The organism is Oceanobacillus neutriphilus (assembly GCF_014645515.1).
Taxonomy (GTDB): domain Bacteria; phylum Bacillota; class Bacilli; order Bacillales; family Amphibacillaceae; genus Oceanobacillus; species Oceanobacillus neutriphilus.
The window spans coordinates 230,687-288,357 of the sequence record NZ_BMLW01000004.1 but is presented as its reverse complement, the minus strand read 5'-3'; the positions used below and the strand labels follow the sequence as shown (position 1 = coordinate 288,357).

Annotated in this window: 55 protein-coding genes (1 of these 55 cut by a window edge); 32 read left to right on the top strand and 23 right to left on the bottom strand. The window is 38.0% G+C overall.

The window, feature by feature from the left end; all coding sequences use genetic code 11:
- Nucleotides 1-46: 46 nt before the first annotated feature.
- The 4 genes from IEX29_RS08640 to IEX29_RS08625 all read right to left on the bottom strand — a co-directional run bounded on the left by IEX29_RS08640 (nucleotide 47) and on the right by IEX29_RS08625 (nucleotide 5,855).
- Nucleotides 47-1,030, bottom strand: coding sequence for a Gfo/Idh/MocA family protein (locus tag IEX29_RS08640; RefSeq protein ID WP_188734060.1), 984 nt, complete (start codon nucleotides 1,028-1,030; stop codon nucleotides 47-49).
- A 21-nt stretch (nucleotides 1,031-1,051) separates the two neighbouring features.
- Complete coding sequence (locus IEX29_RS08635) at nucleotides 1,052-2,068, bottom strand: Gfo/Idh/MocA family oxidoreductase (RefSeq protein WP_188734059.1); 1,017 nt, start codon at nucleotides 2,066-2,068, stop codon at nucleotides 1,052-1,054.
- A gap of 127 nt (nucleotides 2,069-2,195) precedes the next feature.
- Nucleotides 2,196-3,020 carry a MurR/RpiR family transcriptional regulator gene (locus IEX29_RS08630; RefSeq protein WP_188734058.1) on the bottom strand — a complete coding sequence of 275 codons (825 nt, stop codon included), beginning with the start codon at nucleotides 3,018-3,020 and terminating at the stop codon, nucleotides 2,196-2,198.
- A gap of 936 nt (nucleotides 3,021-3,956) precedes the next feature.
- Nucleotides 3,957-5,855, bottom strand: a complete 1,899-nt coding sequence (locus tag IEX29_RS08625) for a BglG family transcription antiterminator (RefSeq protein ID WP_188734057.1) — start codon at nucleotides 5,853-5,855, stop codon at nucleotides 3,957-3,959.
- A 470-nt stretch (nucleotides 5,856-6,325) separates the two neighbouring features.
- On the opposite strand from IEX29_RS08625, the gene IEX29_RS08620 reads away from it, so the two are divergent.
- The 8 genes from IEX29_RS08620 to IEX29_RS08585 all read left to right on the top strand — a co-directional run bounded on the left by IEX29_RS08620 (nucleotide 6,326) and on the right by IEX29_RS08585 (nucleotide 13,528).
- The gene (locus IEX29_RS08620; RefSeq protein WP_188734056.1) at nucleotides 6,326-6,658 is read left to right on the top strand and encodes a PTS sugar transporter subunit IIA; all 333 of its coding nucleotides are present in this window, start codon (nucleotides 6,326-6,328) and stop codon (nucleotides 6,656-6,658) included.
- Nucleotides 6,658-8,055: a glycoside hydrolase family 1 protein gene (locus IEX29_RS08615; protein ID WP_188734137.1), complete on the top strand. Its 1,398-nt coding sequence runs from the start codon at nucleotides 6,658-6,660 to the stop codon at nucleotides 8,053-8,055. Before IEX29_RS08620 ends, IEX29_RS08615 begins: the two co-directional genes overlap by 1 nt.
- A gap of 4 nt (nucleotides 8,056-8,059) precedes the next feature.
- Entirely contained in the window at nucleotides 8,060-8,356 is a 297-nt protein-coding gene (locus tag IEX29_RS08610; RefSeq protein ID WP_188734055.1) for a PTS sugar transporter subunit IIB, read from the top strand.
- Nucleotides 8,357-8,358: 2 nt separating this feature from the next.
- Nucleotides 8,359-9,678 carry a PTS sugar transporter subunit IIC gene (locus tag IEX29_RS08605; protein ID WP_188734054.1) on the top strand — a complete coding sequence of 440 codons (1,320 nt, stop codon included), beginning with the start codon at nucleotides 8,359-8,361 and terminating at the stop codon, nucleotides 9,676-9,678.
- 150 nt (nucleotides 9,679-9,828) lie between these two features.
- Entirely contained in the window at nucleotides 9,829-11,088 is a 1,260-nt protein-coding gene (locus IEX29_RS08600) for an NCS2 family permease (RefSeq protein ID WP_188734053.1), read from the top strand.
- Nucleotides 11,089-11,317: 229 nt separating this feature from the next.
- Nucleotides 11,318-11,641: a PadR family transcriptional regulator gene (locus IEX29_RS08595; protein WP_188734052.1), complete on the top strand. Its 324-nt coding sequence runs from the start codon at nucleotides 11,318-11,320 to the stop codon at nucleotides 11,639-11,641.
- Entirely contained in the window at nucleotides 11,638-12,510 is an 873-nt protein-coding gene (locus IEX29_RS08590; RefSeq protein WP_188734051.1) for a permease prefix domain 1-containing protein, read from the top strand. Before IEX29_RS08595 ends, IEX29_RS08590 begins: the two co-directional genes overlap by 4 nt.
- Nucleotides 12,511-12,514: 4 nt before the next feature.
- Nucleotides 12,515-13,528, top strand: coding sequence for a TolB family protein (locus IEX29_RS08585; RefSeq protein WP_188734050.1), 1,014 nt, complete (start codon nucleotides 12,515-12,517; stop codon nucleotides 13,526-13,528).
- 215 nt (nucleotides 13,529-13,743) lie between these two features.
- Here the strand turns inward: IEX29_RS08585 and IEX29_RS08580 are convergent, their stop codons facing one another.
- The 6 genes from IEX29_RS08580 to IEX29_RS08555 form a co-directional block, all read right to left on the bottom strand.
- Nucleotides 13,744-14,949 (bottom strand): amidohydrolase, encoded by a 1,206-nt coding sequence (locus IEX29_RS08580; RefSeq protein ID WP_204799058.1) that lies wholly within the window; start codon nucleotides 14,947-14,949, stop codon nucleotides 13,744-13,746.
- A gap of 28 nt (nucleotides 14,950-14,977) precedes the next feature.
- On the bottom strand, nucleotides 14,978-15,847 hold the full coding sequence (locus IEX29_RS08575) for a PTS system mannose/fructose/sorbose family transporter subunit IID (RefSeq protein WP_188734049.1): 870 nt from the start codon (nucleotides 15,845-15,847) through the stop codon (nucleotides 14,978-14,980).
- 1 nt (nucleotide 15,848) lies between these two features.
- Nucleotides 15,849-16,601 carry a PTS mannose/fructose/sorbose/N-acetylgalactosamine transporter subunit IIC gene (locus tag IEX29_RS08570; protein WP_188734048.1) on the bottom strand — a complete coding sequence of 251 codons (753 nt, stop codon included), beginning with the start codon at nucleotides 16,599-16,601 and terminating at the stop codon, nucleotides 15,849-15,851.
- Between the two features lie 15 nt (nucleotides 16,602-16,616).
- Complete coding sequence (locus IEX29_RS08565; RefSeq protein WP_188734047.1) at nucleotides 16,617-17,126, bottom strand: PTS sugar transporter subunit IIB; 510 nt, start codon at nucleotides 17,124-17,126, stop codon at nucleotides 16,617-16,619.
- A gap of 108 nt (nucleotides 17,127-17,234) precedes the next feature.
- A complete protein-coding gene (locus tag IEX29_RS08560; RefSeq protein WP_188734046.1) occupies nucleotides 17,235-17,648 on the bottom strand; it encodes a PTS sugar transporter subunit IIA in 414 nt (137 codons plus the stop codon).
- A 114-nt stretch (nucleotides 17,649-17,762) separates the two neighbouring features.
- Entirely contained in the window at nucleotides 17,763-20,588 is a 2,826-nt protein-coding gene (locus IEX29_RS08555; protein ID WP_188734045.1) for a sigma 54-interacting transcriptional regulator, read from the bottom strand.
- A 748-nt stretch (nucleotides 20,589-21,336) separates the two neighbouring features.
- Here IEX29_RS08555 and IEX29_RS08550 point away from each other — a divergent pair.
- Both IEX29_RS08550 and IEX29_RS08545 read left to right on the top strand, forming a co-directional pair.
- Nucleotides 21,337-22,179: an aldo/keto reductase gene (locus tag IEX29_RS08550; RefSeq protein ID WP_188734044.1), complete on the top strand. Its 843-nt coding sequence runs from the start codon at nucleotides 21,337-21,339 to the stop codon at nucleotides 22,177-22,179.
- Nucleotides 22,180-22,266: 87 nt separating this feature from the next.
- Nucleotides 22,267-22,596, top strand: a complete 330-nt coding sequence (locus tag IEX29_RS08545) for a YflT domain-containing protein (protein ID WP_188734043.1) — start codon at nucleotides 22,267-22,269, stop codon at nucleotides 22,594-22,596.
- A gap of 80 nt (nucleotides 22,597-22,676) precedes the next feature.
- Here IEX29_RS08545 and IEX29_RS08540 read toward each other — a convergent pair whose 3' ends face one another.
- The gene (locus tag IEX29_RS08540) at nucleotides 22,677-23,114 is read right to left on the bottom strand and encodes a pyridoxamine 5'-phosphate oxidase family protein (protein ID WP_188734042.1); all 438 of its coding nucleotides are present in this window, start codon (nucleotides 23,112-23,114) and stop codon (nucleotides 22,677-22,679) included.
- Nucleotides 23,115-23,289: 175 nt separating this feature from the next.
- Here IEX29_RS08540 and IEX29_RS08535 point away from each other — a divergent pair, with 175 nt between their 5' ends.
- The 5 genes from IEX29_RS08535 to IEX29_RS08515 all read left to right on the top strand — a co-directional run bounded on the left by IEX29_RS08535 (nucleotide 23,290) and on the right by IEX29_RS08515 (nucleotide 29,735).
- Nucleotides 23,290-23,556, top strand: a complete 267-nt coding sequence (locus IEX29_RS08535) for a hypothetical protein (protein WP_188734041.1) — start codon at nucleotides 23,290-23,292, stop codon at nucleotides 23,554-23,556.
- 482 nt (nucleotides 23,557-24,038) lie between these two features.
- Entirely contained in the window at nucleotides 24,039-25,364 is a 1,326-nt protein-coding gene (locus IEX29_RS08530) for a hypothetical protein (RefSeq protein ID WP_188734040.1), read from the top strand.
- A 24-nt stretch (nucleotides 25,365-25,388) separates the two neighbouring features.
- Nucleotides 25,389-26,816, top strand: coding sequence for a M20 family metallopeptidase (locus IEX29_RS08525; protein ID WP_188734039.1), 1,428 nt, complete (start codon nucleotides 25,389-25,391; stop codon nucleotides 26,814-26,816).
- A gap of 24 nt (nucleotides 26,817-26,840) precedes the next feature.
- The gene (locus IEX29_RS08520) at nucleotides 26,841-28,355 is read left to right on the top strand and encodes an AbgT family transporter (protein WP_188734038.1); all 1,515 of its coding nucleotides are present in this window, start codon (nucleotides 26,841-26,843) and stop codon (nucleotides 28,353-28,355) included.
- Between the two features lie 87 nt (nucleotides 28,356-28,442).
- Complete coding sequence (locus IEX29_RS08515) at nucleotides 28,443-29,735, top strand: amidohydrolase (RefSeq protein ID WP_188734037.1); 1,293 nt, start codon at nucleotides 28,443-28,445, stop codon at nucleotides 29,733-29,735.
- Between the two features lie 54 nt (nucleotides 29,736-29,789).
- On the opposite strand, the gene IEX29_RS08510 is transcribed toward IEX29_RS08515, so the two are convergent.
- Together IEX29_RS08510 and IEX29_RS08505 are read right to left on the bottom strand one after the other, a co-directional pair.
- Nucleotides 29,790-30,986 (bottom strand): spr1629 family repressor/antitoxin, encoded by a 1,197-nt coding sequence (locus IEX29_RS08510; protein WP_188734036.1) that lies wholly within the window; start codon nucleotides 30,984-30,986, stop codon nucleotides 29,790-29,792.
- A gap of 24 nt (nucleotides 30,987-31,010) precedes the next feature.
- Entirely contained in the window at nucleotides 31,011-31,754 is a 744-nt protein-coding gene (locus IEX29_RS08505) for a spr1630 family ClpXP-sensitive toxin (RefSeq protein WP_188734035.1), read from the bottom strand.
- Between the two features lie 323 nt (nucleotides 31,755-32,077).
- Here IEX29_RS08505 and IEX29_RS08500 point away from each other — a divergent pair, with 323 nt between their 5' ends.
- From IEX29_RS08500 to IEX29_RS08485, 4 genes are all read left to right on the top strand, one after another.
- On the top strand, nucleotides 32,078-32,845 hold the full coding sequence (locus tag IEX29_RS08500) for a 2OG-Fe dioxygenase family protein (protein WP_188734034.1): 768 nt from the start codon (nucleotides 32,078-32,080) through the stop codon (nucleotides 32,843-32,845).
- A gap of 204 nt (nucleotides 32,846-33,049) precedes the next feature.
- Nucleotides 33,050-33,895, top strand: a complete 846-nt coding sequence (locus IEX29_RS08495; RefSeq protein WP_188734033.1) for a MurR/RpiR family transcriptional regulator — start codon at nucleotides 33,050-33,052, stop codon at nucleotides 33,893-33,895.
- 71 nt (nucleotides 33,896-33,966) lie between these two features.
- Nucleotides 33,967-34,869 (top strand): 2-hydroxy-3-oxopropionate reductase, encoded by a 903-nt coding sequence (gene garR / locus IEX29_RS08490; protein ID WP_188734032.1) that lies wholly within the window; start codon nucleotides 33,967-33,969, stop codon nucleotides 34,867-34,869.
- A 1-nt stretch (nucleotide 34,870) separates the two neighbouring features.
- The gene (locus tag IEX29_RS08485) at nucleotides 34,871-36,310 is read left to right on the top strand and encodes a four-carbon acid sugar kinase family protein (RefSeq protein WP_188734031.1); all 1,440 of its coding nucleotides are present in this window, start codon (nucleotides 34,871-34,873) and stop codon (nucleotides 36,308-36,310) included.
- Between the two features lie 70 nt (nucleotides 36,311-36,380).
- On the opposite strand, the gene IEX29_RS08480 is transcribed toward IEX29_RS08485, so the two are convergent.
- Nucleotides 36,381-37,343: an L-lactate dehydrogenase gene (locus IEX29_RS08480; protein WP_188734030.1), complete on the bottom strand. Its 963-nt coding sequence runs from the start codon at nucleotides 37,341-37,343 to the stop codon at nucleotides 36,381-36,383.
- Between the two features lie 211 nt (nucleotides 37,344-37,554).
- Complete coding sequence (allD, locus tag IEX29_RS08475) at nucleotides 37,555-38,565, bottom strand: ureidoglycolate dehydrogenase (RefSeq protein ID WP_188734029.1); 1,011 nt, start codon at nucleotides 38,563-38,565, stop codon at nucleotides 37,555-37,557.
- 94 nt (nucleotides 38,566-38,659) lie between these two features.
- Between allD and IEX29_RS08470 the strand changes: the two genes are divergently transcribed.
- The 8 genes from IEX29_RS08470 to IEX29_RS08435 all read left to right on the top strand — a co-directional run bounded on the left by IEX29_RS08470 (nucleotide 38,660) and on the right by IEX29_RS08435 (nucleotide 46,210).
- Nucleotides 38,660-39,334, top strand: coding sequence for a GntR family transcriptional regulator (locus IEX29_RS08470; protein ID WP_188734028.1), 675 nt, complete (start codon nucleotides 38,660-38,662; stop codon nucleotides 39,332-39,334).
- A 29-nt stretch (nucleotides 39,335-39,363) separates the two neighbouring features.
- Entirely contained in the window at nucleotides 39,364-40,383 is a 1,020-nt protein-coding gene (locus tag IEX29_RS08465) for a TRAP transporter substrate-binding protein (RefSeq protein ID WP_188734027.1), read from the top strand.
- Between the two features lie 2 nt (nucleotides 40,384-40,385).
- Complete coding sequence (locus tag IEX29_RS08460) at nucleotides 40,386-40,865, top strand: TRAP transporter small permease (protein WP_229720142.1); 480 nt, start codon at nucleotides 40,386-40,388, stop codon at nucleotides 40,863-40,865.
- A complete protein-coding gene (locus IEX29_RS08455; RefSeq protein WP_188734025.1) occupies nucleotides 40,862-42,136 on the top strand; it encodes a TRAP transporter large permease in 1,275 nt (424 codons plus the stop codon). Before IEX29_RS08460 ends, IEX29_RS08455 begins: the two co-directional genes overlap by 4 nt.
- Before the next feature lie 16 nt (nucleotides 42,137-42,152).
- Complete coding sequence (locus IEX29_RS08450; protein WP_188734024.1) at nucleotides 42,153-43,169, top strand: zinc-binding alcohol dehydrogenase family protein; 1,017 nt, start codon at nucleotides 42,153-42,155, stop codon at nucleotides 43,167-43,169.
- Nucleotides 43,170-43,188: 19 nt separating this feature from the next.
- Nucleotides 43,189-44,262, top strand: coding sequence for a mannonate dehydratase (uxuA, locus tag IEX29_RS08445; protein ID WP_188734023.1), 1,074 nt, complete (start codon nucleotides 43,189-43,191; stop codon nucleotides 44,260-44,262).
- Between the two features lie 3 nt (nucleotides 44,263-44,265).
- Nucleotides 44,266-45,111: an SDR family oxidoreductase gene (locus IEX29_RS08440; protein WP_188734135.1), complete on the top strand. Its 846-nt coding sequence runs from the start codon at nucleotides 44,266-44,268 to the stop codon at nucleotides 45,109-45,111.
- A 220-nt stretch (nucleotides 45,112-45,331) separates the two neighbouring features.
- Complete coding sequence (locus tag IEX29_RS08435) at nucleotides 45,332-46,210, top strand: GNAT family N-acetyltransferase (protein WP_188734022.1); 879 nt, start codon at nucleotides 45,332-45,334, stop codon at nucleotides 46,208-46,210.
- Nucleotides 46,211-46,339: 129 nt separating this feature from the next.
- On the opposite strand, the gene IEX29_RS08430 is transcribed toward IEX29_RS08435, so the two are convergent.
- From IEX29_RS08430 to pfkB, 5 genes are all read right to left on the bottom strand, one after another.
- Nucleotides 46,340-46,741, bottom strand: a complete 402-nt coding sequence (locus IEX29_RS08430; RefSeq protein ID WP_188734021.1) for a (deoxy)nucleoside triphosphate pyrophosphohydrolase — start codon at nucleotides 46,739-46,741, stop codon at nucleotides 46,340-46,342.
- Between the two features lie 90 nt (nucleotides 46,742-46,831).
- Nucleotides 46,832-47,329: a hypothetical protein gene (locus IEX29_RS08425; RefSeq protein WP_188734020.1), complete on the bottom strand. Its 498-nt coding sequence runs from the start codon at nucleotides 47,327-47,329 to the stop codon at nucleotides 46,832-46,834.
- A gap of 131 nt (nucleotides 47,330-47,460) precedes the next feature.
- A complete protein-coding gene (lacD, locus tag IEX29_RS08420; protein WP_188734019.1) occupies nucleotides 47,461-48,399 on the bottom strand; it encodes a tagatose-bisphosphate aldolase in 939 nt (312 codons plus the stop codon).
- Nucleotides 48,396-50,294, bottom strand: a complete 1,899-nt coding sequence (locus IEX29_RS08415) for a fructose-specific PTS transporter subunit EIIC (RefSeq protein ID WP_188734018.1) — start codon at nucleotides 50,292-50,294, stop codon at nucleotides 48,396-48,398. The genes lacD and IEX29_RS08415 overlap by 4 nt, the downstream gene beginning before the upstream one ends.
- Nucleotides 50,295-50,311: 17 nt before the next feature.
- A complete protein-coding gene (gene pfkB / locus IEX29_RS08410; RefSeq protein WP_229720141.1) occupies nucleotides 50,312-51,241 on the bottom strand; it encodes a 1-phosphofructokinase in 930 nt (309 codons plus the stop codon).
- Nucleotides 51,242-51,360: 119 nt separating this feature from the next.
- On the opposite strand from pfkB, the gene IEX29_RS08405 reads away from it, so the two are divergent.
- A complete protein-coding gene (locus IEX29_RS08405; protein WP_188734017.1) occupies nucleotides 51,361-52,137 on the top strand; it encodes a MurR/RpiR family transcriptional regulator in 777 nt (258 codons plus the stop codon).
- 256 nt (nucleotides 52,138-52,393) lie between these two features.
- Here IEX29_RS08405 and IEX29_RS08400 read toward each other — a convergent pair whose 3' ends face one another.
- Nucleotides 52,394-52,684: a hypothetical protein gene (locus IEX29_RS08400; protein ID WP_188734016.1), complete on the bottom strand. Its 291-nt coding sequence runs from the start codon at nucleotides 52,682-52,684 to the stop codon at nucleotides 52,394-52,396.
- Between the two features lie 308 nt (nucleotides 52,685-52,992).
- On the opposite strand from IEX29_RS08400, the gene IEX29_RS08395 reads away from it, so the two are divergent.
- A complete protein-coding gene (locus IEX29_RS08395; protein ID WP_188734015.1) occupies nucleotides 52,993-53,301 on the top strand; it encodes a hypothetical protein in 309 nt (102 codons plus the stop codon).
- A 145-nt stretch (nucleotides 53,302-53,446) separates the two neighbouring features.
- Nucleotides 53,447-54,202, top strand: a complete 756-nt coding sequence (locus tag IEX29_RS08390) for a hypothetical protein (protein WP_188734014.1) — start codon at nucleotides 53,447-53,449, stop codon at nucleotides 54,200-54,202.
- 79 nt (nucleotides 54,203-54,281) lie between these two features.
- Here IEX29_RS08390 and IEX29_RS08385 read toward each other — a convergent pair whose 3' ends face one another.
- A complete protein-coding gene (locus tag IEX29_RS08385; RefSeq protein WP_188734013.1) occupies nucleotides 54,282-54,734 on the bottom strand; it encodes a DUF2269 family protein in 453 nt (150 codons plus the stop codon).
- Between the two features lie 62 nt (nucleotides 54,735-54,796).
- Entirely contained in the window at nucleotides 54,797-55,171 is a 375-nt protein-coding gene (locus IEX29_RS08380) for a YbaN family protein (protein ID WP_188734012.1), read from the bottom strand.
- 264 nt (nucleotides 55,172-55,435) lie between these two features.
- On the opposite strand from IEX29_RS08380, the gene IEX29_RS08375 reads away from it, so the two are divergent.
- On the top strand, nucleotides 55,436-57,340 hold the full coding sequence (locus IEX29_RS08375; RefSeq protein WP_188734011.1) for a BglG family transcription antiterminator: 1,905 nt from the start codon (nucleotides 55,436-55,438) through the stop codon (nucleotides 57,338-57,340).
- Nucleotides 57,341-57,628: 288 nt separating this feature from the next.
- A protein-coding gene (locus IEX29_RS08370; RefSeq protein WP_188734010.1) for a glycoside hydrolase family 1 protein crosses the window boundary here: on the top strand, nucleotides 57,629-57,671 show its beginning. 1,373 nt of this gene lie beyond the right edge of the window; the window shows 43 of its 1,416 coding nt (coding positions 1-43); it begins with the start codon at nucleotides 57,629-57,631; its stop codon lies off the right edge, out of view.

Sequence of the window (57,671 nt, the reverse complement as noted above, 5' to 3'; positions counted from 1 at the left end):
TCCTCTATGAGAGAGGAGCCAAGGAGAATAGAATTATATAAATTAACTATTTCTGATCGGCGGGATAATAAATTCCGCCGTTTTTTCTTGCTTGTTCGAAAACTTTCATCACCTCATAAGAGTAATCTAGTAATTCATAGCAGCGGGTAAAATTGCTGCTGTTAAATATATCGTTAAAGACTGCTAATTCGTATATTAACCAGTTACTTTTTGTCTGGCTGTTTATTTCGGTTACTTCATCACCTATATGGGTTATCACTTGTTTACATACATTCGCTCCATCCTTAACATGAATGTATCCCTTTTCTCCTTGAATTAACCCGAAGTTCATACTGTTTGAATCCTTTGCACCGACACACTCTGCTATGAAATCAGGGTATTTCATCACTAATACACCTGATGTGTCGATGCCGTTTTCATGTATATTTGCTGTGTAGCTTACAGAATCCGGGATACCAAATAGATTCATAACAAAATGTAAATTATAAATATTAATATCAGCCAGCGCTCCACCGGAAAAAGCAGGATTAAAGACGTTTGGATTTTCACCATCTAACAGCTTATTATAACGGCTTGAATATTGACTGTAGTTACATTGCACGAAATTTAGTTTCCCCAGCTTTTTAACTTCTTCTTTGATTGCTTGATAATTAGGTAAATGAATGTTTGAAATAGCTTCAAAGAGCATTAATTTGTTTTGTTTAGCTAATTCTATTAATGCTTTTGCTTCTTTTGCAGTTGAGGTGAAAGGTTTTTCGCAAATGACATGCTTCCCATGCTTTAACGCCTGAAAAGCATGTTCAAAATGCAGACTATTTGGTGAGGCAATATATATAAATTCAATGTTTGGGTCGGTGAACATTTGATTTAAATCTGTATAAATTTTTCCTGCTTGATATTTATCAGCTAAAGGTTTCGCCGTCTCCTCTTTTCGGGAATAAACTGCCTCACAGCTTGCTCCTTCTACATCATGTAATGCTGTTAAAAACCAGTCTACAATGAAACCTGAACCAATTGTTCCTATCTTCATTTTGTAACCCTCCTCGTTAAATTAGTGATTCTTGGAAGCTTCTTTTATACCATTACTCAAAATCCCCATCACTGTTAACACTTCGTCATCTTTAACAGGTTTTTCAACACCGTTCCGGATACTTTCGTACAGCTTCTCATACAAAATTCCATAATCGGTTACTTCTGAAGGGATTTTCTTATTTATTTCTTCTCCATTCTCATCAATATAGGAAATCTCTCCCCAGTTATCTTCAGGCTCTTGTATAAAGGATACTTTCGTTGCTCCATCAGGATTTTTCTTCTGATGACCGCTGCTATACTTTATAAAACTTCCTCTATCACCATGAACTGTAAATTTTGGATGCTCTATTTTCACACTGCTGCTGCACTTCACTGTTGCTTTCATTTGTTTCCCATAATAAAAATCAATATCTGTAAAATCATCGCTTTCCCCGGGATAATAAATACTTCTTACATCATAGCAGACTTTATCAGGGTTTCCATATAATGATATAATCTGGTCAATGGTATGAACAGCCAGAAGGTGAAGTGTTTTGAAACCTTTTTCAATTTTTTCCGGCCGGAAATAATCATAATGTGATTGGATTTCAACAATATTCCCGAGTGCGCCGCTGGCAAGCACTTTTTTTAATGTTAAGAAGTCTCCATCAAACCGTCTATTTTGGTTTGCCATTGCAATAAGCCCTTTGGATTTAGCAAGCTCAAAAATCTCCTTTGCCTCGTCCAGAGTGGAAGCAAAGGGCTTTTCTACTAATACGTTTTTGTTATTTTGCAGAGCAATCCTTGCGTATTCTGCATGGCTGTCTGCATGTGTGCATACCACGATTAATTCAATCTCTTTATCATTCAGAATCTCGTTTAGGTCACTCGTAAAATTGATATCGGGATACCAATTCTCGTGTTCTGTGCCTTCATGTACACGATCTTCAGCTCTTCTGTATATATACTTCACATTTATATTTTCTCTTTTTTCTAAATAAGGTAAATGATAATTAGTTACTGAATTACCATAACCAATAAAAGCAATGGATAACATATTCATCTCTCCTATTCTCCAGTAATTTAGCTTTATCTTAGCACAGCATTTTTCAATGGAGAACAGGTTTTTAAGTTTTTGGTAATCGTTTTCGTTGTTTCTTATAAAAAGAAGCTGATTAATGAATTTAAATTTCATCCATCAGCTTCTTTTTACTGTCTGCATTAATATTATCCAGTAAATGAAGATACAGAACATCAAAAATATATTGTGTCGATGTATTGTTGAAAATTTTAGATAAAGTAAATTGTTCTGTTGAAGTATAGCTTTTAATATAATCATCTGCCATTGAGATAAGTTCACTTTTCTCGTTTCCGGTAACGGCAATGACTTTTTGATTGTATAATTTTATCGTTTTAGCAATATCAATAATTGCTTTGTTATTGCCGCTATGTGAAATAACAAAAGAAATATGTTTTTCTTTTTGTTTGATGTTAACCAGATAATGTTTATTTATGCTATTAAATGCTAAAGCATTGATTCCAAATTCATTCCACCTTGCGCAAATCTGCTGAGCAATATAATAATTTGCATCTACCCCATAGATATTTACCCGGTCAGCATACTTAATCCAGTTTACTATTTTTTTGATCTGATTGTAATCAAGCGTCTTCTGTGTTTCATATATGGCTTCTTCATAAATAAAAGGCAATGAGTGTATGCTTTTATGAATCTTGTTATCTTCAGTTAGGGAATCATTGCTGTTCATTTGGTATTTCTCTATTTTCAGGTCTTTATATTCCAACGCAAATTTTATTTGAAAGTCTGGAAACCCTTTTGTCCCAAGCTTCTTACAAAGTCTAATTATCGTGGAAGGACTGGTAAAAGTGACTTTTGCTAATTCATTTGCAGTTAAATCAAATAGCTGGTCCGGATGCTCCAGAATATAATCTATAATATGCTGTTCCTGAACGGTTAAATTATTCATATATTTCATTTTATGAACCAGCAATGAGATACCTCCTTATATTACAGATTAGAAATTAATTAGAATAATAGAGACAGCTTGTTCAGTATGGAAATTTATAATAAAAAAGGGGCTAGTTCATGTCCTAGCTCCTTTCCGATTAGCAACAGCTGTTTCTTATTTATAAGCAGCTCAACTTTTGCACCTAAAAAAATAACTCTCTTATCATAGAGACAGGCGTTGATTGTTCCTTCCACCAATCTCTTGACAAAGCATAAACTCTATCCAGAAAGAAGGTAACGTGTAAGGCACCGCTGCGGCGGACCGTTTTGCTTTCCTAGGGGCACGCTCTTCAGCTAACTTTTGCCAAGAAGATCACTTGGCAAAAGTGGATCTTCAGATGGTGCTAATCCCTCAGGAGTCAAAACGGTCCGCCTCCGCTAGCAGGATATTCTATACAGATTGAAACAGCTGACTAAATAGAAGTTAGATCAGATAAAACGTTTTTTCTAGTTTATGGTAAAATATTCTGTCAAGATGTCTTTCTGTCCATAAAAGTTATTCCTGATATTTACTATCCATGCTGTGTCATCATTTTAATTGCCAAATCAACCATTTGAAACATTAAAATGATCTATTCATCAAGCAAAAAGCGATTATTTCATCCAACCTCATAAGGATATGATTTCTTTCATTCGCTGTAGAAGCCTAACTGAGCGCAGACCAACCACGGAGACTCCTATGGGAACAGGGCGAGCTGAAGATCCACTTGAAAAGCGGTTTTCTTTTCAAGTTAGCTGAAGCCGTCCCCATGGAAAGCGTAGTGGTTGGTCGGAGCGGTGCTATACACAATCTTCATTTCCATAGAAGGATGATTTAACAATATGCAAGCAGGATAATGAAGAATATGTTCATCTTGGTGGAATAGTAAGGTATAGATGTTTATTCTTAGGTGCGAAAGTTGAGTGAGCAGCGATTATATTACCTGATTAGCTCAGCAAAGGATCCAAAGTCCTTCGCTTGTAATATTTTTTTCACCTTTTTAGGATTATCCAGCATATCAATAATCTCTCTAAACAAACTGTCCATCAGTTCTCTTTTATCATTTGCGAGGGCAAATAATAAAACCAGCTGTACTTTTTGATTACCCCACTGAACCGGCTGACTTAGTGTGCAAACAGCAATAATTGTTTTACTGGCTACTTTTTCAATCGGATGGGGCAAAGCAATTAAATTTCCATAAGCGGTGGATGAGATTGCTTCCCGTGCTAAAATTAGCTCGTTATATTTTGGAGGGACGATTCCTTGCCTCTCTAATTCAGAGGAGAGAAATGCAATCACTTCATCCGGCGTTTGTTTTGTTATGTCTGGAAAGAATAAATCTTCACTAAAGTATGAAACAACATTCTGGTTATTGAATTTCTTTTCTTTTGGCTGAAGATAAGCATCTATTTTCTCTATTTCTTTTTCTGACAGAAATGGTGTCACTTCCAAAGTAGGAAAAGGAAAGCCTTCCGGAACCCGTGCTGTTGTAAGAACAAGGTCAGGATTGAATTGGGCTATCGCATCCCAGCTGTCGGAAAGAGAGAATAGCTGCAATTGACCGATCTTATCTCCATAAATATTTTCTAACTTTGCCTTCAATAATCGGCTGGTTGTAAAGCCTGTTGGACAAAGAATGGCGATCCTGTTATTCGTTTGTCTTTCTTTCGCCAGCCGTTCAAAGGCGATGCACAGGTGCAATGTCAACAGACCAATTTCATCTTCATTTAATTTTTGGTTTGTTTTTAATTCATACTCCAAACCCATAAAAATGCCCATATCATAAATTAACGGAAATTTTCTTTGCGTTTCCATTAAAACGGGATTATGAATTTCAACCCCGCGTTGATTACGGTTGTAAAGTGATTTCAAATGCATGGAAAGATCAATGTGTAATTTTTCGTCCTCACTTAAATCGATTAAAAATTTATTACTGATGGATTGAATCAATTCTTTTGCCAGTTCTGAAAAGCGGCTGTCTATTTTTCTTTTATGCTCTTTTAACGTATCGTTATAATAGCTTTTCTTTCCGCCGATTAAGATGGCAATATATTTAATTTCCGGCAGGGGAATGGTTATGCCGTATAAATCTCCGAGTTTTTCACAAATTTTTTCAGAGGCTGCCAGTTCTTCTTCTGAACTGGTATAATCAACCTCTGACGAAGGAATTGTCTGTTCCTTGCGTATGATGGTATCGAGTATAATGGCCACATGAATAACCATATTAATCATGGATAGGTCATTTAAAAATATTTTGTATTCAGAGAGCACCTCAGAGAGGATGTGCCTAATATCTTTTAGATTTATTTCGTTAAAATGATTTTCCAGCTCATAGATATCGAACAAATCTTCTTTTATTTCATTAAAGATCAGCTTCGACCACAGCGTTCTTTTAGCCCGCGTGCTTCCTTCAAGCAAAATGCCATTTTCTATTCTTTCCAGCTTTACTTTACTCTCTGTATTCGTGATAAAATCTTTCAGCCGGTATAAGTCTTTTTCAATGGTGGATTCGCTCACAAATAATTCATCAGCTAAATCAAAAATATTTTGCTGCTCGGAAACATGAAGAAGTCTTTTTAATATATATACCATCCGGTCATATGCAGTTTCAGGGAATTCATTCTTTTTATCTAAATGCCGTACTGCTTCAGACGATTCTTCTATACGGTATCCGTAAGTTTTAGAAGAACTTATTTTAAACCCGTTCAACTGCAGGGTTTGAATATCATTACGTATCGTACGCGAGCTTACATTGAAATCAACTGCTAATTGATTTCCTTTTACCCAATCATCCTGGCTGATAAGATATTGTACCAGTTTTGTTTGCCGCTTGTTCATAGTATCCTCCCTTATCATTAAAAATTGATTTATAAACCAATTATTTTGTAGAGAATATTAATTATAGAGAGAGGAGTCTTTTGTAGATACATTTCCTATATTTAATCATAATCACTCTTATTTTGAAAAGCAATACATTAATCAATCTATCTAAGTTGAAATTAAGATTTTACCTTCTGGCATTCGCTCTGAAAAAACACTACGCTTTCCATGGGCCCGAGCTCATCTCCTCGAAAAAATGATTTATTATTTCAATTTATACCTCTCTAAAAGAAAATCTTTGATTTATTTATATCATTCAGGTAAGGAAACTATCATGGAAAACTTATCTATAGCTTAACCGGCAAGCGGCTCTCTATACGGGTTTGTCAGGCTTTTCCTAACGGGATAGGCAAATAATTATTTCACTGCGGATATCTATTGGAGTTATGATTAATTACGTAGAGAACAGATAGAGAGGTGTCATCACGATGAGTTTAAGTGAAGGAACAGAAGCAGTTTCATTTGGATTGATTCTGCACAGCGGTAATGCTCGCAGTTATGGAATGGAAGCGATTTCTTTTGCGAAATCGGGAGAATGGGAAAAAGCAGAAGAATGCGTTGAAAAAGGAAAAGAGGAATTACTTCTTGCACAAAAAACGCATACAGACATGATTCAAAAGGAAGCAGGAGGGGACAAAACAGAAATGTCCCTGTTGTTAATGCACAGTGAAGATCATTTTATGATGGGACAACTTACAATTGATTTGGCTAGTGAAGTCATAGATATCTATAAAAAATTTGAAAGTGAGGTAAAAAAATGATAAATAAAAATTTTTTGTGGGGAACAGCGACGGCATCTTATCAATGTGAAGGAGGATGGAACGAAGGGGGACGAGTACCTTCCTTATGGGACGTATATCTGCATGAAAATAATCTGGAGAATGGAAATGATGCCTCCGATCATTACCATAAATACAAAGAAGATATTCGCTTAATGAAAGAAGGGGGGCATAAAGCTTACCGTTTTTCCATTGCCTGGCCCAGAATTATTAAAAATGATAAGGGTGAGGTAAATCCGGAAGGGGTTCAATTTTATCATAATATTATTGATGAATGTCTAAAAAATGGGATTGAGCCGTTTGTAACACTATTTCACTGGGATCTGCCTCAATATCTGGAAGACAAAGGTGGATGGGCTGAGCGTGAAATCTGTGATGCTTATGTAGAATATGCGAAGGTCTGCTTCGAGGAATATGGAGACAAAGTAACCTACTGGTCTACCTTTAATGAACCGAGATACTATGTCTTCAGCGGTTATAAAATAGGGAATTATCCTCCTGGGATAGACGATACACAAAAAACAATTCAGGCTTCTTTCTATATGATGCTTGCCAATGCTTTAACAGTAAAATTATTTAGAGAGATGAAAATGAAAGGTCAAATTGGAATCGTTCACAGCTATGCTCCTATTTTTGGTGTGGATGACAGTCTGGAAACAAAAATTGCGATGCGTAAAGCAGATAACTATTTTAACAATTGGATTTTAGACACAGCCATTAAAGGTGAGATTCCGATTGATATGCTGGGTATGCTGAATGAAAAATACGATTTAAGCTTTATGCAAGAAGCGGATTTTGAAGCTATAAAGCATAATACCGTTGATTTTGCCGGGTTGAACTATTATGCAAGAGCGCTTATCAAGCCATATACCGGTGGAGAGAGTATCTTACGTATTAATAATAAAGGATCAGAAGCAAAAGGATCCAGTAAAGTGGTTGTAAAAGGCTGGTTTGAACAGGTGTTTGACAATCCGGATTCCACTTATACCGAATGGGATACAGAAATTTATCCGCAGGGCTTATATCATGGAATCATGCGGGCATATGAGAAATACAAGGTGCCAATCTTTATTACGGAAAATGGAGTAGCTTTCTATGAAGATGTGCCAAATGAGAAATCCGTTGATGATCAAGGCCGCATACATTTCTTAAATGCACATATTAACGCTATTCTAAATGCAATTGATGACGGAGCAGAGGTATTAGGTTATTTTATCTGGTCAACGATGGATCTTTATTCCTGGAAGAATGGCCATGAAAAACGTTATGGACTAGTCGGTGTGGATTTTGATAATGGTTTTGAAAGAAAGCCAAAAGCATCTTATTACTGGTATAAAAAAGTTTGTGAGTCCAATGGGGCTACTATCGAGAGGAGTTAATACAATGTTAAACATATTAATCGTTTGTAATGCGGGGATGTCTTCAGGAATATTGGCACGTAAAATGGAAGATGCGTCAGGCGGGGAAGCAACAGTACGGGCAGTGGGAGTCAGTGAATATCAGGATAAACTGGAAAATGTGGATATTATTCTGGTTGGACCGCAAATTCGCTTTCAATTAAATGAAATCAAAGCGAACGCTGGAACCCCGGCAATGACAATTGATTTATCAAAATATGGCATCATGGATGCGGAAGGAATACTAAAAGATGCATCCCACTTTTATGAAGGGGAGAAATAACCATGAGTAAATTTAATTCGGTAACGGCGCTGATGGAAAATAAAGTCATGCCGATTGCTAATAAATTTGGACAACAGCGTCATCTTGCAGCTATTCGTGATGCCTTTATCAGTCTCTTACCGATTACATTGGCAGGAGGGCTTGTAGCCATTATAAGCTCTCCTCCTGTAACCGAGGAAACAACGAATGGGTTCATGCTTGCCTGGGAAAAATTTGCATTAAATAATGCTGAAGTATTGAATTGGGTGTTTGCGTTTACATTGGGTGCCATGTCTTTGTATGTTTGTATTGGAATTACGCACTTTCTATGCCGTTTCTATAAAGTTAATTCATTTATTCCAATCTTATTTTCCGTCATGGGGTTTTTCTTACTTGTTACACAGCCTCAAGAATTAGGATTTGATGCAAAAACATTAGAGTTCAGTTTTATTGACGGGAAAGGGTTGCTGTCGGCTATCCTGATTGGTATTGGAACGACGGAACTTTATCGGATTATGCAGCAAAAAGAATTTGGTAAAATCAAAATGCCGCCAAGTGTTCCGGCCAGTTTAAGTGATGTGTTTGCATCCTTGATTCCTGGGATAATTATCATTGCAGTTTATACAGTTATTTACGCCATTTTCCACTCTTTTGGTACGAATATGGCACAATCGATGTTTGATTTCTTATCACCAACCTTTAAATCGGCGGACAGCTTAGCATTTGTTATTTTTATTACCCTGTTAACGCATGTATTCTGGTTCTTCGGTATTCATGATGCAGCCCTTGGAGGGGTTATGGGACCGATTCGTGATGGAAATATATCTATCAATGCAGCCGCACAAATGGCAGGAGAACAGCTTCCACATATATTTACTACGTCATTTTGGACGTATTTCACAGCCATTGGCGGTGCAGGGTCAGTTATTGGACTAGCACTACTATTAATATTCTTAGCTAAGTCAAAGCAATTAAAGAACGTTGGGAAAGTTGGTATCGTACCGGCACTATTCAATATCTCGGAGCCATTAATTTTTGGGATACCTTTAATGTTGAATCCGATGTTCCTGATTCCTTTCTTGCTGACATCGACATTGAATGCTACGATTAGTTATATATGTATGTCCATAGGACTGGTAGGGAAAACTTTTTCGATGTTGTCGTGGCAAATGCCGCCTTTTATAGGAGCTTTCTTCTCAACATTAGATTGGAAAGCATTTGTCCTGGTTATTCTGTTAATGATTCTAGATGCAATTCTCTACTACCCATTTGTGAAAGCGTATGATCGCCAGCTTACGAAAAGAGAGCTGGAGAGCATGGCTGAAACAGATACAAAGTCCTGATATTAAATCATAAACCATCAGCAATAAACTGCTTGATTACCAGGCGTTTATAGCTGATGGTTTATCAGGGTATACTAAATATTGCATTTGTGGATAAAGTGGTTATGCTTTATCGGGTGGGAGAGGGATATGAAATTATAGAGGTTTGTAATGCAGCAGAATAATGATTTAAAAAAAGACATTGTTGCAGGAATAATCGGCTATCTGACAATGGTTTATATTGTTGTCGTGAACGGTTCTATTTTAAATGAGGCTGGCCTTTCATTGGAAGCTGGAATGATAGCGACAATATTGGCGAGCTTTGCAGGAACAATGCTCATGGGCTTTTTTGGTAAGCTCCCCCTTATCCTGATACCTGGTATGGGGATAAATGCTTTATTCGCCTATTCCATTATTGGAAATAATGGATTCAGCTTTAATGAGGGTCTGGCTGTAGTTTGGATGGCAGGAATTTTATTTATGCTGACCGCATTTACAAAAATGGGAGTCATGTTAAAAGAGGCTATTCCAGAATCATTAAAGCATGGGATAACTATCGGATTAGGATTTTTTCTCATCCTGATCGGTGTAGAAAAAAGCGGGATTATAACTGCAGGCGAGCAATCTGTCATTGCTATAGGGGATTTTACTTCTCCAAGCGTTATTGCCGGGATAATCACTTTATTTATTGCCATTTACTTATTTGTAAAAGGAGTGCCTGCGAATTTCCTGATTACCATGATTATCGGGACAGTTATTGCCATGTTATTCGGAGTATCGACAGAAGGGGCAGCTTCGGTTCATTTCGAGTTTAGCGAAATGCTGTTTATGCCATCTTTTTCAGCCGCTTCCGAAATATCCTTTTGGGTTTCTGTGTTTTCACTGGCATTGATCCTGATATTTGAGAATATGGGTATTTTATCGAGTCAGTTAGATATGCTGAAGAAAACAGAGGCTTATAGTAAGTCTTATCGTATCACAGCAACATCTGCTCTGTTATCCGGTATATTCGGGACATCACCTACTGTATCAGGAGCAGAAAACGCTGCGGTTATTGCCTCTGGCGGACGTACAGGCAAAGCGGCAATAACCGCAGGAATATTATTCTTAGCGACTATTTTTATTATTCCCTGGATATCAATGGTTCCGGCAACGGCGATCAGCCCGATATTAATTATCGTCGGTTTCCTGATGGCTCAGAATATTAAGTACTTGCCCTGGGAGCAATTTGCTGAATGTATACCTGCGCTGTTGATTATTGTAATGATTCCATTTACATACAGCATCGGCGATGGAATGGCATTTGGATTTATTGCCTATCCCATTGTTAAAATAGCCTTGGGAAAACGAAAGGAAATATCCATACCGTTACTTACTGTCTCCATACTGTTCTTTGCAGAATTTGTATTGAAGGTAATTGGTGTATCATGAAGAGAAACCGGACAAACTCTGTCCGGTTTTTTGCTGTTTCAGGTTTTCAAAAGATAAACTACCAAACTTTCCGTGTGATTGCTTCCTTTCTTAGTTATCGTCAACTTCTCCATGTTCTTCTTCACAGCTGCAACAAATAGCAATTACTTTCTTCTTCCAAATATTTCATTATTGAACCTTGCATTACGAGGTGCATCGTATTACAATGTCGTAAAGAGGTGATATCAAAATGGACCGGGAGATAATGAAGGGCAGTATTGATATTTTATTGTTGAACCTGCTATCCGAAAAGGATATGTATGGTTACGAAATGGTCAAGGTACTAAAGGATAAAAGTGATCAGTTGTACAACATGGGAGAAGGAACACTTTATCCTGCCTTAAAGCGAATGGAGAAAAAGCAATGGCTTCATTCTTATTGGTCAGAGGTGGATCAGGGAAGAAGGAAATACTACCAGATAACGGATGAAGGCAGTGCTATTTTAGAGAAAAAACTGGAAGAATGGAACAGTATTCATAAATTAATCACGAAAACATCTGGGGATTTATCATGAACCGGATTGAGAAGCATGTAGAAGAGATCCTGAAACAAATGCAAAGTACAGAATGTGAACGTGAAGAGATTAGGGAAGAGCTGCTCAGTCATTTAAACGAGGCGAAGAGTGATTATATCAGCGAGGGACTCTCTGAAAAACAGGCAGAGAAAAAAGTAATAGCAGCATTTGGGGAATCAAACAGGATAGGGCAGGGGCTGCAGGAATCGATGTATCCATATCAACGGGGCTTATTGTATTTCATAGGTATCTCCACTATTTTATTCGGGTTTATTTTTTATTTGCATCTTTCCTTTGTTATTCATGAACCTTCTCCAGTCTGGCTGGTTGTTCAATTGTTGTCAGGGAGTATCGTTACGCTGGCAGCTATTAATATTTCAACGTTTGGGCGCTATTTTTATTTACTTAATGCGCTGCTTATGGTCAATATTATCTGGAATGGGATCAATATAGTGTCAATGCAGGGTTTATCACAGTGGCAGGCTCTATTTTTCAGTATTTATTTGCTTATTGTGGTTGGGATGGGCTTCGTATTTGTTTTTCGAAATTCCTATTATTCTACCAGTCAGGTTGACGGTAAACACCAAAAACAGTGGCTCGTGAAATTCAGCTATATCATGAATCTGCTGTATGGGGTTATTATTATCGTTTTGAGTTTATTCTTTTTGTGGTCAATTCTTTTCTTCGCAGGGATAAACAAGCAAGCCTTTATTACGCTGTTACCAATTCTTATCTGGCTGGCTTTTTATAAATTCCAAATGAATTTTATTGCGAAAAAACCAGTTCTATCTCTTGCGACGGGGCTATTAGTTTCTGTATCGGCTCTTGTATTGTCCTTTATCATTCTAAGAATTTCTTACGGGGGGTGAAAAAATGTCGTTAACAATGAAAAATATAAGCTTCATCGTCGGAATGATACTGTTATTCCTCATTTTATGGGGAGCAGGATATTTAGCAGGAGGTCCGGAAGGGTACACTGGTTTCGGTGAGTCTGCCGATATTTCACCGGATGATGAAGAGATTACCTTCGTATATGCACATAAGGGTGAATCCGCAATTTATACAGCACCTGTCAGCGGGGGAAATGCGGAGCTGGTAACGAAAGCCGCTGAGGGGAATTACCTTATGAACCCAACATTCTCCCCAGATGGTGAGGCAATTGCCTATGTAGAGCAATGGGAGGATGATGATGAACATCCACTTGGAAAGCTAATGCTCTTCAATCATGCTGATGGAGGGGTGAAAGAACTGACAGACGAGAAAGGCTTAGTGACAGAGGCGGCTTTTTCACCAGATGGCCAGTCTTTATATTTTTCTAAAGCTGGTGTGTACACAAATTATTCTCCAATTGCATCAGAGAACCCTCATGATTTCGATATTTACCGCATCGATTTGAATACAAAAGAGATTGAGCAGATCACAGACGAAGGGGCTTATGATATGTCTGACTTAGATTTGACACCGGATGGAGAAACATTGATGTATCGAAGTTATGATGGGGCAGACCAGTTAGTTTTCCACGATCTGAAAGATGGAAGTGAAACAACGGTTACCCCTATAGGGGATTTTGCTACAGGTGTACCCATGATATATTCCCCTGCGTTGTCCGCGGATGGAAAATATATTGCTTTCTCCGATGTAGCTAGAACAAGTGAAAATGGTACCTATATTTACGAAGGCTACCGAATGCCTCTGGATACAAAGCAGGCAGAGCAGATAACGTCATTTGGTGAGCATGTTACAAAACCAGTCTTTTTTAATCATCAAGATAAACTGATCGTCACGGTGGATAAGGCATTTGCTACATCATCTGAACCGGACTACAGCTATTGGGTGGTTAATGCAGATGGTGAAGGGCGAGAGCGTATTCAGATAGAGATTCCTTAAAGAGGGTGTTCAAGTGGAGGGTTTTTTGTATGGATGATTGGCTTTCTATAATTGTAGCAGGTGTTCTTATAGTAATGGTAATCGTTATTTTAACTTGATATAATACGTGAATCTGGAACAAATCCCATATGGAATTCCAGAGCAGATTAAGCCACCCTTAACCTTAAGGGTGGCTGTTTTGAATAGAGAGAAAAGCTTAGCTTGAGATTAATTCATTATTCATCCTTCATCCGTTCTTTTAATTCCTCTTTTGCCTGATCAACAATTTCAGGGTTCATAAATAACTCCATTGCTGTTCTTGCCATTGCCTTACTGCTTACCTGTATACAGCGTTTCCCAGCCGGAGAATCAGCTAAATCTCTGAATTGCTCTGTATGATTTGAAATTTTATAATCCGGAAAAATGGTTACGTAGGGATTGCAGATAGGGATAACCCTTGAGACGTTTCCAAGATCCTCGCCGCCATAATCAAAAGGCATGCCATCCATAACAGGTTCATCAATATCAATAAGCTCTTTTCTGCAGACTTCGGATAGAATTTCATTTGGAACTCTGCCTAAGTAGCCTGGTTTAATCTTTATATTTACTTTACACCCGGTAGCAAGCGCTGCTCCTTCTGCACAATTACGTACTCTTTCTGTATAATCCTCTAAATCCTTTGCTTTAAAGCAGCTTAAAGATGCTTTAATAGAAACAAAGTCAGGAATTTGACCGGTGCTCTTTCCGCCATCTTCAATAATACCGGATAAGCGGAGGTCAGATTTACAATGCTGTCTCATCAGTCCGGTTGCTACAAAGTATAAGTTAGCCGCACTTAAAGCATTAATACCTTTATTGGGATGAGAAGAAGCATGTGCAGATTTCCCCTGAAATTCAATTTGTATTCTTGCAGACGACATACATTCCCCTGCAAGCCGGGTAGTGTCACTTGTTGGATGCATAAATAAAATAGCATCAATACCATCAAAAGCATTTTTCTCCAGTAATTTTATTTTTCCTCCGCCACCTTCTTCAGCAGGAGTTCCCATTACAACTAAAGTACCTGGTATTTCATTATCTTCCATAAATTTTTTAACCTCTAATGCTGTCCCTAAAGCAGTTGTGCATATTAAATTATGACCGCAGCCATGACCGAGTTCTGGTAAAGCATCATACTCTGAAACTACAGCAATTGTTAAATCGCCTTCTTTATATTGATAGGTTGCTTTATAGGCAGTGGGCAATTCTCCTAGATTCTCTTCAACTTCAAACCCGTTCTCTTTAAGAAATTTACATTGTATACTACAAGCTTTTTTCTCTTGATAGCCAATTTCTGGATTAGCGTGAACATACTTAGCAATATCCCAAAGTTCATCTAACCTTGAATCTAAGTAATCATCATAATGCTTTTTTATAATCTCCATTTCCATTTTCAGTATCATTCCTTTCGCTTCTTTTTTTGTTCATTCATCAACTGCTTTCTAAAATTCCAAAGTAACCAGTAATTAATGAAATAACGATAATCCAAATAATAAGCCTATTATAATATTGCCCTTTTAGTTTGAAATAAAAGTAAATTCCGAATACTGCTACAAGAGGTAACATGCCAGCTAAAATCTGGTCCAAAATATCTTGTATAACAATTGGTTCACCTTCTCCGCCACTAAGTGAAAATTCCAAGGGTGTTTTTACTTTTATATACGTAGATGATAATGCCCCCATCATGAATAAGCCTAACACGCTGGCACTTTTAATTACTTTATTAATTAATCCGGATTTCATCATTTTCATTACTGATTCCCGGCCTAATGAATACCCGGTTTTTAAGAACCAATATCCCATTAAAATAGTTAATATAGGATATAGAAAAGGAACAAGTCCTCCTAAAAAAACACCGCTTAATGCTAAGGAAGCCGCTATACCTAGAATGATTGGTTTTATAGTTCCGTGAACCAATGTATCCCCAATTCCTGCAATTGGCCCCATCAGTCCGGTTTTAAATCCAGTAATAACTTCTCCTTCAACTGGGTTTCCTTTTGATTTTTCTTCTTCCATTGATAAAGTTGCGCCAACAATAATGGAACCGAAAATCCCTTCTGAATTATAAAATTGAATATTACGTTCTAAAGCTTCTTTAAGACCTTGATCATCATCTTTATATATTTTTTTCAAAGTTTTAGCTAAAGAATTACAAAAAGATAACGCTTGCAAACGTTCGTAAGAGTTACTTACCTCCACTCCCATAATCCATCTAGTATATACTTTCTTTAATTCCTTATTTGATAATTTACTCTGGTCTTTTTCTTCAACATCCTGTGATTTTGTAGTTTTAGAAACCATGCTAACCAACCACCTTTTCTTCGTCTCTAAGAGAATTAAACAAAACTAACGCTGCAATACAAAAGCCAAATACTGCTGCTGCCATAGTATTAATTCCCAAATAAGCTACAGCGAAAAATCCTAGAAAGAAATAAGGCATTAATGATCTCTTGCCTATCATCATGATGATAATAGCAAAACCTAAGGCAGGTAAAACCCCACCGGCAACGCTAAGACCATCAATTATACCTTGCGGAAGAGTATCAATCACAAATTGAACAGTGTTAGCCCCAAACAAAGTAATAACAAAGACAGGAGTAAATGTTATTAAAAACATCACAATTGTCGGGTAAGTTATCGCACAATGAAATATTTTCTTAACATTCATCTCGTTAGCGTACTTCTCTGCTTTTGATATCCAATATGAATTTGAAAGTCTTCTAATTTGGTCTATAAATATTCCTAAAACACCAAATGGAACTGCAAGCCCTACAGCAACATTTACGTCCATTCCAGTTTGTAAAGCTATTGGTATAGAAATAATTCCAGCTAAGGATTGATCTGATGGCATATTTCCGCCAGTGAAAACAAGTCCAATATAAATAAGCTGTATTGTAGCGCCGATCGCTAACCCGGTTCCAACCTTTCCATATACTAATCCTAGAATCAGCCCGTAAAAAATAGGGGATCCAAATGCCTGTGTCATACCATAAAAGAGGCGGCTGCTACCGATAAAGTATAAAAAGCCACACAATATTGCTACAAAAAGGGTCATTTAATTCACTCTCCTTTACTTATTTTTGTTTTTGAGAGAGTTATATCGCTCTAAAGCTTTTTTAAACTCCATTTTAGATTCTTCTGGAACTTGGTGTAAATATACGTGGCAGTTTTCTTGTTCTAACTCTTTCAACATTGCAGCGTCTTCTTCATCTAAGGAAATTGGCCCAAATACTGAAATCCTTCCTGGACCGCCACCCAGCCCTCCAATCTGTATCTCGTCAATAGGGATTCCTTTTTTTATAGTTTGATAGATTGTTTCAACATTTTTAGTTAAAATAAATAGTTTTCCAGCGCCCATTTCTTCTTTTTTCCAATACTCGGCTGCTTCGTCAACTGAGTAAATGTTTACCTCTATATCTGATGGCGCTGCCATTGTGTATATACCTGTCATGAATTCATCTGCAGACAAAGCATCATCAATAATCACAATCCGGTTAGCAGATGTTTGCCTAATCCATTTGGTGATTACCTGCCCGTGAATCAATCGAGAATCAATACGTACCATTTGTATTTCTGCCATTTCTAATTCCTCCTAAGGTCTATTTTGAGATTGGTAATTATAAGTAAGTATGAAATTGTAATCTTTCACAATTTAGTGAGCGGTTACAAAAAATTAAAAAAGTTTCTTTTAATTTTTAAGATCCGGCAACTGCAGGTGCTGACAGCTTAATAAAGCAGCTTCTCTTATTTGAGCCACACTCTCCGTTGTAAAGGGCTGATTTTGCCGCATAATAGCTTCCATTAACATCATAGAGTTCAACCCGGATAAAATGTTTATTTGATAATCTTTACTAAATGTTAATGCGATATTAGAGGTGGTCCCTCCAGCAATATCAGTAAGAATAAGTGAATCAGCAGGCATTTTCGTTACCTTTTCTTTTACCTTTTGGAGAAAGGTTTCTGTAGTATCAGATGGTTCTAAAGCTACTTCGCTGACGCCGTGAATTTTTCCAATGATCATGGTCAGTTTTTCCTTTAGCGTCATTCCCCAGCCGCCATGTGTTAATAGTAAAATCTCATATGTTTTTGGCCTTTCTACCATTCATTTCACCTCCTTGCCAATTTACAAGCAAAAAGCATGCCAATAATCTGTCGTATTTTGAAATCCCATAAAAAAAGCTGCCAGATAAAAGCTGACAGCATTGATTTTATAGAGTTAATAAAATAAAACCTCATAGATATATTCTATTTCAATAGCAGGAAATTTTATATCATATGACAGTTCAATTTGTCGAAGTGACAGTTTGATGACACTCCTTTCTTTTTGGTTATCCAAAGAACCTGGATCGAAGTTTTTCGATTTAAGAATAGCAACATCATCTGCAACAAGTCTTTCTACTGTACAGCAGCAATGAATTAAGAAACGCAGCATAATAAGCATGGAAGGCTGTATATCTAATTGTCTGCAAATGTGTTCATACACTGATTTCATCTCTATCAACAGCTTTTGAGGATTGAGAACATGGATGTGATTAGCAATAGCCTCTAAAGATACATTTTGGATATAATTAGATGAAATTTCTTCCTGAATAACTTTGCTCGACTTGCTATCCATATTATATCCGAGTACAACCATTAAATTCTCGATTCCTTTTTCGGAAAAAAGGATGTCTAATGGAATAAAAGGCACGTCAAGAAGGTCTGTTTCAAAGGTGCCAATCATTGCTAATGGATACTCATGCTCTTCCAAATAACCGGATAGTTTATCGACACTTTTTGTTTCTTCATAGCTTAAGGTCAGCAATCGCAGATTGGAAGGTAAATAATCTCCAAAGGTATCCTGTAATAAATTCTTGATTTTTATTGCTGCTCCGATACCTGTGGCACAGGTTATGATAATGACCTGACTGTCATAAGATAGTTCTTTCTGATAGAGAACGACTTTTAAATTCCTGTCATGCATGGCTGAAAGCAGATAGTTAAAATCAGTAGATTCATACATGATGACATTCATCAGTTCAATGATAGACAGTAGATTGATGTCTTTAATCATCAAAACATCGATTTGAAATTCTTTAGATACAATATTCCCAAAATACATCGGAGAACCGACGTCAACGAGAAGCACCAGTTTTTTTATGTTTTGTTTATCCACTAATTGCTTAAGAAGATTCAATGTTTCATTTACAGGCTGTTCAAAAGGGATATCAATAGCCTGGATAACATTTTTCTGGAACAATTTATTCGTATAACCAGCTAAACTGGAGGCTGTGGATTCACCATGAGCGATAATAACAACATCATTATCGTATTTCTTTTCAGCTGTATTGTCTTCATGTGATAATCTTTGTAAAAATAAAGACATAAATGATAATTCCACCGGCGGGCAGTTTATTTGAAAGGTTTCCTCTATATGTGTACATATTTTTTTTACTTCCTCAAAATAATCGAGTTTATTAATAACGAGTCCTTTATCAAATAAGAATAAGCTGTCTCCCGGTGTATTGCTCACGATAGAAATAAGAGAATAGATATGGTTGATTAAGATATTTTTCTTTAGCTTTGTAAAAGACAGCAGCAATGACTGTTCGATATGTGAGACAACATTATCTATTTTATGAAGCATCGAATTGTCGTCCTGAAGGATCCTTGCTACATTTTTCTGCTGAAATGTATAGTCAAAATGAGATTGAATTTTCTCCCGTAAAAACGCTAGAATATCCTGACGAGACAGATTACTGCTTTGCAATTCTTTATATTCCTTGAGTAATAGGGAGTAAAAAGGGTCTAATTGGCTGATAGCTTTCGGCAGCGGTAATAACGAGTCTACCCTGATAGACGGATCTCCAGGGATAAAAAAGATTTCCTCCGGCTGTTCGTCAGAATCTGCTGATGCAGGGATAAGATTTTTATCTTCTATTAAATTAAAATCAATAGAGATGGTTTTTAAATTTTTGGTCATACCGTGCAGGTACCCTTCTGCACAAATCAATTGAATATCACTTTTCATCTGCCCGACATTCCCCGGATAATGTTGATTAGCGATAAATTTTAAAATTTCCTCAGAAACCTTCAATGATTTCTTGATTTGATTGCTTTCTTGCTGGAAGAAGGACAGTGCTAATTCTAATCTTTCTTTTTCTGTCCGTTCAGCAAGAGAAGGAATCTGTGCAACTACCTGGATCCTGCGCAAGAAGGTCTGCAGCAGAGCAGATTGGACATCTTCTGTTGTTGCACAGATAATACGTACATTTACTGGGTGATAGAGAGATTCGCCCATTCGTGAATAGCTTCTGCGATCTAAAACGGTAAATAATTTCTCCTGCCCTTCAGATGTTAAACGATGTACCTCATCCAGAAAAAGGAATCCATTATTCGCCTTCTCAATCAATCCTGCTTTATCAGCTTCAGCCCCGGTAAAGGCTCCTTTTACATGGCCAAATAAATGGGAGGTAAGCAGTTCTGGATTACTATGGTACTCAGAGCAATTAAAATAGACAAAAGGGATAGATTGCTGCTGATAGCTTTCCATATATTTATGAACGGTTTCTGCAACTTTATTTTTCCCCACACCGGCTTCACCTGTGAGCAATACATTTAAGCCAAACGGCGGGTAGAGCATCGCTGCTTTCAGCTTGGCAATAACCTTCTCCATGCTTTCGTTGCTGCCGATAATTTCATTGAAAATATGATTACTATTATCACCTGGTGAATATTTTACTGTATCTATCTGATTTTCCGATGACTTAAAGAAGTCTTTTATTTTCAAATATTGGTCAGATGGAATCTCTATTTTCTGCCCGGAACGGTATTCTAATATTTGAAGATCAAAAAAGTATACAGGACGACTTTTTATTTTGATTGCCCGGCCTTCTTTAACCAATTCATTTAAATCTTCACTGATAGAGTTTCTCGCAATTTGTAAGCTTTCACTAATCTCTTTTGCTGTGAATCCTGAAAAGGATCCTTCTATTAATTCACTTTTGGATATGCTTTTTGACATTCTTTTAAGCTCTCTAGCCACTCTATCTATTCTGCGCATTATACGATGACCACCTTTCCGCTTCATTCTTAGGAGATATTGCCCTGCGCTGAAGGGCTTGCATTTTGTGTGGGCGTTTGTATAGGAAGTGTTACAATCTATAATAACTTTTTAAATAGCCAAAAATACAATTGCATCATCTTAATTATAAGGCTATTCAAACAAAAATGAGTTGTTTTTAATTCTATAAATAGGGTATACTATTTATAGAATGACATATAATTAAAAGACCGCTCCATGCAGCAACATGGAACGGTCACAACAGACTGAACCCCATCAAGAGGGGCTAGGCAGCGAGAAAAATAATCCCTCACTTTCCTACGACAGAGCATGAGGGATTATTTTTTATGGTTTTTATCTGACGTGATAAACGCTATTAACATCCCGAAGGATATCATTAGTGCTAACACGTTCTCTAAACCCGTAGGAAACACCTCCCTCCTTAGGAAGCCTCCAGCTAAAGACTACCGGACAGGACGACAAGTGCCATCATAACCCCTCATGTGAAGCCAGTATATTGATGTGACTATTATACCACAAATTAATTGTCCAACTGATAGAATAAAAGGTTGTATTTTTAATTAATCTATAAGCTGATAAAGAAAAAAGTACCGCTGTCATGATTGCTTAAATATGAATAACTTGATAACAATAATGACGATATTTAAAACATATAGGTCTCTCGTTTATCTACATTCTCCCAAGGGAATAGTAAAAAATAAATGAAAGCTGAAAGAGAGGTTATAGAATGGTTCAACTAGGCAAGGAAAATCTATTCCCGATCGGCATAGGGACCTGGCATATGGGAGACAGCCCGTCAAAAAGAAATCAGGAAATAGAAGCGCTCAGGTACGGTCTGGAAAATGGCATTGAAGTAATCGATACTGCTGAAATGTATGGAGAAGGAAATTCAGAAAATCTTATCGGTGAGGCTATCAAGGATATAAAGAGAGAAGATATTTATCTGATTTCCAAGTTCTATCCATTTCATGCACAGGAGCCGGAGTTGGAACGTTCACTTGAGAATTCTTTGGAACGGCTGGGTACAGATTATCTGGACTTATATCTGCTGCACTGGAAAAGCAGTACACCGCTCGAAGAAACCATTGAATCACTGGAAAAGTATGTGAAGGACGGAAGGATCCGGAATTGGGGTGTTTCCAATTTTGATACAGCAGATGTGGAAGGAATGTGGAAGCTGAAAGGCGGAGAGAATTGTACAGCAAATCAAGTATTATATAATATGGCCAGCAGAGGTATTGAATATGATTTACTGCCAGCGCAGAAAGAAAAATCACTTCCAACAATCGCTTATTCCCCTATTGCCCAAGGTGACACGAGAGGTGATAACATCGCAGGCAACAAAGTACTTCAGAAAATTGCTGAGCAGCATAATGCAACAATATTTCAGATTATGCTGGCCTGGACAATCCGGCATCATGATGTACTGGCCATCCCGCAATCCAGTAATAAAAAGCATATTCAGGAAAATATAGATGCTCAATCGATAAAGCTTTCTGAAGAAGAACTGCAGCTGATTGAAAAAGAATTTCCTGCACCAAAACGAAAGAAGCCGCTGGATATTATTTAGCTTAAATTTTTTCTTCTAAATACATGATTAAATTTATGTAAACCGGGAAAATAATAAATGTAACCATTTTTAAGGAGGTAATAAGAAATGACTTTTGTAAAAGCTTATACAAATGATGAAACATTAGAAAAAGATGTAAATAAGTTAAAAGACAATAATATTAGCTCTGGTGATATTTTTATCCTCTCACATGATGATGATCGGACTGCACGTATTGTGAAAAATACAGAAGCGTCAGGTGTCGATTATAATAAGAAGGATATTGGAGACTTTGAAAAACAAGGCGATGAATTAAGAGAAAAATTGCGTGAACTGGGAGTATCTGATGCAGATGCGCATGAATATGAAGAAGATATGGACGAAGGCAAAGTATTCCTGATTGTAAAAAATGATACAGCAGAAGGCGTGTTGAGTTAACTTTCACTATGAAAGGCTGTTAAATAGAAACCAGACAACCCATTCCCAACCAGAATGAGGTTGCCTGGTTTTTTGTTGTCTTATTCTAGAATATCCTCCGTTTTAATTGTCACAGGCGTATCAAGATTAGCGCTATTCATGATTTTAATTTGTACTGGAGTCAGTTTGAGAACAGTTAAATCCGGATCATTTTTTGAGTCAAAGTAGGTCTTATCCTGTGTTTCCCATAACCAGTCAATAACTTCCTGATCATTGATAATCTCTACCTTTGCTCGGATTTCCACAAAGCTTTTATTTTTTGTTTCTTCGTATCCCAGTAAAATATGCGCTTGCGGATTACTTTCTATTTCTTCTACTTTTGGAGAATCGTCATCCGTTTTGGTGTATAGTATGGCTTCATCATGGTAAAAAACCATATAACGGCTATTGGGTACGTTCTTATGTGAAGTGGAAAGAACACCAACCTTTGAAACATCTAAGATTTTTTGAATTTCTTCTGATATTTTTGCTTTATCCATCCTGTCACCTCATCTTGGTCTTATTTCTGCATTGTTAAATAAAACATCAGCTTGTAGTTTCTCCATTTCTTGTATAATTATTTTCCCTTTTTCCCTAATCTGCACAAAACAACAAATTAATTTTGAAAACGGTTAGCAATATAATGAAGTCAGAAGAAAAAGAGGAGGCATAATAATGGCAAATAATTGGTTAGATATAGAGAATAAAGTAGTCATTGTAACAGGTGGTTCATCTGGCATCGGCAGACAAGTTGATAAATCAATTAAAACATTAATGAAAGGTCGCCTTTATCATAAATGGGTAAAAAAGATGAAAGGTCACAAATTTATATTTGAAGCTTCGCCAACCATGGGGATACGCATTACTTTTCATTATCAGAATCCTGATTATATAGTTTTGCGAAATGTAGGAAATCATGATATTACATTATCTAATCCATAAAAAATTATTATAGTTACACGGGCACATAAATTAACATGATTTTAAAATAATAACTGGTACTGAAAAATACCAGCAAAAAAGCAACTGACTTCAATTTTTGAATAAATATATTATTAAAGAGTGCTCTAATAGGAGTGAGGATTGAAATTTTATATTGTTATGCTTGATACGTAAAAGGGGAGTATATTGATTTGAAATCAAAGTACTCCTCTTTTATTTGCTTTTTTTGTTATTAAATAGAATATTTTAAACAAATCCTGATTCATTCATAACAGAAATGATTTAAGGAAATTTCCGTTAATAAATACCCTGATGATTAATATTTACTACATGAAATCCTTTTATAAAGCTTAATAAGACCTATATTTACCATTATGTAGTTGACAAATAAAAAAGCGTTTAGTAGTATTTCATTAATTAAAGGAAATATTCCTTAATTGATGAATTTTCTAAATGCTAATTGATTGGAGGTGGTGAACGGTATGTATCTTAAATTTGGTGTAATTGGACCTGCCAAGTCCATTGAAAAAATTTTGGAAGTGGGAAAAGAGTTCAAAAATTTGAAATTGCTTTCGTTTCCTTACGAAGAGCTGGATGAAATTTCTGGAATTATAGAAAAAAATCGTTATCTTGTTGATCAATGGTTATTTTCCGGACTTTTAAATTACACTTACGCAATGGAAAATAAACTAATTCATGAAGATGAAGGCGGTTACCCTACTTTACACGGGTCGAGTTTTTTTGGCGAATTGCTTGAAGCACAATTAAATGAGGGAAGAATTTTTACTAAAATCAGCATCGATAATATTGAAAAAACAGAACTGGATAAAATTTTATCTTTTTATCATTTGGATGCTTTGAAATATTACACGATATCTTTTCAATTAGATTATTCGAGAAATGATGTCGTTGCTTTCCACAAAAAGCTTTACGACGAAGGAAAGATTGAGTTAGCAATAACAACCTTAAATGGAGTTTATTATCAGTTGAAAGAGGCAGGAGTTCCTGTATACCGGTTAACAGCATCCTATTTGTCTATTAAACTGACAATTGAATTGCTGATGGAGAAAGCTCAGGCCAATTTGTATGAGAATCGACAAATGGCGATCATCGGCTGCAGATTAAAGAATACTGCCAAAACGGTGACACAGCATCAGCTTTTTCAGTGGAAGCATCATCAGCTCAATTGGAAAAAGTCGCTGCTGCAGCTTACTGAGTCGCTTCAAGGTTCACTTGTTGAAGAGGGTGAAGGCTTGTTTTTTATCTTTACTACGAAAGGTGAAATCGATAATAAGGCGGAGCGTTCTTTATTTAAGCTGATAGAAGAATACCAGATTAAAGATCAGCTTGTTGCTGCTGTAGCAATTGGCTTTGGGGAGAATGTGCTGCATGCAGAGCAGAATGTCAGGTATGGTCTGAGTCAAGATCCACCTGAAAAAGAAGCCTCTATCCTCCTTGTAGAAGGAGCGGGAGAATTATCCAAAAAATCAGCTGATTCATTAGGAGGAACGCTGGATTTAAAAACTCTGGAGGAAGAGTTATCGAGACGTTTTGCCGATAAAAAGGTTAGTCCCCGCGATGTACTCAGGATCATCGTCTATTCACACAAGTACAATCAACAGGAATTTACTTCAGAGGATATTTCCAGATGGCTTCAGAGCACAGAGCGGAATGGAAGAAGAATACTGGCAGAGCTGGAGCAGGCTAATATAATCAAAAAATGTGGGAAAATTCAATCCAGTCAACGGGGAAGACCTAAAAATGTATATTGCTTCATTGATGCTAATCTTTTACAATTAAAAACTTAAAACAAAATGGAGGCGCTTGCAATAATGAAGGAATTTATTAAACGTTACCTTGATGAGCACAAGGAATATTTTGCAGAAGTTTCAAATTATGTATTCGATCATCCCGAAACCAGATTTGAAGAATATGAATCTGCGGCGTACCTTGCAAGGGAGTGTGAAAAGCAGGGATTTCAGGTTGAGCGGAATGTTGCAGGTATAGAGACAGCATTTACGGCTGCGTATGGTTCAGGTAAGCCGGTCATTGGATTTTTAGGTGAATTTGATGCGTTATCAGGACTTAGTCAGAAGCCGGGGGCTACGAAATATGCCCCATTAGAAAATGATGTAGGTCATGGCTGCGGTCATAATTTATTAGGTACAGGTGCTTTTGCAGCAGCCTGTGCTGTGAAGAGCTATTTAGAAGCGGAGAATCTTCCTGGTACAGTGATTTTCTTTGGATGTCCGGGAGAAGAAGGAGGATCCGGGAAAACCTTTATGGTACGGGATGGTGTTTTTGATGATGTTGATACAGCGTTGACATGGCATCCATCACCAGCGAATGCAGTAATGAGCCGCCCAACATTAGCAAACTATCAGGTTTTCTTCCGGTTTAAAGGTACTGCGGCACATGCTGCCAATTCCCCTCATCTGGGAAGAAGTGCGTTAGATGCTGTTGAACTGATGAATGTCGGTGTTAATTATTTACGGGAGCATATCGTAGACGACGCCCGGGTGCATTATGCAGTTACAAATTCCGGCGGCATTTCACCAAACGTTGTTCAATCAAATGCAGAAGTACTTTATTTAGTACGAGCTGCAAAGGTTGGGGAGGCTGGTGACATTTTAGAGCGTGTGAAGGATATTGCCAGAGGGGCTGCTCTAATGACCGGAACAGAATTGACGATTGAACTTGATAAAGCATGCTCGAATTATATTCCCAACCGGACCCTGGAAAAGATATTGTATCAGCAATTAATAGAATATGGTGTGGATGAAACTGCAAAAGAAGAAGAGTCGTTTGCCAAGGATATATGGGAGACCTTTACCAAAGAAGAGCAATCCTTTTATGTGGATCTGATGAGAGGTTTTGGCTATGCAGGCGATGGCAGCGAATTTGCTGGTAAATATATTTCAGACAGTATTTCACCGTACGAGGCGTCCAATGAGCTCTTACATGGTTCATCAGATGTTTCAGACGTGAGCTGGGTAGTTCCGACAGCCCAAGTAACTGCGGCCACTTCTGTGCTTGGTACACCACTGCATACGTGGCAAATGACAACGCAGGGTATAAGCAGTATTGCTAATAAAGGTATGCTTCGCGCTGCCGGAAGTATGGCTCTAACTGGGTTGACTCTATTAAAATCCGAAGAAAGCTTGAATGAAGTGAAAAAGGAGTTCCGGGCATTTGCGGAAAATAATCCGTATACATGTCCTATCCCTAAAGAAGTGAAACCATCGAAATTGAATGAATAAAAAATTTAATGAAGAGGTGAATTCATGAAAAAGAAAAAAGGATTTTTTCAAAAATTTCTCGATGTCGTTGAAAAAGTAGGGAATAAACTGCCGGATCCATTCGTGCTATTTATTGGACTGGCTGTATTTATGATTATCCTTTCATGGATTTTTAGCTTATTTAATGCATCGGTGATCCATCCTGGAAGCGGAGAAGAAGTGCCAATTAAAAGTCTTCTGTCTGGAGAAGGACTTGAATTTATTCTAACATCGATGCTTGATAACTTTACAGGCTTTGCACCGCTGGGTCTGGTATTGGTAATGATGCTTGGGATTGGACTGGCAGAGAAGGTAGGCTTGCTTGATTATGCGATTCGTAAAACGATTCTGAAGTCGCCGCCTTTCCTGTTAACTTATACGGTTGTATTTGTTGGGATTATGGGGAACCTGGCATCTGATGCAGCGGTTGTGTTAATACCCCCGCTAGCAGCATTGGTTTTCTATAAAGTCGGCCGTCATCCTCTGGCTGGATTAAGCGCAGGGTTTGCCGGTGCTGGTGCCGGATTTACTGCAAACCTGTTTATTGCCGGGACAGATGCTTTATTAGCAGGAATTTCCACTGAAGCAGCAAGAATCGTTGATGAAACAATGATTGTCACACCTGTTGATAACTGGTATTTCAATATCGTATCTGTGTTTGTTCTGACGATTGTCGGGGGACTTGTCACAACACGCTTTATTGAACCTCGTTTAGGTGAATACAAAGGGGACTCGGTAGAAGAAGAGAATGCAGAAGAATTGCCTAATGCAGGGAAAGGACTGCTGTATGCGGTTATTGCCGGGCTTATCTATATAGCAATTGTCGCAATTGCGGTATTTATTCCAAATAGTCCATTGACAAATGAAGAGGGCGGAATTATTCCTTCATCTCCATTTTTAGATGGTATCGTACCGCTTGTCCTGTTTCTCTTTATTATTGTAGGTGTTACTTTTGGAATCACTGTAGGAAAAATTAAATCAGGAAAAGATGTTAGTAATTATATGGCTGAGTCTATTAAGGACATGGCAAGTTATATTGTACTTGTTTTTGCCATTGCTCAATTTACAGCTTACTTTAACTGGAGTAACCTTGGAACGTGGCTGGCAGTGAATGGAGCAGAATTCTTAACCTCTGTTAATTTCACTGGAATGGGCCTGATTATCGGTTATATCATTTTTACAGCGATGCTGAACTTTCTTATTACCTCGGGATCAGCAAAATGGGCTATTGAAGCGCCAATATTTGTGCCAATGTTCATGCAGCTGGGCTATCATCCTGCATTTACACAGGCGGCATACCGTATTGCAGATTCATCAACAAATATTGTTACACCATTATTCCCGTATCTGGTTATTATTCTTGCGTTTATGCAAAGATATGATAAAAAGGCAAGTATTGGGACGTATATTTCTTTAATGCTTCCATATACCATTACGTTCCTGATTACATGGATTATATTGATTTTGGTATTCTATTTTACAGGAATACCGTTTGGACCGGGAATCCATCCACATTTATAAAATAAAACTTTCTTCAGTGGGGTTTCTTTGCACCCCCGAGTGAAGAGGACTGCGATAAAATAGATGAGAAAAAGGAGATATGGTCTTATGAAACAGGGAGAGTTGGCTGAGCAATTGATTGCCTGGCGCAGAGATTTTCATCAATACCCTGAACAAGGATTTCTGGAAATCCGTACTGCTTCCAAGGTGGCAGGGGTGCTAGATGAATTAGGTTATGAACTTGCACTGGGCAAAGAGGTAATGACAGAAGCGGGCTGCATGGGGAAACCGGGAGAAAAGGAAACAAAGCAGCATTTGGAGTGGGCTTTGGAAAATGGCGCTGATACGAGATATGTGGAGTATTTTGCAGAAGGATATACTGGAATTGTTGCGACACTTCGAACTGCACAACCGGGTCCAACGATTGCTTACCGGGTTGATATGGACGCATTGCCAATCCATGAATCTGATGCGGCTGACCATGTACCGAATCAAGCTGGATTTCGCTCTACTGCTACGGGTACCATGCATGCGTGCGGCCATGATTCCCATACTTCAATTGGTTTGGGACTGGCGACGAAGCTTGCAGAAAATAAAGATCAGCTCAGTGGAACAATTAAGCTTATTTTCCAGCCGGCCGAGGAAGGGACACGTGGTGCAAAATCAATGGCTGAGGCGGGAGTAGTAGATAATGTAGATTACTTTATTGCTTCCCATATCGGAACTGGAGTACCTCATCAGCATTTTGTAGCAGCGAGCAATGGTTTTTTGGCTACCTCTAAGTTGAATATTACCTTCAAAGGAGTAGCCGCACATGCTGGCGCCAAGCCGCAGGAAGGGAAAAATGCTTTGCTTGCAGCAGCTTCTGCAGTGTTAAATATGCATGCTGTTACCCGGCATTCAGATGGATCCTCCCGTGTTAATGTTGGTGAACTGCATGCAGGATCAGGGAGAAATATTATTCCTGACTATGCTATGTTAATCGCAGAAACACGCGGGGAGACATCAGAAATAAACCAGTATGTGAAGGAGCAGGTACAATCCATAGTGGACGGCGCTGCAAAAATGTATCAGCTTAATGCTAAGGTGGAGGTAGCTGGAGAAGCCTTGAATTGTGATTGCTCTTTAGGAGTGGCAGAGATTTTAAAACAATGTGCAGAATCTCATCCGGAAATTGCCGGGGCATTGCTGGAAAGTAGTGATAGTTCCGGATCAGAGGATGCAACGTATTTTATGGACAGAGTACAGCGTGGTGGCGGTCAGGCTACTTACTGTATTTTTGGAACAGAATTAGCGGCAGGGCATCATAATGAGAAGTTTGATATTCATGAGGATACGTTACTGCCCGCGGTGGAGGTTTTATATCAAGCTGCTAAGGAGATTGGCAGGATAGCTGAATAGAAAATACCCGCTTTTCTCTTTCTAATGAGAAGAGCGGGTATTTGTAATTGGGGCCTACCCATAGTTCGGTGAAATCTCAGCAATCTCAGCCAATTCAAAATTCTGCTTTTTCTGCAGGTACCTTCTAAAAAAGCTTTCTTCCATTCCTGTTAACTGATAAAAAAAGCCAGTCTCAGCCATCCAGTCTACGTCCATCATATGTTGTATATCAATAATGCCTTCTTTTACAGCATAATCAATAATAGATTTGATTTTTTGCGGTCTTTGGATAGGCAATGCTTCATCCAGCGGCTCTTGTTTTAAATAACCTTTTCGATGAAGTGCAGCATAGAAATTTCGGTGCTTTTTGGAATCCAGAATATTTAACCTCAATGCCTGGTAGCCTAAAACTTGCAGAGACACCAGCCATTTCTTTTTTAAATCCAAATAAGCATCCGGGTTAGCTGGGCGGGAAAGGTCGAGTAATTCTTCTTTCAGTATTTGTTCAGGGAGAAGAAAAGCACCTGCAAACTGATTGGCTTCATTTTCTAGTGTCTTATATTCTTTACGGTCTAGATTAGTAAATTCAACACGAAAATGCAGCAGCAGATGACCAAGCTCATGCGCAATATCAAAATTTCGGCGTGCAGCAGAACGCTTTAAATTTCCCAAGATAATAAAAGGTCTGTCCTGCTTTGTCCATACGCTATAAGCATCAATTTCTTCACCAATAGCTTTTTCAAAAATAAAGATGCCGCTTTTTTCAGCGAGAAACATCAGGTTGCTGTTTGTCGTCTGGCCAAGTCCAAGCTCTTCTCGTGCCAGTTTCGCAGCTTTTATTATTTGTTCCTGCCTGCTGTCGTTCGATGTATTTAAATAATGGATGATACGATTTCTTAGCTGAATAACTTTCTGAGTCGGGTAAGAAATTTTACTGGATAAATAGTCTACAAATCGATCAAGAAATTCCATGTATTTTGCTTCGGCTTGTGTTTTAGACATCAAATTAATCTCTTTTGATCGATAAGCGATGTTCATCATATTGATATTCGTCTGGTTATGCGTATTTCCGAGTGCATCTGCCTTATAAAAATACTTGCTTTTAACATGAAATATATTTTTTAGGTTATTTACTATCTCCATTTTTGGTGAAGTATAATTATTTTCATATTGCCATACTGCCTGCTCCGTTATACTCAACATTTCAGAGAGCTTTTTACGTGAATATCCACGCATCATACGTAAATTGGTCAGGTTTTCACCTTGGAACATGTAGTGCCCTCCTTGTCATAAAAATTATTCTTGTTCTTCTTCTAAAATGCCAATGTCAAATTCTTCAGGGTTAATTATATCATTATCCTGTTCTGGAGCAATTATGTCTCTTTCTTCATCGGTTAATTCGGAACCTGAGATGTAATCTGAAAGGTCTTCGATTAGATAAGCTTTGTTATCATCAGGGTTTGGGAGATAATGCATTATTTCAGATATCTGATAGGCATCATCAATGCTATAAGTAAGAATGTGAAATTCGTTATAAGACGCTTGTAAATCTGTAAGCTCATTTTGTACTTGCATATCAGTTATAAATAAAGAAAGCTGTTCACTCATTTCATTTGAACTATTCGCATTCTTAGATGTATCTATAAAGTCAAGGTGCTCATTTATTTTCGAAAGCTCATGGAGGTAGGTTCTTTGCGGTCTTTTATGATTCATATTTCCAGGGAGTATTGCTTGAGAAAAACGATCTTTATTGAAATACGCCGCATTTTTAATTAAAAAAAGTTTTTTCGTGTCTCCATTAATAAACTGTAAATAATCCCATGTTAAACCTGCTTTTGCACGTCTATATGTTAAATGAACCCTGTCACTATTTTCAGCAAGTCTGCTTTCAATAAAGTTTCCCTTAGTCCATGCGAAGGCAAAGCTGATTTTCATATTGTGATGACGTTCTTTACGATGATCTACGTAATCCCGGTAACCTTCAACAATAGCCTCCACAATAAATTTACTGTCACTTGAGTCAAATTTATATTGATCCATCTAACCACCCCTGAGATATAATTTATAATTCTATTTTAATAGAATGGTTGTAATATATCTATGAAAAAAAGGGTATTTTTTAAAGTAAATATGAAAATGAACGATTATATTAAAGGAACAGCTGGATTTATTATTATTTTCATCAATAAAACTTCCTTTAATTCATAAATTTTCTAGTTAATAACGTCACTATATAATTTAAACAAACTTCTATCCCATTTGTTTTTTCAATCCAAATCCTCTAAAATAATAATTTGTAATTGCTTTGGTAATAGAACCTATTAGAAATACTAAGAAGTATACACAATAAAGGAGTAATATAGATGAGTAACTTAAAAAATAATGGCTATGCGCGGTATGATTTAATGCGGCAATTAGACTATGAAGGTATAGAAGCAGACTATCAGGCATTATTAAATTATTTTGAGGACCTTCCTGCTGACGAATATGCCAAAGGGTTAAATCGCTATAGAAGATATTCACGTGCACTTGTGTTGCCAACCTCTGGTCAGATTGAATGGCTTCCAACGCTTACTAAAGATGGAAAGGAGTACTCTGCATACTTCCAAGGAAAATTTAATCCGGAATATCCAGGCTCTTATCGCGAATTCCCTTGTATTGATAAAGAAATACAAGCAAATAAATTATTAGAAAAAATTATCCTGTTTGATTATCATGAAACATTTTGGAAGGAAGAAGACCGTATCATGCCGATTCACGTTGGTGTGCATTTTGTAAAGCTTTATGTGGAAAATGATACGGACAAAGCTGTTTCTTCACCGAATTGTTTTCATCAGGATGGAGAGCCGTTTACTTTTGCCCATTTAATCAAAAGAGAGAACGTAAAAGGCGGTACCAACGCCATTGGCGTTCCAAATGCAGCAGGAGAAAATTTTGATACGGTTAATCAGGAAGATGTGAAAGAGATTTTTGAAATTACAAAGCCTTTGGAATCATATGGGGTAGCGGATTCAGCGGTTTCCCATTATGTCAGTCCTATTGAAAAAGGTGATGGGGAGGAAGCTGGTGTCCGTTCGGTCATCTTAATTGATTATCAGCAAACTGTTGTAGCTGATGTAGATGATGAATAATGTATTCATAGCGTTAAAGACATAGCCTATCTGAAAATGTATTTCAGATAGGCTATGTCTTTATTTAGCTTAGATAGCAGAATCCATATACTCTGATAATGATGTAGTAAAACTACAAAGAAAAACGTTTTTTCTGAAAAATATAACTTGTCTATCTTTAATATGTGTAGTAATATTACTAACATAATAGGTGAGGAGGAAGAAATGAAAAGTTTTAAACATCGAATTCAAGAAAAAAGGAAATCGCTTACAAATACTGAACATAAGATTATACATCAATTAGAGATACATAAGAAACCATTTTTACTATCTATGAATGAGCTGGCGGGATTGAGCCTGGTTAGTGAGCCAAGTGTTGTACGTCTTTATCGGAAACTTGGTTATAACAGTTATCAGGAATTGAAGGTGGCTCTGGCACAGGAGCAGGGGGATTATCAACAGGCAAACCCTGCACAGGTGGATATCTTACCTGAGGATGATATCGGGACCATGTTTGAAAAGATTGGACAGCAGTATTTTCAAGCTATGAAGCTGACAAAAGCAAAAATGAATGAAAAAAAGATTTATGAAGCTGTCGGCAGATTAATTTCAGCGAATCAAATCTATTTCATTGGACAAGGGTTATCAGGAACTGTTGCGGAGGATTGTGCCCATAAATTTATGCGGCTCGGCGGAAAAGCGATAGCCGTTAAAGATCCGCATTATCAAGCCATTTATGCCAGTCATATGTCAGAGGGAGACGTTGTAATAGCTATCTCCCATTCTGGAGAAACCATCGACACCATCCATGTTAGTGAAATGGCTAAAAATAACGGGGCATTTTTAATTGTTATTACTTCTAATGAAAACGTTTCACTGGCAGGGATGGCAGATTGTCTGCTGCTGACGCAGGCAAATGAAACAAACAGACAGTCAGATGCAATGGTTTCAAGGCTTATTCAGTTAACAATGATGGATACGCTGTATACAAAGATGTCTGCGATGCTTGGGGAAGAAGGCAAAAGACAAATCAATTTATCCCGTCTGGCCGTTACGAGAATGAAGAAGTAAGGGAGCAGATAATGAAGAAAATGATAAATGTTAACAGGTATGTATTTAATCTATAAAAAGGAGGCTAAAAGATGAAACAAAGTGTCGGATTTATTGGATTAGGAATTATGGGGATGCCGATGACAAAGAATTTATTAAAAGCTGGCTTTAGGGTGACTGCTTTTGATCTAAATCCAGAGGCAGTGAAAACAGTTGCGGCAGCAGGAGCAATACCCGCAGCAACCGGAAAAGAAGTGGCTGAAAACAGTGAAGTGGTTATTACCATGCTTCCAAAGGGAGCCCATGTCCGTGCGGCTATTTTTGGCATGAATGGCGTTATCGAGGGCGCAAAGGAAGGCTCCATTATTGTGGATATGAGCTCTGTATTACCGACAGAGTCAAAACAGCTGTCACTGGAAGCAGCAGAGCATGGCGTTTCATTTTTAGATGCACCGGTAAGTGGTGGAGAGACAGGAGCAATTGAGGGAACGCTTGCTATTATGGTTGGAGGTGCATCAGCTGATTTTGAAAATGTAAAGCCGATATTGAGAGCAGTGGGAAAAGAAGTTGTTTTAGTTGGTGATTCCGGTTGTGGATCTACAGCAAAATTGGCTAATCAGATTATCGTTAACTTAAATATTGCTGCTGTTTCTGAGGCAGTGACACTTGCTGCCAAAGCGGGGATTGATACAGAGAAAATGTATCAGGCGATTCGTGGTGGCTTGGCTGGAAGTGCGGTATTGGATGCAAAAGTTCCAATGATGCTGGACCGTAATTTTACAGCTGGCGGACGCGTGGATATAAATATGAAGGATATTACCAATGTAATGAATACGGCACATGATTTGCATGTACCACTTCCATTATCCAGTCAGCTATTGGAAATTTTCCATTCTTTAGCAAGCGACGGCAAAGAAACATTAGACCATGCAAGTATTGTGCAGCATTATGAAAAATTAGCAAATGTGATTGTGAAAAGAGAAGAGGTGGAGTAATATGGCAGAAACGCTAAATGCAAAAGAGACTTTGAGCAGCATCAAAGTAGTTGATGGACAGCAAACGCTATCCGTTCTGCAAGCAGAATTAGCAGATTCTCCGTATAAAATTGTTGTCCTTGATGATGACCCCACAGGAATTCAGACGGTACATGGTGTATCTGTTTATACAAATTGGGATAAAGCCTCGATTGAAGCAGGATTTGAAGAAGAGGTAAGTATGTTTTTCATTTTGACAAACTCACGCGGATTTACTGAACAGGAAACGATCCGCTGTCATACAGACATTGCTGAGCGGGTCCAGACAGTATCTGAGGAAAAAGACATTCCTTATATTTTAATCAGCCGTTCAGATTCTACAATGCGTGGGCACTACCCGCTGGAAACAGAGATTTTGAAAGAAACTATCGAAGAAAAGGGAGCAGTTTCCTTTGATGGAGAGGTCATTATTCCATTTTTCAAAGAAGGCGGAAGATTCACCATAAATAATGTTCACTATGTTCAGGATGGAGATGTCCTGGTTCCTGCCGGGGATACAGAATTTGCAAAGGATAGAACATTTGGATTCACTGCTTCTGATCTTGGTGAATGGGTGGAGGAAAAAACGAATGGCCGATATACAAAAGAAAGTACGATTTATATTTCGTTAAAGGATTTGCGTAACCAAAAAGCAGATGAAATTAAAGAACAATTGCTGCAGGCAAAGGATTTTCAAAAAATCATAGTGAACGCAGTCGGCTATGAGGATGTAGAGGTTTTTGCTACAGCATTAATCAAAGCTATTCGTGCCGGGAAGCATTTTATCTGCCGGAGCGCCGCTTCCTTAACAAAAGTACTTGGAGGTATCAGTGACAAGCCTTTATTAACCAGAGAAGAAATGCTTATTTCTAAAAGCAGGAAAAATGGTGGACTGGTGGCAGTCGGCTCTCATGTGAAAAAGACAACAGAACAATTACAGCACCTGTTGGATAGCGGATTGGTACAGGGAATTGAATTCGATGTGCATCTCGTTCAGGATGAAGAGCAGTTCAAAAAAGAAACAGAACGGGTTCGTTTAGCCTGTGAAGAAGCAATTAAAAACGGACAATCTGTTGTTTACTATACGCGCAGAGAACGTCTGGACCTTGGAGAAAATAAGAAGGAAGAAGAATTAAAGCAATCTGTAAAAATTTCAGATGCGGTAACGAGTATTGTGAAGGATTTGGCAGTACAGCCGAGTTATATTGTTGCAAAGGGCGGGATTACCTCCAGCAGTATCGGAACAGAAGGCTTGTCTGTGAAACGTGCAGAAGTAGCAGGACAGGTGAAACCGGGTATTCCTGTTTGGAAGACTGGACCTGAGAGCAAATTTCCAAATGCTGCTTATATTATTTTCCCCGGAAATGTCGGACAGCCGGAAACGCTAAAAGAAGTTGTAGCTGTTTTAGAGGGGAAAGAGTAGCAGATGAAAAAAACGTAATAGGGAGCAGAATAAAATGCTTCCTATTACGTTTTTAATAATCATCTAAGATTTATAAACGCTTGATTGCCGGCTCATAAATATCCTTTAAAGTCTGTACACTATGCTTGAATTTCTTCTGTTCTTCCTCGTTCATTGGAACTTCAATGATTTCTTGGACTCCTTTACGGCTAATGATAGTAGGGACGCCGATACATACATCGTCCACACCATATTGCCCTTGTAAATAGCTGCTCGTCGTCAACACAGTATGCTCATTTTTTAAAATAGCTTCTGTAATCCGTACAAGACTCATGGCAATGCCGTAAAAAGTGGCTCCTTTTTTCTCAATGATATGATAAGCTGCATCTCGCACTTCCACAAAAATTTGATCAAGGTCTTCAGCTTTGTGATTTTCATGAGTTTCAAGGTAAGTATGAAGCGGTACAGGGCCAATTGTTGCTCTGCTCCAAAGCGGAAGCTCTGTATCTCCATGTTCACCAATGATATAGGCATGAACGGCTTTAGGAGAAATTTGAAAATATTCACCTAATTTATAACGGAGCCGTGCTGTATCTAATGTTGTGCCACTTCCGATAACACGATGTGCAGGAAGACCGCTAAATTCAATCACTGCCTGTGTTAAAACATCCACAGGATTCGTAGCAACTAAGAAAATTCCATCGAAGCCTGCAGCCATGACATCTCCAACAATTTTTTTAAATATTTTCATGTTTTTTTCAACGAGATCTAACCGCGTTTCACCTGGTTTCTGGTTTGCTCCTGCACAAAGGCAGACGATATCAGCATCTTTACAGTCACTGTAATCTCCCTGCCAAATATTTGTAAGAGAAGGAGCAAAAGTCTTACCATGATTTAAATCCCACACATCCCCAAGTGCTTTATCTGCATTTAAATCAATAATTGCTATCTCTTCTGTAACCCCTTGGTTCATTAAAGCAAATGCGTAGCTGATTCCAACTGCCCCTGATCCGATTAAAACAACTCTATCTACTTTTTGATATTTTGTTTCCATCTTTTCTTCCCACCCCTTGATGTTAGATTTTATACTTTACCTTTATATTGTGAATCATTTCACAATATAAGTCAATAGTATTCTGATAAGTTTTCTGTCAAGCTAATTATAACTATTAATAGTTGAATCATTTAAAGGAAGATAGAGGGAAAAGTTATGTTAATTCCCTCTATCAGATGATTCAGCTACTATTTGTTTTATACTCTTGGCTTTATTTTCCAATTTCCTGTTTCAAAAATGCAAGGACTGAATCAGGCAATGGAATCCCTTCTTTTCCCCTTTTTTGGGCATTGAGCGTCTCTAACTCGCCAGGAATATAAATTCTGTCTGTATTTGGACCAGGGGCAGCTTCCCTTAATTCCTGAATCATTTGATCGAGTCGAGATGTAAATATATCAATGGAAACAAATTTTGCTGGATCGATTGCCATAAAGAAATGACCTAATTCCCGGTTTTTATCATATTCTCCATACATTTTAGAGACATGGGGGCCAAAAGCTGCTCCAGTCAGCATTGCAGAAAATATTTCAACTACCATTGCCAGTCCATATCCTTTAGGACCGCCAAAAGGTGATAATGCAACTACTTTATTTGGATCGTGTGTAGCTTCACCATTTTCATCTACCCCCCAGCCGTCGGGAATACTTTCTTTTTTTTCTTTTGCATTTAAAATCTTACCTAAAGCGACGGTGCTTGTAGCGAAATCTAATATGACAGGCTCTTCCTTATTTGCCGGAAAGCCAAAAGCGATTGGGTTAGTACCGAAGAAAGGTTCTGATCCACCGAAAGGAACAACTATTTTATCTGTGTGAGTCATCGCTATACCAATTAATTTATTTTGAGCAGCTTGTTCAACGAAGTAAGAAAGCGCTCCGCAATGACTGCTATTTTTGACTGCTACAGCTCCAGTTCCTGTTTCTTTAGCTTGTTTAATTGCTATATCCATTGCTGATTTAGAGATATAGTGTCCAAACCCATTATCCCCATCAAGAGTACTGGTGGAGGGAGAGGTTTTAGTTACTTGCAGCGCTGGAGCAGGATTAATTCCGCCAGCTTGGATTCGATTAATATAATGTTCTACCCGTAAAACACCATGAGAATCGACACCTCTTAAGTTGGCGTGAACAAGAACATCAGCGATTACTTCAGCAGCTTCTTCTGTTACACCATACTTTAAAAATATTTTCTTTGTTATATCTTGGAGCTCCTTTTTTGAAATCATAGAAATTTCTCCTTTCCTTTGAAAACGTTTAAATTTATACTAGCATACTTGTATGGTAGTGTGGTAGAATAAATTTCAGAAAGGAGATAAGAAGATGTTAAACCGAACTAAATTTAAACATTCAACGAGAGATTTTGTTTACGACTCATTGAGAGAATCTATTATGGATTTGGAGCTGCCTCCTGGTGCTGCGATTTCTGAGAAAGAGATTTCTGAAGAGCTGGAGGTTAGCCGCACCCCCGTCAGAGAAGCTTTTCTAAGATTAAAAGAAGATGAACTTTTAACGGTGCTTCCGCAAAGAGGATCATTTGTGGCATTAATTGATTTAGATCATGTGGAAGAAGCACGTTTTTTACGAGAGCAGGCGGAAGCAGGAATTATTCGTTTAGCATGTGAACAGTTTTCTGATGATTGTTTGAATAAATTAGAAATGAATGTAATAGAACAGAAAAAGGCAAGAGATGATGATGATGAAAATACCTTATATATTTTAGATAAAGAATTTCATAGGCTGCTTGCAGAGGGGACGGACAAGCATCGTGTATGGAAAACAATTCAAAAAATGGACACGCATTCTATGCGGCTTCGTAAATTGAGTATCGAGTTAAAATTGAACTGGAAGAAGTTAGTTGAACAGCATGAGGCAATGGTTGAGGCTATAAAGGAAAAGAATCAAAAAAAAGCGGAGGATTTGATTCGGGCGCACCTGGCATTACTTATATATGATCAAAAAGCACTCAAGGATATGTATCCTGACTATTTTAATTAAATAAAAATGTTATAAAGGGGTTAAACATCATGTTAAAGAGAATGTTTGTATTCAGCTTGCTGACTCTCCTTATTCTAAGTGGATGCTCTTCCACAAAGGAGAGTTCCGCAAAGGATGATGATGTTACACATTGGAAGATGACACATATTTCCGATGCAAGTCATCTCTGGCATCGCACAGCTGTTGAATTTGCTAACCGGGTAGAAGAAAAAACAGATGGAAAAGTTGTCATTGAGATTTTTCCAAATAGTCAACTGGGCAGTGAAGTAGATAATATTAATTCGATTCGTTATGGAGCTACGGATTTAACCATCACAGGGGAGACATTAGAAGTATGGACACCTAACGCTGTGATGTTAGCGGTTCCATATGCGTTTGAGAGTGAGGAGCATATGCGTAATATTATTGAAGGTGAGATTGGAGAGAGGATTGAACAGGATATTGAGAGAGATGTTGGCTTAACACCGTTATTTTATATGGAGCGCGCTCCGAGAAATTTAACATCTAATTATCCAATTTCAACACCTGAGGATTTAAGAGGATTTAGTATGCGTGTGCCAAACGTGCCATTATTTTTAGATTCTTGGTCATCGGCAGGAGCTCAGCCTCAGGTAATCAGTTTAAATGAAGTATTTACTGGCTTACAGCAAGGTGTCATTGATGGTCAGGAGAATCCGAATGACCTTATTGAAAGTAATGGGTTCTATGAAGTACAAAACTATTTGAATTTAACAGAACATGTACGTTCATGGATTTATGTAGTGGTAGGTTCAGAACAATTGGAAGCGCTGCCTAAAGAACAGCAGGAGGCGGTAAAAGAAGCTGCAACAGAAGCAGAACAATATGCACAAGGTTTATTGGAAGAAGAAAACGAAGCAGTTCTTCAAAGGTTGCTAGATAATGGAATGGAAATCAATGAAGAAGTAGATCAAGATGCTTTTCGTGAAGCAATGTTGCCGGCGTTGGAAGAGTATTTTAATGAGGAGCAGTTAGAATTGTATCTTGATATTTTAGATGCAGCGGAAGAAAGCGGGGGCGATGAAGAATGAATATGATGAAAAAAGTTGATAAGACTCTTGGAATAGTGACAATGTCGTTATTTACAGCTCTGTTGCTTATCGTTATTATTCAAATTTTAAGTCGCTATTTTCCATATGATTTTATATGGACAGAAGAGCTGTCCCGCTATTTATTTGTGTATTCTATTGTTACAGCAGCTCCACTGGCATTGAGAAAACAAGAGTTTATCCGGGTAGATATATTGATTGAACGATTGTCTGATCGTGTCCGAAAAATATATGAAAGTGTTATTTCTGTAATGATTTTATTGTTTTCTATCGTATTATTTATCTATGGAATACAGCTTGTCAATCTAGGTTCTGATTTTTATGCTCCTACGTTAGGTTTTTCAATGTCTTACACGTATGCAGCGGTTCCCTTACTGGCGATTCTATTAATGATATATTCCGTTGTTTACATTATTGACCAATTTACTGGGGAGAGCCAGGACGAGGAGAGTGAGCAAATATGATGGCTTTATTGCTTTTTGGTTTATTTCTGCTATTAATCGCTTTTGGCGTACCAATCGCCTTTGGTTTAAGTATATCAACCTTGGTTTATTTGCTTGTTGCCGGAGTTCCGTTGGAAGTCATACCGCAAACCATGTTTGCCGGACTAGATTCATTTGTTATGCTTGCGATTCCCGCTTTTATTCTCGCCGGTAATTTGATGAACGCCGGAGGAATTACCAATCGTATAATTGATTTTGCAAATGCCGTTGTTGGTCATATAAGAGGTGGATTAGGCTTGACGAACGTGGCCTCCTCCTTAGGATTTGCAGGAATTTCTGGAACAGCTTTATCCGATACAGCAAGTATAGGTTCTGTCATGATTCCAGCAATGAAAAAGCAAGGATATGGCGCCGGATTTTCTGCTGCGGTTACATCCATATCTTCTACCGTTGGACCGATGCTTCCCCCTTCACTTCCAATGATTATCATTGGAACATTGGCGAGTATTTCTATTGGGGACTTATTTTTAGCTGGGGCAATTCCAGGTATCCTTCTAGCTATTGGTTTTTTGATTGTTACATACGCCATCTCTGTAAAACGTCAGTATCCTAAGGGAGAGAAACAGTCATTTTCTGTAATTGGAAAGACATTTTTGGGTGCATTTTGGGCATTGTTAATGGTTGTTATTATCTTGTGGGGAATTCTTGGCGGATATTTTACACCAACTGAAGCGGCGGTAGTTTGTGTTGTGTATGCTTTTATTGTTGGGAAATTTGTCTATAAAGAACTGAGTTTAAAAGAAGTACCTGGTATTTTATTGACTACTTTACGATCCACTGCTTCTATCCTCCTTCTTGTGGGTTTTGCAAATACATTCGGGTGGATTTTAGTCAGTGAAGGTGTTCCGCTTCTTATTGCAAACGGAATTTTATCAATTTCGGAAAATCCTATCATTGTTATTTTATTAATAATTATATTACTTTTACTTGTTGGAATGTTTATGGAGACAATTGCAGCATTGGTTATTTTATTCCCAGTTTTACTACCAGTTGCACAAAGTGTGGGAATGGATCCAATTCACTTTGGAGTGGTAATGGTATTATCTCTAATGATTGGATTATCTACGCCTCCAGTGGGTGTCTGTCTATTTGTAGCATCGACATTCGCTAAAGTGCCGATTACCAGAACCGTAAAAGAGCTGCTCCCATTTTTTGCAGTGGCAATGGTGGTATTAATTATTGTAGCCTATGTTCCTTCGTTATCATTGTTCTTACCAAGTTTATTTGAATAAAGGATGTGTATAAATTATGAAAGCTATACAGGTGGAAAAACCTGGTGAATTGGAAATTGTAGAAATAGAAAAACCAAAGTTGGAAAACACACAGGATGTTATTGTTAAAGTGAAAAGCGTTGGTATATGTGGTTCGGATGTTCATATTTATCACGGAAGCAATCCTTTTACAGTATATCCTCGAGTTATTGGTCATGAGGTTTCCGGTATTGTCGAGGAAGTGGGTGATAAGGTAACGTCACTGAAGGTAGGAGATTTAGTGGCTCTAGAGCCGATTCTTTACTGTGGAGAATGCTATGCTTGCCAAAAAGGACAGCCGAATGTCTGCAAATCATTAGAGGTGTTTGGTGTACATCGGGACGGTGGTATGAGTGAATGGCTTAAGGCCGAAGAAAAGAATTGGCATAAGGTTTCGGATTGTGTTTCCGAAGAAGCCGCGGCACTCATCGAACCGTTAACCATAGGTGCTCAGGCAACATTTAGAGGCGAAGTCAGGAGAGGTGATACTGTATTTGTTATCGGTGCAGGACCAACAGGCATTGCTTGTCTTTTATTAGCTAAGGAGCGTGGAGCAAAAGTATTTATCTCTGATTTTAATCAGACGAGATTAAATTATGCTGCTTCCATCGGTGCAGACGTTATCATTCAGCCTAAAGAGGTAGAAGTAACTGAGAAAATTGATGAATTAACAGATGGAGAAATGGCAAATGTGGTGATTGATGCAGTGGGACTTCCACAAACATTTCAACAGGCGGTTGAATTGGCTTCTATTGCAGGGACAGTGGTTACATTAGGTTTCAACGAACAACCTTCTGCAATACCTTCGCTGCTATTAACGAAAAAGGAATTGAAAGTTGTAGGATCGAGACTGCAGACGCATCAATTTAAAGGCGTTATTGAAAAAGTGGAAAAAGGGAAACTGGATCCAAGTCAGATTATCTCGCATCGTTTTCCGATGGAACAAGTTAAGGATGCATTTGATCTATTGGAAAACAAACCTGAGGAAGTAAGAAAAATTGTGTTGACATTTTAGCAGCAGGAGTGGATAGGATATGAGAATGACATTTAGGTGGTATGGTGAAAATAACGATTCTGTTTCGCTGGCACAAATTAAGCAGATTCCTGGCGTAGAAGGATTGGTTTGGGCATTACACCATCGTGCAGCGGGTGAAGTTTGGCCGGAAGAGGAAATATTAGAAGTAAAAAAGCAAGCCGATGCTTATGGTTTTCATTTAGATGTAGTAGAAAGTATTAACGTGCATGAAGACATAAAATTAGGCAAAGAAACAAGAGATAAATATATAGAAAATTATAAAACGAGCCTAAAGAATGTTGCCAAAGCAGGTGCGAAGGTAGTCTGTTTTAATTTTATGCCGGTATTTGATTGGACACGTACCGACTTGTATAAGGAATTAGAAGATGGGTCAACTGCATTGTTTTATGAAACATCAAAAGTGAATGATATGAATCCCAATGATTTGATTGAGCAAATAACCAATTCGGGCTATACAATGCCTGGATGGGAGCCGGAACGCCTGAAAACAATTAAAGAATCTTTTAAGGCGTATGAAGATGTACATGAGGAGCAATTATGGGAGAACTTAGAGTATTTCTTGAAGGAAGTTCTTCCTGTTGCTGAAGAGGAGGATATTAAACTGGCTATACATCCGGATGATCCACCTTGGCCTGTGTTTAACCTTCCCCGAATTATCACGGACGAGCAGGCCATTGAAAGGTATCTGTCTATTTCAGACAGCCCCTCACATTGCTTGACATTGTGCAGTGGGTCATTGGGTGCTAATCCAAATAATGATATTCCGGCTATCATTCGCAGATTCCATAATCGTATTGCTTTTGCACATATCCGCAATGTACGAATCTATGAAAATGGTGATTTTATCGAAACATCTCACCGTTCAAAGGATGGATCAGTGCCGATTGATGATATTGTCAAAGCATATCATGAGACTGGTTTTAAAGGATATGCCCGTCCGGATCATGGTAGACATTTATGGAATGAAAAATGTCGTCCGGGTTATGGTTTATATGATCGCGCTTTAGGTATCATGCATCTTTGGGGTCTTTGGGATGCTTATGAATTAGTGAAGAAGAAGGAGCGTGCATAAGTGATGTTACCAACGCATGAAGGTCTAGCTGGAAAAACAGCGGTTGTTACAGGCGGGAGCGGCATTCTTTGTCAAGCAATGGCAAAGGAGCTTGCCCGCCAAGGGATGAAAGTAGCAATTTTAAATCGAAATGTGGAAAAAGGACAGAAGGTAGCAGATGAAATAAAAGAGCAGGGCGGTATGGCGGTTGCAGTATCTTGTGATGTATTAAATGAAGAAAATGTGAAGGAAGCGTATGAGGTTGTGAAGCAGGAATTAGGAGAATGTGATTTGCTGGTTAATGGAGCTGGGGGAAATCATCCGGATGCCATTACAGATAAAGAAACATTTGACGCAGGAGATATTGAAAATACTTCTCTAAAATCTTTTTTCGATTTGCAGTTGAGTGGTTTTGACCATGTGTTTCGGTTGAATTTAGTCGGTTCACTTATTCCAACGCAAGTATTTGCGAAAAATATGACCGAACGGGGCGGGAATATTATTAATATTTCATCCATGGCAGCTCCAGCCCCGATGACTAAAGTTCCAGCCTATAGTGCGGCAAAAGCAGGCATTGATAATCTTACAAAATGGTTATCTGTTCATTTTGCAGACACAGGTATTCGTATTAATGCGATTGCGCCAGGGTTCTTTTTAACAGAACAGAACCGGGGACTTTTGCTTAATGAAGATGGTTCTCTATCAACGCGTGCAGAGAAAATTATCAATCATACTCCACAAGGCCGATTTGGAAAGCCAGAAGATTTATTAGGAACATTGCTGTGGTTGGCCGACGACAATATGTCTGGTTTTGTAACAGGAATTACCGTACCTGTGGATGGTGGATTTATGGCTTATTCAGGTGTTTAGATTATTGTAAAAAAATAAAGATAGACTACAAAGGTACTGAATCAGTATTAGAAGACTTCTGCATAAACAAACAGCGATATGTTTACGCAGAAGTCTTCTTTCAATTTAACCACAAATGAAAGTGCAAGCCTGATTTTATAAAAGATAACTGTTTATAAATCTCCTGCTTCCAAATATACAATGCTATACTGAAACCAATACAGAAAGAGTGGTGATAACCGTGACGAATATAAAAAATGTAAAGAGCATTAACGATATAGAAATACATCCTTCTTTAAAAAATAAGCTGAAAACAGTACAATCAATCCTTCAATCTGATAAGCACCATGAATTATTTATTGCTGAAAAAGACGGGAAGGCAATTGGATTAGCACTTAGCTGGCTAAACTCTTTCCATCCTTCTGCAAAATATATCCGATTCTTTGCCGTGGAGGATCAAGATCAAAACGTTTATATACATAAGCTTCTTACGCCACTGCTTGAGAGTACAGCCTCCCAGTATAAGTGGATTTACTCCTGTTATTCCAGTGAAATAGATAATATTGCTATCATGGAAGAAAAAGGATTTCAGCTATTCCGGAGGACGTTTGAAGAAACATTTGGAGTGACCTGGATGCTGCAGAATCTAGATAGTCTGGCTATAGATAAAAAGATAACTCCTCTAAAAGAAGTGATGTCTGATTGGAAAAAGAAGCAGCAGTTTTTGACCAAAATAAAATCGGATTACGAACAGACACATGCGGATAATCCTGTTGAAAGCTTTACACTTGCGGAATGGGAAGAAATTTTAAAAAATGATTGTCCGGATGAAAATAGGAGTTCTGTTTTATTTATAGAGGAAGAAATTGCCGCATACATAATGCTTCATCCCGGTGATACAGAATACCATTACGAAATTGGCTGGGTTGGTGCAGGGCAAACAAAACAGGACACCAATCTATTGAAGCAGCTTTTATTCAGTCAATTGCAGTCGCTCAAAGATAATGGTGTGGACACAGTAGAAATAGAGGTTGATTCTACTAATCCTGCTGTGATGAGCTTATTTGATTTTCTGAAATTAAATAAGAGGAAATCATGGAATTCATATATACTCAAATAAACAATGATCATAAAAAAAGAAACCTGCACAAGCAATTGGAGTGCTTATGCAGGTTTCCCGGCAAGATGTTTCTCTTTGGATGCCGAAAAGCGGAAGTTTTCACTTTTGTTGTCTAAAAGAGGCAGTTTGTTATTTTAAAGTTTCATTCATAAGTGCCTCAACAGCTGGTATATCAGCAGGTGTCCAATGCAAGGAAGCAAGATTTTCTCTCTGCAGCCAAATCAGCTGAGCATGTTCGTTTTTTTGAGGAACGCCCTGAACTAATTTTGCTTTAATGGCTATGAGCTGGATAATAAATGTATCATACTCATGTACATTTTCATGAAAAACTTCCTGTCCCTGGATTCTGCAGGACATTTCTTCATACAGTTCACGCTCTAATGCTGTAAAGAGGTCTTCTCCTTCTTTCACCTTGCCGCCGGGGAGCTCCCACATGTTCGGAAGGGACATATGCCGGGATCTTAAAGCACATAAAATCTCACGGTGCTCATTCTCTATAATCGCTGCAACAACCTGTACCGTTTTCTTCAACCTGAATCCCCTCCAGCCTCTAATAATACTCTCCCTCTAGGATAGCATGTTTAGATGGTTTCTGGAATGATGCAGGCTGGCAAACGAGCGTTATTTTTCTTCAAAGAAAGAGCGGAAGTATACATACACTGCGTTTTCTTTATCCAGGACCTTATACAGTCTTCCATTTTGGTCAGGCGGAACAATACGGATATATTCGTTCGTGGTATAGAGATATAGCTGCGTGTCATCGGACAGGCTCATTTCGACGGTATATTCCTGGCTATCGCTTGTGATTCTTCCACCATTGTAAATTCGGACATCTTCAATAAGCATTCTGGTGATATCATTCGATCTATTTAATACAATTTCTTCCTCACCTTCAGGGAGTACAGGTTCATCACTATTCAGATGACTGGAATCAGACTTCACAATAGTAATTGAATCAACATGTATCCGTTCCCCGTCACTGGTAAGCTCATCCGCCAGAATAACCGGCAGATTCGTCGGCAGAGAGGTGAAGGAGGTTTTAAAGTAGAAAATAGATACGAGCAAAATAATGATAATAAAAGCAAGCGTACTGCCGATAATTATGTATTTTTTAGGCATGGGTTTCGCTCCTTATAACATAGTCCCATGATTAGCATGTAACAAAATGAATAATAACATACTATGAATAAGAAGTAGAAGGGAAATGCCAGAAAAAGCCCAGTATAGTCACTGAGCTTTTCTGGCATTTATTAAGAAATAGATGTTGCTGTTTCTTGCACAACCTTATCCAATTCTTGAATATTTTTAACGCCTTCAGTTTGCAGCCATTTTGCAGCAGCTGCTCCATCAACATTTTTAAATTCAGTTGTTGCACCGCTCCAGGTTGCTCTTCCGCAAAGAACACCATTAAATGTAGATCCTGCTTCCTTGGCAAAACGTAATGTTTCCTGGAATAGTTCCGGAGTGACTCCTGCGCTTAAGAAGATGAATGGCAGGTCTGTTGCTTTAGATTGTTCTTTGAAAACAGCTTTTGCTTCTGCTTGGGTTTGAGCTGTTTCGTCATCTGCGTAGCCTTCCACAAAATTCATATTTACAGGAACCTCTACCTTTAATACATCAACATTAAATCTTGATTCGCTGTAGCGTTTCATTGCTTCAATAACTTTTTTCGGTTTTACTTTGGCAAATTCTAATCCTTTTTCATTGCCAATTGAATCGTCATAGGTGAGGATTTCTAAGAACAATGGAATGTCTTCTGCAACACACTCACTGCCGACACGCTCTACAAAGGCTTCTTTAACTTCATTAATTTCTTTGCTCTCATCTACGTCTACATAGATGAGCAATTTAATGGCATCAGCGCCTTCCGCTTTCAGGTTTTTTACAGAGCAATTTGGAATTAAATCCGGGAAACGTCCAGGCTCCTGCTTATCATAGCCTGTTTGTTCATAGGCAAGGATTAATCCGCAGTTTGCGTCTCTTTTCTTCGCTGCTGCTAATCCATTCTCGGGATCAAGCAGGATAGAAGAAGCATAAGGAGTAAGCTCTTTTGATACAAGCTGTTTGAAATCGGAGATCTGCTCACCGGAAATGTCATTACCCATCATTCTTCTTAGTGCACCACGCTGATCAATAGCAAGTGCGGAAATAATACCCTGGTCATTCATTAGTTTATCTAAATTTTTCATTTTTTAACGCCTCCAAGTAATAATTCTTTTATTTCAGCTTCTGATTGAGAAGCTTTTAGTTGGTCAATAAATTCCTGATTCACCAGTTTTCTGGAAAGAGCAGATAAAATATCTAAATGTTCGTTGCTGCTTCCATCTGGTACGAGAATACTGATAACGAAGTCTGTTGGTTTTCCGTCCATTGCAGGCCAATCGATACCTTCTGTCAATTGCACAACCATTAATTTGGCCTGTTGAATTGCCCCACTCTTCACGTGTGGGATAGCAATTCCGTTCTCCATTCCTGTCGAGCCTTCCGATTCTCTTTTTTGCAGTCCGCTTACTACTTTTTCTGCATTTGTTGCAATATTTAATTCTTTCGCTTTTTCTGCTATAAATGTCAGAACTTCATCCTTGGAATCCAGCTTTTGCTGCAGATAAATTTGATTTGTTTCTAAAAGACTGCCTTGTTCTTCGGAAGCAGGCTGTCCTTTTTGCACGGATGCAGCTGCTTGTTCAGCATTGTTTTTCCGTTGATGTCTTTTTTGTTCTAGTGCCATTAAGAATCCAGAAATAACAGCACCGATTAGAATTGCCAGCACCCATAAGAATGCGTGTGTTACAACAGGAAGAACGATAAATCCTCCGTGTGGCGCTGGTACTTCTACCTTAAACATATAGGTCAGCATGGCAGCGATAGAAGAACCTACCATAATAATCGGAATAATGGTAAAAGGCCTTTTAGCTGCAAAAGGAATTGCACCTTCTGTAATGTGTGTAGAACCTAATAGGAAATTGACATATCCGGCACTTGCTTCTGCCTGGTTGTAGCTGCGTCTGGCAAATAATACGGAAAATCCAGTTGCAAGCGGCGGAACGATACATGCAGCGGAAACACCTGCCATAAATAAGAAGTTACCTTGTGCAAGCAGTGCTGTTCCTGTTACATAAGCAGCCTTGTTGACCGGGCCGCCCATATCGAATGCACTCATAATACCTACAATCAATCCTAACAAGAGTGGATTAGAATCCTGGAAGCTGCTAAGGAAATTCATCATTCCCTGGTTAATTGCTTCCATTGGGACGGATAAGTACCACATGGCAAACCCGCCGATAAAGATTCCGAGAACCGGAAGTAAGAAAATGGCTTTTAAACCGTCAAGTGATTTTGGCAGATTCTTTAATGCCTTCATGAGCAGTAAAACTACTCCACCTGCTAAGAACCCGCCGGCAATTCCTCCTAAAAACCCTGTACCGTTTGTGTCGGCAATCATACCGACAATAAATCCGATAATAAGACCGGGCCGATTACCAATGGATTGTGCGATATAAGCACTTAATACAGGAACCATTAATCCCATTGCTAATCCACCGATGGTGTTCATTTGTTCGGCAATGACATTATATTGAGATGAATCTGGATCAGCTGAATAAATACCAAACATAAAGGAAACAGCAGTCATCACCCCGCCGGCAACAACTAAAGGAAGCATGTGGCTGACACCATTCATCAAGTGTACATAAAGCTGATGCCATATGCTGGCTGACCCTTGATCGCTGTTGTCATTATTTGATGATGCCGCCTGGCCTGAGCCTTTATAGACAGCGACATCTCCTGAGATAGCCCTGTCGATTAGTTCCTCAGGGTTTTTAATTCCTTTTGAAACAGAAACGTTAATCACTTTTTTACCATGAAACCGGTCAATATCCACGTTTTTATCAGCAGCAATGATAATGACCTCTGCATCTTTGATTTCCTGGGCAGTAAACTGGTTTTCGGTACCCCTTTGCCCATGAGTTTCAACTTTAATAGAAACGCCTTTTTCTTCAGCAGTTTTCTCAAGTGCTTCTGCAGCCATAAACGTATGCGCAATACCTGTAGGACAACCAGTAACGCCTAAAAAACGATATGTCATGATTTTCACCCTTTCATTTATATGGTTAATGTTTTTACGTTCAAGTCTTTCATCAGATTTTCAACATCCTCAAAGTCTGTTAATCCGGAGCGGAAGGCAGTAGAAGATCCAGCTGCCACAGCTTTTTTTAGTGCTGCTTCAGGTGTATTAGTCTGTAAAGTAATGTAAAAAGTAGCTAACGTTGTATCACCGGCACAAGCTGTGTTCACTACCTCTCCTTTAGGTGCGGGACAGTAGAGTGTTGACTCTTTATTGACAAGGTAAGCCCCTTGCCCGCCCATAGAGACTAAGATATTCTGACAGCCTTTATCTATTAATTTTCGGGCTGCGTAAACGATTGCCTGTTCTGAATCCAGATTATCCTCTGGAAACAGGTTTTGGAGCTCTTCGTCATTCGGTTTGATTAAATAGGGCTGATAATGAACTAATTCACTTAAGATAGGATGACTTATATCTAAAATTAATCGAAATCCGATATCAGCAGCATGCTTTGCGATTGCCACCAGGATAGATGGTTCAACGCCCTTGGGCAGGCTGCCTGATACAAATAAAACATCTTCCTTTGTAAATCCGGCAATTTTATTTAATAATTCATCTATTTTTATATCCGTTATTTTCGGACCGCTATTGACAATTTTGTACTCACCCTGATTTGATTTTACAAACGCATTAATTCTTGTGACACCATCTACTTCTGTAAAATCCGTATCGATACCCATTTTTTTCAGCTCATCCTGAATATAATGTCCGCTGAATCCGGCTATATAACCGATAGCTGTAGAAGGGGTACCAAGTTTGTTTAAAATAATTGATATATTAACTCCCTTGCCGTTTGGCTGGAATTCATCATATATACTCCGATTCACCTTATCCGGAAGAAAATCCTCCATTTCGATGAACATATCAATTGCTGTATTTAACGTACATGTATAAATCATGGCATTCATCCTTTCCTTCTTAAAGTATGGCACAGCGCGAAATGAAAATGTTTGCATTATATGTGTTATAGTTAGAAAATAGATGAAAAAGATTTCAACGTAGATTTCAAAATAAGCGGGTGTTTCGTATGAATTTCCAGCAGCGGATTCAGCATTACTATAATGAATTAAGCAGCAGCGACAAGCATTTATTAAATTATATTGAATCGCACTATTCGACGATGGGAGATATTTCAATTACTCAGTTGAGTGAGGAAGCAAATGTCTCTACTTCTACGATTGTCCGATGTATGAAAAAACTCCACTACCGGGGATTTACGGATTTTAAATTTCAATTTATCTCAGAGAAATCACAGCAGTTTCCGGGAGCGCTGGAGAAAATTAAAAATATCGATTCGCAAATTCAGTCGGCTATCTTTAAGAATCAGGAGGAAGTGACAAACACGTTAAATTATCTGGATTCCTCTCTGATAGAAGACGCATTAGTTGCTGTGAAATATAGTAAAAAAATTACGATATTCGCCAGAGGCTTTTCGGAGCATATTTCCAATGAGATGACGGTGAAGCTGCAGCTGCTTGATAAGCACTGTGAAGAGCATACAGATCCGAATATCATCCGTATTAAAGCGAAAAAGTTTACAAGGGATGATTTAGTTATCTTTGTTTCGTTGAACGGAGAGACAGAGGAGCTGGTGGAGGCTGCACAATTTTGTAAGCAAAATAACGTAAAAACAATTTTGCTTACCACGAATAAGGAAAGCAGTCTGTTTCAGCTGTGTGATATTAATCTGTTAGGTTATAAGTCGAAGCAGAGCTTTTTTCCTGATTATGAAGTGCGTTCACGGTTGCCGCTGCAGGTATTGGCAAGGATATTTCTGGATGCTTATGTGATTCGATTTAAGTAGGTTTTTGGGAGAGAAAGTATGATGCTTAACTTATTTGAACAAGCAAACGATATTTGAGGCTGGCGTGTTATCATGGTTATGCGATTTGCCACATATATTTTATCTGAGCAGGAAAAGTGGAAGGATAAAAAGCAGATAAATAAATAGGAATAAAGAATTGAATTTTCTTTCCTTGTCCATATCTTTTTAGGGCTTATAAAGAAAAGTATCCTAATGAAAACAGCATAATCCAAATAAGGATTACGCTGTTTTTCCTTTACATGAAAAAAGATACTATAAACCAGCATATATAGAAAATGATGGGAAGGATTGAAATAAGGACACCAATCCTTTTTAATTGAAATAAATAGTAAAAAGTTGCTCCAAAAGCCCAGACTGCAATAAGTAAAAAGAAGTTCAGACCAAAATTATCATTATCTCCCTCAGCAATAGCTCTCCCCGTGAAAAAGAAAGATAAGATGATGGTGAGAAATCCCGTTATGATGAAATAAAGCAGGGAGGAACGATTGTTGTATCTTCTTAATTTATTTTCAGAAGTTGACTTCATGAGAAACCCTCTCCTATTCAAGTAATTAATTAAATCTTTGTGCAAGAAGTTAAATGCTTTCCTATCTTTCATTGTATACCCTCTAAATATTCTCTGTAAATTGATTGCATTTCATTCACAATTGTACTTAAACAATATGAAGCTTGTGGAACGGGGCGAAACATAATTTGCAATCACGTCAATCCCCCTATTTTGTACAGGAGTTTCATCTGCTAAATAGAAAGTTGCTTTTTTGTTTAATAATCCTGTGTCAGGGAACATGACTTCTAAATAATATAAAGGACAAATTCTAAAATACGAGGTGCCATATGAGAAATAAAGCTCCTTTAACAGGTTATTCCCTCATCTTTCTCGGAGCGGCATTTATTATTGCAGATGCCGATGCACTGTTTAATATGTATTACCTTCATTATGTTTCTATCGTTGTTGGTATGGTCATTCTTTTGGCTTATTATTTAACAACCAGAAGTGAAAAGAATCTGCTTTGCAGAATAGGATTCCATAAGTTCGAGCATGTTGGCTGGGATAATGAAGTTCCATTTCGTCTTATTTATCGTTGTCAGCGATGCGAATATGTGAAAAGAGTAATAAGAAGCTCCGGTGGAGGAGGGATGTAATAGTTAAAGGTAATAGGTTAATGCATCCAATTAATGAAAGAGTGAATATATTACCGAATTTGGACTTATCATTTTGGTTTCTTGTTAAGGCTGTTTATTTTAATTTTTATCAGAATAATGAAAACTAAGAGAGGAGAGAAAATAAATGAAGAAATATATGCTGCTGATAACCATTCTTCTGGTATGCAGCATCTTGCTAGTGGCTTGTAATAGTGATAATGATGAAAATGCGGAAGATAATCAAAACAGCGGTGCCCAGGAAAATACAGACGAGAGCAATGATGAATCACAAAATGTAAACGATAATCAAAACAACGAAGATCAGGAAAATGGAAATGAGAATGATGACAACTCTGAAGAGGCTGATGGGGACAACAGACAAGAGCAGACTTCTGATAGCGGGGGCCCGTCAGAAATAGATGGGGATACGGAAGCAAATGAAGAAGATAATGATGGTACAGCTGAGGAATCTTATGAATCCTATGCCAATGCAAGATTTGGTTTTTCTGTTGAATATCCATCCACGTTTGGAGCTGACTATATGCCAGAAAATGGTGATGGCATTGAAGTTCATGATGATACAGCAACCATTATTGCGTCGGGAAGTCATTTTGGTCTTACGGAAGAAAGCAGCATACTTGCTAAAGAGGAGGAGTCAATTGAACCTTTTTATGAATATGCTCTTGCAGAGGCGAAAGAAGAAGGGGAATCAGTCAGTTATGAAAGACTGGAAGACGATTGGTATGTCATTTCTTATTTTGATGGAACAAATAATATTTATAAGAAGTCAATCTTAGCTGATGACTATATAGCTAATCTCTCAATTGAATATCCAGCAGATTTACAAGAAGAATACGAAACAATGGTGGAGCGGGTTTCTGAGACATTTCAGATACCTTAGTACAAGAGCATCATGTGTTGTGATGGCTTCTAAACCCGCAACACATGATGTTTTTCTTTTGGCAGTATAATCCTTAAACTCAAAAAGGCTTCGTAATCATCAAAGCAATAATAATTAAAAACCACGCATTAATCAGATGTTCATAGAAAAATAATCGCTTAGACAGTGTGAAATATTCTGCAGGGATGTCTTCTCCTTTATGTTCCTTCAATAAAGCTTTAATCGGCTTAGAGCTGGAAACTAATACAGTGGGACCGGACGCCAGAGCAAGCAAGAACAGAATTAAACTTGTAAGATACCATCCCTGCTGGAAAAGATACATATTCAAGAGTCCCATCCATAAACCGGTTACCAGCAGCAATGTACCGCCGATCATAACAAATTGATGCAGCTTGTTTCGCAGTGCATACGCGTGCCGCAGCTCTGTCATATTGGATGCTTTTTTAGCAATTGGGGTCATCACAAAACCGGGCCCCATCCCTAGAATAGCAGAAAATATATGTATAAATACGAGAACTTCATAAAATGTCATGTTTTAGCCTTCCTTCAAAATCAAATAGCATGCGTTCGTTTATGGCAATAAAGAGGCCATAGTTAGAAAGCATGCTTCTTAAGTGTTTTTTGTTTCAGGATAAACCATGTAAAGTAGGATCCAATCACTGCAAGCATAAGCTTCACGGCAACCAGCGGAATCACAAAAAAGATGGTAAATGATAAGGAAAGCCATAGAACGGATACAGCAGTAATTTTTACTTTTAACGGAATCCCTTTTCCTGCACGATAATTTTTAATATAAGAACCAAAATATTTATTTTCTAGCAGCCAATTGTATAATCTTTCGGAGCTTTTCGCGTAGCATGCTGCAGACAATAACAAAAATGGCGTCGTTGGTAACAGCGGTAAAATAATACCGATTATTCCCAGGCCAAGCGACAGGGATCCGCAGCTGATTAATAATGCCTTTTTCATTTCAACACCAACTTTAGCTTAGAATGAATGAAATGCACTCTTTCTCATGTGAAATCACTTCTATTTTACTATATAATTGCTGTCCATAAAGGAAAATTAAATGACTAATTTGTGTAGTTTTTGTATGCTGTTAACAGCTTTATGAAATGAACAGCCTGGGAGTTCTGTGTATATATCATAGGCTTGATAACAGATGAAAAGTTATAGAAGGAGTATAATAAGGCTATATTATTTTAAAAGCAGAAAGGAAAGAAGGGTTAGGGGATGTTCAATAAACGACAAAAAATTATCTTGTCCTATATTCTGTATACCAATATGCCGATAAAGCTTGATCTGCTCGCTGACATGCTGCAGGTTTCTATTCGCACCATCCGGATGGAACTGGAAAATATAAATCTCCTTCTTTCTGAAACAGGAGCGCAGGTACACATTACAAAGAAGAGTCAATGTTATATAGAGCATGAGGAAGAAGAAACAATTAAAAAGTTATTAGTAAATCCAATATTTGTGGATAAAAACAATATAGAGAATCATGTCATTTGGGACAGGATTTATACAATTATGGGGATGCTTTGCTTTGAATCAGATTATGTAAGTATGGAAGAGCTTGCCGACAGGCTCTATGTCTCCAAATCAACGATTAACCTGGATGTAACGGAGATTAAGAAAATCATTAACAGAATGTCCGGTACCCGTTTTATTGTTTCCAGTACGAAGGGTCTGAAATTTGAAGGAAATGAAGAGGGGATCCGTTACTTTTTGGCTAAGATGGTCCTTCAAGGATTAAATTTGGAGAAGACGTTACAATATGTATTTCCAGAAATGGATTTTTGTATATTTGAAATATATTCTCAAATGAATAAGATGTTAAAAAAAGCTATCGTGAAATATCAGTTTATCATTTCTGGAAAGGCATTTGGATTGGTAAGTGCCGGTCTTTTAATAACTGCCATTCGGAATCAGTTAGGGTATCATTTTGCAGATAATCAAACAGATGTGCCGCTTTCGCCTATGATGAAACGGTTAGAGGAGCAATTGAAATCGGGGATGGCGACGACAGCTTTTACAAATGCAGATTTGACCTATATACAACAATTTATCATGGAACAAAACCATCTTTATCCTTACACAAATGAGAATTGGGATGCAGCAGACCAGAAAATTGTATCGCTATTCACTCATGTAGTAAAAGAGTTCTTTCAGGTCGATCTCATAAAGTATCCTGACTTCGAGAATAATTTTCTGTTCTATATTAATCAATTAAATCAACGGGCAAAAAATGGTCATGACTATACTAATTTTAATAAACGGCAAATTAATCGAATGTTTCCGATGTCGGCCAGCATTGTAGCTTTTTGTCAGCCATTCTTGCAGGATATGGAAATGACATACTCGGACGCAGAACTGGCTTATATTACGCTTTTCCTGGGCAACTTATTGGAAACAGAAGAGCCGCCCTTAAAGCTATTACTTATTTCAGATGAACATACAGCACTTGTGAATTGGATTGTCTCTGAAATTGTGCGTCTAATGGGGTCCTCTGTCCAGATTGTCAATGCAATACCGACTTATTTATTTGAAGAAAAAGATGGCTTATTTTTAAATGATGTGGATGTGATTTTAACAACCGAGCAAATTCATGTAAGTCATAGCCGAAATATTATTTTCATTCAGTCCTTGTTTGGGAAAACGGAGCAGAGTTTTTTACAATCGCTTCTGGATGATTACTTAAATCAGTCTAAAATGAAAAGACTGAGAGAGATGGAAAGTATAGCTGTTGGGCAGGATCACTTCCTTCAGATTCCTGAAAGTCTGAAGGAGTTCGATGACTATGTACATTATCTTCTCGAGCAATCCGGATATGAGAAAATGCTGGATAATGGAGTGATGATGGATAATCATTTTATACCCAATGATACGAAAACAGCATATATTTCTTTTATGGAAGAGCGGCCGGGCCAGTCAAGGATTATCATTGGTAAATTGCCAAAGAGTATAACTTACAGGAATAAAACAATTCATACCATTGTTATCTCGTTCTACTATAAAGATGATTATGCTTTATCCCGTTCCTACTATCAATGTATCCGTTTTTTAATGGAGCCAAATCAGAGTAACCAATTAGGAAGGGTTAAGGATTACCAAGATTTCAAGAAGATATTTGATTAATAGAGACCATTTAGTTTTTTTATCGATTTTCAGTTAAAAAAACTAAATGGTCTTTTTGTGTGCTTGCTATTATCTTAGAACTATAAAGAAGTTCACTTGGAAACATCCGTATAGTTAAATGATTTATGGTGTTTTGAAAGCGGATAAAGCCGGTATGTTATGGAATCAATCGTGCATGCTATAAAAATGGCAATTTGTAAAAGTTTGATTCATCTTTCCCGGTCTATTTACTTTGCTGGAGACTTCTAAATCAATAAATACTTATTCACAATAGGGAGGAATTTATCAATGGAATATAAAGCATATACTTCTTTTGATCCGGATTTTCTAT

Bases quoted from the DNA above. Each gene is read 5' to 3' on its own strand.
- IEX29_RS08585 (WP_188734050.1), top strand. From the start codon at position 12,515: ATGTCGTTAACAATGAAAAATATAAGCTTCATCGTCGGAATGATACTG.
- IEX29_RS08440 (WP_188734135.1), top strand. From the start codon at position 44,266: ATGTTACCAACGCATGAAGGTCTAGCTGGAAAAACAGCGGTTGTTACA.
- IEX29_RS08530 (WP_188734040.1), top strand. From the start codon at position 24,039: ATGTATCTTAAATTTGGTGTAATTGGACCTGCCAAGTCCATTGAAAAA.
- IEX29_RS08595 (WP_188734052.1), top strand. From the start codon at position 11,318: ATGGACCGGGAGATAATGAAGGGCAGTATTGATATTTTATTGTTGAAC.
- garR (WP_188734032.1), top strand. From the start codon at position 33,967: ATGAAACAAAGTGTCGGATTTATTGGATTAGGAATTATGGGGATGCCG.
- IEX29_RS08620 (WP_188734056.1), top strand. From the start codon at position 6,326: ATGAGTTTAAGTGAAGGAACAGAAGCAGTTTCATTTGGATTGATTCTG.
- IEX29_RS08390 (WP_188734014.1), top strand. From the start codon at position 53,447: ATGAAGAAATATATGCTGCTGATAACCATTCTTCTGGTATGCAGCATC.
- IEX29_RS08640 (WP_188734060.1), bottom strand. From the start codon at position 1,030: ATGAAGATAGGAACAATTGGTTCAGGTTTCATTGTAGACTGGTTTTTA.
- IEX29_RS08485 (WP_188734031.1), top strand. From the start codon at position 34,871: ATGGCAGAAACGCTAAATGCAAAAGAGACTTTGAGCAGCATCAAAGTA.
- IEX29_RS08625 (WP_188734057.1), bottom strand. From the start codon at position 5,855: ATGAACAAGCGGCAAACAAAACTGGTACAATATCTTATCAGCCAGGAT.
- IEX29_RS08600 (WP_188734053.1), top strand. From the start codon at position 9,829: ATGCAGCAGAATAATGATTTAAAAAAAGACATTGTTGCAGGAATAATC.
- IEX29_RS08525 (WP_188734039.1), top strand. From the start codon at position 25,389: ATGAAGGAATTTATTAAACGTTACCTTGATGAGCACAAGGAATATTTT.
- IEX29_RS08520 (WP_188734038.1), top strand. From the start codon at position 26,841: ATGAAAAAGAAAAAAGGATTTTTTCAAAAATTTCTCGATGTCGTTGAA.
- IEX29_RS08395 (WP_188734015.1), top strand. From the start codon at position 52,993: ATGAGAAATAAAGCTCCTTTAACAGGTTATTCCCTCATCTTTCTCGGA.
- IEX29_RS08425 (WP_188734020.1), bottom strand. From the start codon at position 47,329: ATGCCTAAAAAATACATAATTATCGGCAGTACGCTTGCTTTTATTATC.
- IEX29_RS08590 (WP_188734051.1), top strand. From the start codon at position 11,638: ATGAACCGGATTGAGAAGCATGTAGAAGAGATCCTGAAACAAATGCAA.
- IEX29_RS08450 (WP_188734024.1), top strand. From the start codon at position 42,153: ATGAAAGCTATACAGGTGGAAAAACCTGGTGAATTGGAAATTGTAGAA.
- IEX29_RS08460 (WP_229720142.1), top strand. From the start codon at position 40,386: ATGATGAAAAAAGTTGATAAGACTCTTGGAATAGTGACAATGTCGTTA.
- IEX29_RS08470 (WP_188734028.1), top strand. From the start codon at position 38,660: ATGTTAAACCGAACTAAATTTAAACATTCAACGAGAGATTTTGTTTAC.
- IEX29_RS08580 (WP_204799058.1), bottom strand. From the start codon at position 14,949: ATGATACTGAAAATGGAAATGGAGATTATAAAAAAGCATTATGATGAT.
- IEX29_RS08500 (WP_188734034.1), top strand. From the start codon at position 32,078: ATGAGTAACTTAAAAAATAATGGCTATGCGCGGTATGATTTAATGCGG.
- IEX29_RS08535 (WP_188734041.1), top strand. From the start codon at position 23,290: ATGGCAAATAATTGGTTAGATATAGAGAATAAAGTAGTCATTGTAACA.
- IEX29_RS08545 (WP_188734043.1), top strand. From the start codon at position 22,267: ATGACTTTTGTAAAAGCTTATACAAATGATGAAACATTAGAAAAAGAT.
- IEX29_RS08550 (WP_188734044.1), top strand. From the start codon at position 21,337: ATGGTTCAACTAGGCAAGGAAAATCTATTCCCGATCGGCATAGGGACC.
- IEX29_RS08415 (WP_188734018.1), bottom strand. From the start codon at position 50,294: ATGACATATCGTTTTTTAGGCGTTACTGGTTGTCCTACAGGTATTGCG.
- IEX29_RS08510 (WP_188734036.1), bottom strand. From the start codon at position 30,986: ATGTTCCAAGGTGAAAACCTGACCAATTTACGTATGATGCGTGGATAT.
- allD (WP_188734029.1), bottom strand. From the start codon at position 38,565: ATGATTTCAAAAAAGGAGCTCCAAGATATAACAAAGAAAATATTTTTA.
- IEX29_RS08570 (WP_188734048.1), bottom strand. From the start codon at position 16,601: ATGACCCTTTTTGTAGCAATATTGTGTGGCTTTTTATACTTTATCGGT.
- IEX29_RS08555 (WP_188734045.1), bottom strand. From the start codon at position 20,588: ATGCGCAGAATAGATAGAGTGGCTAGAGAGCTTAAAAGAATGTCAAAA.
- IEX29_RS08375 (WP_188734011.1), top strand. From the start codon at position 55,436: ATGTTCAATAAACGACAAAAAATTATCTTGTCCTATATTCTGTATACC.
- IEX29_RS08565 (WP_188734047.1), bottom strand. From the start codon at position 17,126: ATGGCAGAAATACAAATGGTACGTATTGATTCTCGATTGATTCACGGG.
- lacD (WP_188734019.1), bottom strand. From the start codon at position 48,399: ATGAAAAATTTAGATAAACTAATGAATGACCAGGGTATTATTTCCGCA.
- IEX29_RS08605 (WP_188734054.1), top strand. From the start codon at position 8,359: ATGAGTAAATTTAATTCGGTAACGGCGCTGATGGAAAATAAAGTCATG.
- IEX29_RS08495 (WP_188734033.1), top strand. From the start codon at position 33,050: ATGAAAAGTTTTAAACATCGAATTCAAGAAAAAAGGAAATCGCTTACA.
- IEX29_RS08635 (WP_188734059.1), bottom strand. From the start codon at position 2,068: ATGTTATCCATTGCTTTTATTGGTTATGGTAATTCAGTAACTAATTAT.
- IEX29_RS08400 (WP_188734016.1), bottom strand. From the start codon at position 52,684: ATGAAGTCAACTTCTGAAAATAAATTAAGAAGATACAACAATCGTTCC.
- IEX29_RS08385 (WP_188734013.1), bottom strand. From the start codon at position 54,734: ATGACATTTTATGAAGTTCTCGTATTTATACATATATTTTCTGCTATT.
- IEX29_RS08575 (WP_188734049.1), bottom strand. From the start codon at position 15,847: ATGGTTTCTAAAACTACAAAATCACAGGATGTTGAAGAAAAAGACCAG.
- IEX29_RS08480 (WP_188734030.1), bottom strand. From the start codon at position 37,343: ATGGAAACAAAATATCAAAAAGTAGATAGAGTTGTTTTAATCGGATCA.
- IEX29_RS08505 (WP_188734035.1), bottom strand. From the start codon at position 31,754: ATGGATCAATATAAATTTGACTCAAGTGACAGTAAATTTATTGTGGAG.
- uxuA (WP_188734023.1), top strand. From the start codon at position 43,189: ATGAGAATGACATTTAGGTGGTATGGTGAAAATAACGATTCTGTTTCG.
- IEX29_RS08560 (WP_188734046.1), bottom strand. From the start codon at position 17,648: ATGGTAGAAAGGCCAAAAACATATGAGATTTTACTATTAACACATGGC.
- IEX29_RS08455 (WP_188734025.1), top strand. From the start codon at position 40,862: ATGATGGCTTTATTGCTTTTTGGTTTATTTCTGCTATTAATCGCTTTT.
- IEX29_RS08405 (WP_188734017.1), top strand. From the start codon at position 51,361: ATGAATTTCCAGCAGCGGATTCAGCATTACTATAATGAATTAAGCAGC.
- IEX29_RS08380 (WP_188734012.1), bottom strand. From the start codon at position 55,171: ATGAAAAAGGCATTATTAATCAGCTGCGGATCCCTGTCGCTTGGCCTG.
- IEX29_RS08610 (WP_188734055.1), top strand. From the start codon at position 8,060: ATGTTAAACATATTAATCGTTTGTAATGCGGGGATGTCTTCAGGAATA.
- IEX29_RS08465 (WP_188734027.1), top strand. From the start codon at position 39,364: ATGTTAAAGAGAATGTTTGTATTCAGCTTGCTGACTCTCCTTATTCTA.
- IEX29_RS08515 (WP_188734037.1), top strand. From the start codon at position 28,443: ATGAAACAGGGAGAGTTGGCTGAGCAATTGATTGCCTGGCGCAGAGAT.
- pfkB (WP_229720141.1), bottom strand. From the start codon at position 51,241: ATGAATGCCATGATTTATACATGTACGTTAAATACAGCAATTGATATG.
- IEX29_RS08540 (WP_188734042.1), bottom strand. From the start codon at position 23,114: ATGGATAAAGCAAAAATATCAGAAGAAATTCAAAAAATCTTAGATGTT.